Here is a 57,671-nt window from a genome sequence, read left to right as displayed (position 1 = left end):
AAATATATACGACCGTGCTGAGCACGGTTACTCAAAAACAATTTTCCAATTTATGTTTAGGAACTTGATTTCGAATACACTTACTTAATTAAGGAAGTTAACTTTCTATTCTCACTTTATTTTAATATAACACATTTTTCGAAAATGTGAATAAAACAATGCAAAAATTATTATGAAACAGTTTTTTTTTTTTGAAAATACTCTTTATTCAGTAAGTAAAAAGGGACTTTTTATTATATAACAATTAAAATTTTATTGTATAACAGATGAAAAAAATGTCATTTTTTCTATTTTTTTGTCATAGAATGACGAATAAAATTTTTACCAATAAAATACTTTTTATTCTAAAATTGTAAAATGTTAACTATTAAATGATTTTTTTACTTTCAAATAGACTTTTTACATTGAATCCTTTCCTCCATTTCGTTTTTCATGATTTTTCATATACAATGGGTCTAGAGCATTTTTATTTTTCCTGAAGGAGTTTAGATTAATGAAGATTATTTGTGCCACATTGAATGCAAAGTATATCCATACGAATTTAGCAATCCGTTATTTAAAGGCCTACGCTCAGCCAGAATATGACGTTGAACTAGCGGAATATACGATTAAAGATCCAGTCACAAATATCGTGACCGATCTAATCCAAAAGAAACCCGGTGTAATTGGATTTAGCAGTTATATTTGGAATATCGAAGAAACTACTAAAGTGATTCAGATAATAAAAAAAATTGATCCTTCCATTACCATTATCATTGGAGGCCCTGAAGTTTCCTATGATGTCCATGATTGGATGATGAAAGAGAAGGATTTTGATTTTCTCGTTATTGGCGAAGGAGAAGCACCATTTAAGGCGCTATTACGTGAACTAGAAGGTGATAAAGATTTTGACAACCTGCATGGAATAGCATACAGACAAAATGGAGATATTCGTATTAACCATCCTCTCCACAAGCTTGAATTACGTGAAATTCCATCACCGTACAGATTTACCGAAGATATGTCCCAACTTGGTAAACGCATCACCTATATTGAGACAAGCCGTGGTTGTCCCTTTAGCTGTCAATTTTGCTTATCATCTATTGAAGTAGGGGTTCGCTATTTTGATCGAGAAAAAATAAAAGAAGATATCCGCTATTTGATGAAGAATGGGGCGAAGACATTAAAGTTTGTCGATCGTACGTTCAATATTAGTAGAAGCTATGCGATGGACATGTTCCGCTTTTTAATTGATGAGCATCTGCCTGGTACTGTCTTTCAATTCGAAATTACAGCTGATATTATGCGTCCAGAGGTTATTGATTTTTTAAATCAAGAAGCCCCTCCTGGTTTATTTCGTTTTGAAATTGGTATCCAGTCTACAAATGACTACACCAATGAGCTTGTAATGAGAAAGCAAAATTTTGAAAAGCTAACAAGGACAGTCATGATGGTGAAAGAAGGAGAAAAAATCGATCAACATCTCGATTTGATCGCAGGTCTACCGGAAGAGGATTATCAGTCATTCAAAAAAACGTTTAACGATGTATTTGCTTTCCGTCCAGAGGAATTACAGCTTGGTTTCTTAAAAATGCTACGTGGAACAGGCTTAAGAGCTCGGGCAGAGGAACATGAATACATCTACAGTGACCATCCCCCCTACGAAATTCTAGGGAATCGCGTTCTGTCTTTTGATGACATTATTCGAATTAAACAAGTGGAAGATGTATTAGAGAAATACTGGAATGACCATCGTATGGATCATACAATCGAATACCTTGTTACAAACGTTTTCCCATCACCATTTGATTTCTTTCAGGATTTCGGTAGTTACTGGGAAACACAAGGTTGGTCAAGGATTGGACATCAATTAGAGGACTTGTTTAGAAGACTAGATGATTTTCTCCATATTGCCAACATCAAAAATCTTGATATCGTTAAAGATTTGATGAAGGTTGATTATCTTGCTAAACAAAAATATAAACCAAGAAAACCATGGTGGGAACCTACTTTATCAAAAAACGAACGTTCTAGCTATTATCAAGCGATCCTTCAGAATCCTTCTGTTCTTGGAGGTCTCGAACTAAGTGAAAAGGATTTATTTAAGCACACATTGTTAGAACCTCTATCATTTGCTGTTGAACACTATTTCATTAGCAATGAAGTCGTTTGTGAACCTACTCTTCTTTTGATTTATTTTGATCAAACACATGATAAGCCCACACTTATTTCAATCAAACAAAGTGCTGTTCAAATCCCCAATGAAATCGGATGACCCTGTAAGAATGGCCCCTCCAACATCTAAGTTAGAGGGGCCATTCTTATGATGATTATTTCTTTTTTTCACTTGACTTCTCTTTCGTCATAAATGGAACTTCATAAAGCTTACTTGCATTCAAGTCGCCAAACTCCATTCCAAATTCAACATTTTCAGACGTTTTTTTATTTTGTTTTTCAGCTGATTTTTTCATATTTAGCTTCTTCCCTCCCGACCTTGTTTTGAATTACGGTTAGCCCCTTTAAGTGGGTTTTCACCATGACTAAATTCAGCTGAAAACTCTGTTTCTTGAATATTTTTTTTCGGTGTTTTTGTATGCTTTTCAGCCGCATCAAATTCTGCTTTTCTTTTTGTCATTTTTAATTCCTCCCTTTAGTTCAGTACAAACATATTTTCTACACTTAGAAAGATTTCATTCAACACTTCTACTTCCTTTTTTTTCAGTAAATAAACGATGAGTGATAGTAGAAAATAAACTAAAAAGGGATGAGCACAATGAAAAGAAACAAAAGAATTGACATTGATGAGACATTGCCTCATCAAATAAACGCTCCTAGTTTTAAAGGAACTGAAATACAAATGAAACCTCCATTTGTCAATTCATTTGGGGTAACCATTGGTGACAGTCATTATACATCTAAAGAATCTCCATTAGAAAGTTGGAGCGAGAAGACAGATCCAACCGTCATGTCCGGCAGTGAATGGGTCCATCCAACTAATGACATCGGTTGGAATACTGCAGAAAATAATGAACTACTTGAAAACACCAAACTACCACAGTCTGGCCTCTTTATGCATCCTACTAAAAATGTTGGCAACAAGGGAACAGACTAATAAAAAAAATGGAGGTGCCTTGTCACTGCTAGGCATCTCCACTTGATAGATGAAATATACAAAAATGAATGGTAAGGAGAGTCCCTCTTTAACCAATGATAATTCGTTCTTTCGGATAATGATAATTCACATCTTGTTCTTTTCCCCGAATTAATAATAAAAATGACACGACTCCAATTCGGCCGATAAACATAAGAATCATAATAGTCCATTTTCCAAATGTAGATAAGTCGGGTGTAATCCCCATGGACAAACCCGTTGTTCCAAATGCTGAACATACTTCAAAGATGATTTCTATAATCGAGTGTTGCTCTGTAATCGAAAGAATAATAATCGATGTAAAACAAAGAAAAATGGCGAGTAGCGTAACCGCAAGAGCCTTTGTGATATCATCCTCATGTATTTCTCTTCTAAAAATCTTAATATTACGCTTTCCACGAGCAAAATGAAATAAAAACAACATATTAAGTGCTAAAGTAGTTGTTCGAATTCCTCCACCGACAGAGCTCGGTGAAGCACCAATAAACATGAGTAAACTGATAAAAAGAAGCGTTGGATCGGTAAATTCACTAACATCCATTGTTGCCAACCCCCCACTTCTCGTTGTCGCCGATTGAAAAAAGGCATAGAAAAAGGCTTTATGCCAAACCATCCCTTTAAAATAATGCTGGAATTCCAACAAAATAATAAATAAGGTTCCAAAGAAAAGGAGTGCTACAAATGTGATTGTTGTTAACTTGGTGAACAGTGAAAAACGAAATGGAAGTGAAAAAGCTTCCTTATGAAAAAGATAGTTTTTCAGTTCAATCAATACAGGAAAACCAATCGCACCAAGGGTCAATAAAATAATAGTAATGAATTGAACAAAATAATCATTTGCATATGGCTCCAGTGACGCCCCTGTAATATCTAGACCGGCATTTGTCGTTGCACTTATAGAGGCAAATACCCCATGCAAAAAGGCTTCACCTGTAGTTGGGTAGTATTGTAAAAAATGAAAACCAAGAATAAGTGTCCCAAAGAATTCAATCAATAAAATGATCTTTAAAATTTCCCGAATAAGAGCCACAAGTCCAGCTAAATTTGACTGATTATGGTCAACCATAATCAACTTTCTTCCCCGCAACCCAATTTTCTTCCCAATTAAAAGCCAAACAAAAGTCCCGAGTGACATGACCCCTATGCCCCCAAATTGGAAAACAAACATAAGAACAAATATACCGAAGGTACTATATGTCTCCGATATATTCAGGACAGTCAAACCTGTCACACTTACAGAACTAATCGCAGTAAAGATAGTATCTAATAATGAGACTTCAATACCCTCCTGATGAACAGCAGGGATTCGAAGTAATAACACCGACACAGTCACTGCTATAAAATAAAAAGAAATAATCGCTTGTGCAGGGGTTATATTATCTAGTTTAAGTTTTAGCTTATGCCACATACTGTAATTCCTTTCCCAACTCGCTAATCCTATCTTAATGAATATTACCTATTTTTTAAAGAATATAAGGAAATTTACCGAAAATTTTTTTCGGTTTATTACTTTTCTGTAAAAAACAGAAGAAAAATACAAGACGATTGTTAGAGGTGAACAGTGATTATCATTCAAAACGTTCTTATTATAGAAATACCATTCCCGATAAACATTACCATTCATGAAATTTCATAAACTACTCATAATACTTGTACAGAGAAAATTTACTCTGGTTGTAAAAATTATTTTATAGGAGTTGGAATAGATGTCTAGAAGCAGTAATAAACTACTCGTTCCTGGAATTGAACAATATCTTGATCAAGTGAAATATGAAATTGCTGGAGAATTTGGTGTTCATTTAGGTTCAGATACCGTTTCTCGTGCAAATGGATCCGTTGGTGGAGAAATTACTAAACGATTAGTTCAACAAGCACAAACACAATTATCAGGAAAAAATCAACTGTAAAATCACATATTAAATGGAAAAAGGTCCGGTTTTCCGGACTTTTTTTTAAGTATTTATAAAAACAAGTCCATTTTCGATGTCACTGAGCACCGAAAATGAACATCATTTAATTTTCTATGATCGGTTTATTCCCTTTTTTTCCTGAAAGAACATAACCTCCAACTGCAATGAAAATTAAGACGATCCAAAAAACGAGTTTCCATCCTGTCGATTCAGGAAAATGATGATTAAGAATCCCAACATCTGGATGCGCTAGTGTAAAAACAGCAAGCTTTACCCCAACCCAGCCGACGATAAGAAATGCAGCTGTCTCAAGTGTAGGTCTTGCATGGAGTAACGTAACAAACCAAGTGGCAGCAAAACGCATAATCACCAAGCCGATAATTCCGCCTAAAAACATCACGATGAATTGACCTCCATCAATTCCACCAACGGTAAACCAACCTGTCGGCTCTAACGTTACAGCAAGGGCTACTGCTGCTAACATAGAATCAATCGCAAAGGCAATATCAGCCAGCTCTACTTTTAAGACCGTCATCCAAAACGAGGAGGTTCTCTTCCCCTTTACTTTATGTTCCTTCTCCTTACCGCTAAATTTACCATATAAATTATGAAAAGCAATGAATAATAAGTATAAGGCTCCTATTGCTTGTACCTGCCAAACATCAGCTAAATAAGAAATCATAAAAAGAGTGGCAAAGCGGAATACAAATGCTCCAAGCAATCCATAAAACAATGCTTTTCTTCGCTGTTCAGCCGGCAAATGCTTAACCATGACAGCCATGACAACAGCGTTATCAGCTGCCAAAATACCTTCTAAACCAACTAATACTAATAATACCCAACCATATTCTAATAACATACTCATCTCCACCTATATCGCCTCCAATTATTATTGTTCGATATTGACCGAGATGGCAATATAGTAATTCATGGTAATCAAAGAACAAAAAAACAAATAGACCTTTGCCACTAGGCAAAGGTCTTGCAAAGCATCACATGCCAACAAAGCCGATGGAAATACATCCATGAAATGACGACTTTATTTTAGGCTCTCCTAAAAGCTACTCCCCTTTGATCGAACAATTCATTTGTTAACAAGATATGATTATTTTGAAAAAAGGTTCCCCTCAAACCACTCATTCCGATTTCGATTCACTTGTAATTGTTAAACCTGTGATTCCAAATAAGATCGTTAAAATAGGAGATATTAAACAAAAGAAGGCAAATGGAAAATAATCAATCGTTGAAACGCCTAAAACACCTGTAAGAAAGACTCCACAAACACCCCAGGGAACAAGAGGATTGACTACCGTGCCCCAGCATCCTCCAAAACACGCGATAAATTCTTTGGATGAAGTTTTGCTTCTTTATACCAATATATTTTTTCGCTTAAACACTTTTATGCATTAAACAATGTTATTAATATATTATCTTTATATAATGACGTCAATAGAATAAATAGAATAAGATGACTTCTATTGATTTCCATAACAAAAAGGCAGACCCTTAAAGAAAGGTTTAAACCCCACAATTAATATCTAGTTACAATCATTTGTTAAGCACCTAGATATTAATTGTTTTGTGGGAGTCATATACCTTATGAGTCTGCCTCTTATCATTTATTTATTTTTCTGTTGCATCCATTGGATTATATAGCTTAACATCAGGATTTTTATCTTGAAACCATCTTAAAGCAAAATCATTTTCAAACAAAAAGACTTTATTCTCAAAACGATCGGTAACAAGAAGGCTACGTGAGCTTGACAAATTTTCATTGATTTCATCATTTTCAACCCAACGAGCAATCTTTGAACCTTGACCCTCTAATAATACATCCACATTATATTCATTTTTCATCCGATGTTCAAATACTTCAAACTGAAGTTGACCAACTGCTCCAAGCAAGTACTCTTCATATTTGACCGTTTTATATAACTGAATAGCCCCTTCTTGAACCAATTGTCCGATCCCTTTATGAAAATGCTTTTGCTTCATAACGTTTTTCGCCGTTACTCGAACAAACAGCTCTGGTGTAAATTGTGGCAATTTTTCATATTGAAATAAAGGCTTCCCAGATACCAATGTATCACCAATCTGGTAGGTTCCCGTATCATAAAGCCCAATGATGTCCCCACTTACAGCTGTATTCACTGTGCTACGATCATCTGCCATAAACTGAGTAGATTGAGAAAGCTTTATTTGTTTACCTGTTCGTGGATTCGTAACCGTCATCCCTCGTTCAAATTCTCCTGAACAAATACGTAAAAAGGCAATTCGATCACGGTGAGCAGGGTTCATATTGGCTTGGATTTTAAAAATAAACCCAGAAAAATTCTCTGATAACGGATCGGCTTTTCCTACGCTCGACTCTCGCGGCTGTGGTGATGGTGCAAACTGCAGATACGTCTCCAAAAACGTTTGCACACCAAAGTTGGCTAAAGCACTCCCGAAAAATACAGGTGTCAATATTCCATCTGCAATTCGTTCTTTCGAAAACTCATTACCCGCTTCATTAAGGAGCTCCACTTCTTCTAATGTTTGATCGTACAAAGTATTTTGTTTAATCGGAGAATCTCCTTCAATTTCACCTTCATCATTTAACGATATAAAACGATCTGACTCTTCCACACGGAATTGTTCAATCCGGTTATTAAAACGATCATAAATACCGAGAAATTCTTTTCCCATTCCAATCGGCCAATTCATCGGATAGGATTCAAGTCCCATGACCTCTTCAAGCTCTGCCAACAATTCAAGCGGAGGTCTTCCATCACGGTCCAGTTTATTAATAAATGTAAAAATAGGAATCCCTCTTAACCGGCAAACTTTAAACAGTTTTAAAGTTTGCGCTTCAATCCCTTTTGCTGAATCAATGATCATAACAGCACTATCAACAGCCGTTAACGTTCGATACGTATCTTCACTAAAATCTTGGTGCCCAGGTGTATCCAAAATATTCACTCGAGCCCCAGCATAATCAAACTGCATGACACTTGATGTGACAGATATTCCCCGTTGCTTTTCGATTTCCATCCAATCACTTGTAGCATATTTTCCTGTTTTCTTTCCTTTTACCGTACCTGCATCACGAATAGCTCCCCCGAAAAGCAGTAGCTTTTCCGTTAAGGTTGTCTTTCCAGCATCCGGATGGGATATAATGGCGAAAGTACGTCTTGATTGTACTTCCTCTATAAATTTTTTCGACATATCGTTTCCTCACTTTAATCCTATTCAAATTTCACTCATAACAAATCTTATCGCTACAGACAATTGTTTGCAATAAAAAATATGATCAGGAAATAAATTCCTCCATATTTCTTTCCTAATAGAACAGATATCCCCAAACAAAATGATAACTGTATGCTCCCGTTCTGGTGATGTATACTAAAGAAAGGGAGTGAAGCACATGAAAAAATTTCGTAAGGAACAGTATGAAACGGGATATAAAAAATATGAGGGGAAAGCTAAACGCTATGTAGAAAATCCAGAAGAAATGAATAGTTTATTAAAGAAAGCCTTGCATAAAGCTGATTACAAAAAAAAGTCTCTTGATGAAGTATGGGATAAATTACAATTATTATTTGAGCTTGTGAAAGCATGGTCCAAAAAGGATTATCAAGATATTTCGAAAAAAACAATCCTCATGGTGATTGCAACGATTATTTATTTTGTTTCCCCTGTTGATTTAATACCTGACTTTCTTGTCGGATTAGGGATTTTCGATGATGTGGCCGTCATTGGCTTTACTGTGAGACAAATTTCCTCAGAATTAGAACGGTTCAAGGCTTGGAAAGAAAAAGAATCTGTCGATATGATTGAATAAAACGGGGTGGCTTAAATAATTACTTTCTTTCATTTATATAGAGCAACAGGTGAGTCATATCCCTTATGTAATAAAAATTATTTTTGTATATAAAATAACTCCGCTACCAAACGGAGTTATTTTGTAAATACATGGTCACCGATTCTAGCAGTTACTGTTTTCGATCGGTGCCACTTGCTGTCTACTATTTTGGGATTATAGAAATTTAATGAATCATTTCCCTCCCCTTCCATTTCTAATACAATTGCTTCATTCACAGCCTTTTCTGCCTCTTTTACGGCTGGTTTATTGATCGTTCCATTGTCGACTGGTTGGAATTGTCTTTTTTCATAAATCACTTCTTCAATTGTATCTGGGTATTGTTCATGGTCAACTCGATTTAACACAACTGTCGCAACCTCCACTTTCCCTTCATATGGCTCACCTTTTGCTTCCGCTGTCACAAGACGAGCTAACAATTCTTTCTCCTCGCTTGTAATCGTTTCAGGAATTATGGGCTTTTCTCCTGTCTGTACTGAAGATTGACGACTCATTTTCTCTAAGTCTAGTTTTAAAGCGCCAAATTTCATACCCATATTGTAGCTTGTAATTATTTCAGGAATTATGAGTGTTTCTCCTGTCTGCACTGAGGATTGACGACTCATTTTCTCTAAGTCTAGTTTTGAAACACCAAATTTCATACCCATATTGTAGCTTGTAATTATTTCAGGAATTATGAGTGTTTCTCCTGTCTGCACTGAGGATTGACGACTCATTTTCTCTAAGTCTAGTTTTGAAACACCAAATTTCATGCCCATATCGTAGTAAGAACCTTCCTGCTTAACTCCATATATTTGAACATGCTCAAGGGTTTGAGCAAATACGTTTACCTTAGGGAACAATAGAAGCGGAAGTAGCGCGAACAGAGCTGTTAAGACAATTACTTTCTTCACCTTATCCCCTCCTCATTTCTTCTACCATTACTACCCTATCATGGATCAATTGTTCGCACTACACCTCAAAATTTCCCATATATTATCTAGTTTATTTTTCCACTTATAATATATATAGCACCTTTTTTCTTTCCAACGACCGGCTGGTATCCTTAGAAACCCCTCATAAAGTAATTCATTCTTTTCAAAAAGTTAAAATGTATTATAATTGGATAGAGTAAATCGAATAGGTAAGAATAGGTAGGGGAACCGGGTATCCCGGTTCAGAAAGTATCCGTTCTGACACTGACCCTTTGAACCTGATCTCGTTAATGCCAGTGGAGGAAACATATTCTGAACAATTATGATGTTGTTTCAGTATGCACATGGTAAATATTACCTAGGTGTTTTTTATATATTAACTATAGAAACTAAAATACATAGCCTATATCCCCGCTAGCCTCGTTTTCTAACCTATTTATATGACTCAGCTCTTCAGACATAATTCACTTACTAAAAACTTGTCAACATAGACACGGAAGAATTTCTTGACGGGAAACAAAAAATCTATTATGCACTAACTTCAGTGAGGAAGTGACCGACCATGCGAAAAATTATTGATGCACATATCCATCTAGACCATTATAAAAAAGAAGAAATTGAGCCTATTTTACATACAGATTCAACAGTAAGAGCACTTATCGGTGTTTCTTTTGATCTCGCTTCATGTAGACAGAATCTCGAGCTCGCACAACGATATAACAAACTAAAGCCCGCGTTTGGCTGGCACCCTGAGCAAGAATTCATTACAGACAACAATTTTACCGAATTGATTGACTGGATCACAGTGCATGAGCAGGAGATGATTGCGGTTGGTGAAGTCGGTTTACCTTATTATTTACGAAAAAAAGAACCTCTCCCAATAGAAGGGTATCTTGAACGTCTCGAAACATTTATTATCTTAGCGAAGAAGTGGCAAAAACCAATTATTCTGCATGCCGTGTACGACGACGCACCACTTGTTTGCGATTTACTCGAAAAACACTCCGTAGAAAAGGCTCATTTTCATTGGTTTAAAGGTGATTCAAAGACAATCACACAGATGATTCATAACGGTTACTTTATCTCTGTTACACCTGATATCTTGTATGAAAAAGAAATCCAACAGCTTGTTGCGCTATACCCACTTGAAAGGATAATGGTCGAAACAGACGGACCATGGCCATTTGAAGGACCGTTTCAAGACAAACTCACACATCCATCCATGATCCATCAATCCATTCAAGTGATAGCTAACATAAAAAAAAGATCTATTAACGATGTTTATAAAAGACTATACAAAAATACAGTGGAATTTTACCAATTTTGACACTCACACATCTGAAGAAGTGGGCTTTCTCGTTCGGAAAATCTGTAACCAACTCACTCTATTTCTCAAATATGAAAAATAACCGAAAAGAAAGAGGTATCTGCACAGGCAGTACCTCTTTCTTTTTCACCTATTTTAATAAATGGAATTACCATTTAAAACAAGCTGCACCAACAATGATCAACAGGATGAATAGAACAACAATTAACGCGAAGCCACCGCCGTAACCAACGCCAGCAACACTACCGTATCCATATCCTCCACATGGGTAACCGTACATATAAACTCCTCCTTTTCCTTTATTCACAATTTCACTTAATTAATAAACAGCCCCACCGTATCCCCAAGAAGCACCGATGATGATTAATAAAATAAACAATACTACTAACAAAGCGAAGCCTCCACCGCACCCGTATCCTGCTGGTTCTGCTGACATTGAAAAAAACCTCCTTTTCTAATTTCCTTATATCCTATTCAGGATGACCCCATTATGCGATAGACAAATACACAATTTTAGGTTATTTCATTAGCCAAGTCTAGGACATTACTTAATAACTAAGGTCACTATGTTTTTAAAAAATCTAGATTAAATAATCGTGTTGTTGCTTTAAAAGCTTTTAGTATACGCGAGCATTAAGTTATTCAATGAAATGAAACGCAAGATCGTATACACCAAAGGTAATTTATCAATATTCATCATTAACATAGCAAAAAAACATACTAACATTAGTAGAAGTGAAGGAAGGTCGAACAGCTTCTAGAGTCCGTATTATAAACGGACCGACTTCACAGCCTAGAATCCACAAGTTCATTTAATTCAAGCACGGATTTTTTGATCGCATCGATATTAACTGAAATGGCTGCTCTTCATTTTATATGGCTGTTTTCGCATAGATTGTTGTTTTCCGAATGAATGTCTAAACCCGTATTAATCAAAATGTCGGGGCACCTTTTCGTAACCATTTTCCGTTAGGATATATCTTATTTACGAATGAATTTAAGGAAGATTATAATTTTCATACTTTCTTATATTTAATGGTTTACATTCTGAAAAAACATATATTCATTGACAATCCGCCCCCTCTATAGACAACCCTTTTCCAGAAAGCAGTCATTTTTTCGTATTTACGTGCATATCGTATAGATGAGAATAGAAGCGGTTTAGTAAAAAATAGATTAATAGAGATTCAGCCATTAAGGAGGAAAAGATGAGTCTATCAGAACAAACTACAAATGAAAAAAATCCATTTTATAAACTTTGGCCAATGTATATTGTTCTTGTCTTACTTTTAGTCATAATCGGACTTTATTTTTATTCACAAAGTTTAATCAGAATTGAAACACCAAAAAAAGAGCTTGGAGACAAGGTTATTATCACACTACCGGCCGGAAAGACCATTTTTACATATGAAAACTTTATTGTTGAGGAAGATGGGAAACTTCTTTATAAAGGAGAAAGAAATACCATTGATCTAACCGGCGGAGATATTGTATACGAAAATTGGGAATAAAACCATAATCTTTTAAAATCCTCTCATCTAATAAAATGAGAGGATTTCTGTTTTATTCTTTATATACAGTTTAGTAATAATAACCTCCATATGGGTAGTAATAAGGGTATGGTGGATAATACGGTGGTCTAATTAATGCGCCTGCTGCTAATCCTCCTAAAAAACCTAGTGGCAACCCAAACCCTAAGCCGCCTAAACCAAAGCCAGGACCGAATCCAAATGGTCTTCTTCCAAATCCGAACCCGAATGGTCTTCTTCCAAATCCATATCCGAATTGTCTGCTTAGCATCCCATCATGCATAAAATATGCCCTCCTCATTTCATTTATTTTCTATTTCTATAAATCATATGCTTTTTTTGGGAAATGTTCGTGGGCTCTTGTCTATGCTAAACACAAAACATTTCTAACACTTCGATCAAACGATTACTACAACAGATTCCATTGCTACAATGTTTTACTCCTACCCCTCCCTTTCTTTATATGCAACAATTAAATTACCATTTTTAGTAAAATGTATAGTTTTATCAATAGCTACCTCTATACAAATAAGATACAATAGAAACGAGCATAATCATGAGAGGAGAAACTCAGTCATAATGGAAAACACAAAAATAAAGGAAAATCCCTCTGTTTCTTCTAATAAAATTTGGACGAAAGATTTCACGTTAATTTGCTTTGCGAATTTTTTTATTTTTCTTGGTTTTCAAATGACTCTCCCGACCATCCCCCCTCTTTGTTGAGCAACTAGGAGGAAATAACCAATTAATCGGAATAGTGGTTGGAATATTTACATTCTCATCCCTTCTTATCAGACCCTATGCAGGGCATGCATTAGAATCAAAAGGAAGAGCCTTTGTTTACCTTAGTGGTCTCGCCATTTTTGTGATCTCTGTGGGATCCTACGCTTTTGCCATGAGCATCATGTTCTTGTTTATGATGCGAATTATTCAAGGCGTTGGTTGGGGACTGTCAACAACTGCTTCAGGAACAATTGCCACTGACTTAATTCCAGTACGTAAACGTGGAGAAGGCCTAGGTTATTATGGACTATCTGGAAATCTAGCACTTGCCTTTGGTCCGTCGCTCGGTCTAACTTTAGCCGGAATCATCACCTTTCCTCAGCTGTTCTTCATTAGTGCTGCACTTGGATTAGCTGCTCTTCTATTATCTTCTCTGATTACATATAAAAAAGTCGAAGCACCTGTGGAAAAAACAGATAAAAAGAAATGGGATTTATATGAAAAAAGTGCACTTAAGCCCTCTTTGCTCATTTTGTTTATTACTGTAACCTTTGGGGGAATCGCTACTTTCTTACCTCTGTATACCGTTGAAAAAGAAGTGACTGGTATTCAATGGTATTTCCTTTTGTACGCGCTTGCACTTATGCTGACGAGGACATTTGCTGGTAAACTTTATGATAAAAAAGGACATCGTGCTATTTTTATTCCAGGTGCTTCCTTCATCCTTGTGGCGATGCTATTATTAGCATGGCTACCGAACAACAGTATTTTGTACATAGCCGCCATCCTCTATGGTCTTGGTTTTGGAGCTGTTCAGCCCACATTACAAGCATGGTCTGTTGAAAAAACACCTGCAAACAGACGGGGAATGGCAAACGCAACCTACTTTTCTTTCTTTGATCTTGGTATTGGTCTCGGTGCCATATTCTTTGGTCAAATTGGTCATTTATTTGGCTATCAAAGTGTTTATTTATCATCTGCTGTCTCTGTACTCATTTCAATTCTATTCTATATTTGGCTACTTAATCGAACATCTAAAACGAATACTCAATAAAAAACAACAAAAGCTAGATTAGCTCTTGTTGTTTTTTATTGGGAAAGTATGCAGTCCATTGCGCTTTTTATTAATTTCTATCAAATGCACCTAGGACTTCCTTCGTTTCGGTTATATTAACAAAGGCATGGGGATCAATTTCATTAATTAATAATTTCACATCTGTTAACTGATACCGCGTAATAACTGTCATTAATATCTTTCGCTGTTCACCTGAATAGGCTCCTTGTCCATCCATAATCGTAATGCCACGATAAAGGTTAGCAAGCATTTTCCCCTTTATTTCATCCCCTTTTTGCGTCACAATCATAAGCGTCAACTTAATGTGCTTCGTATGAATCGCATCAACAACCTTTCCTGTTGCGTATATCCCAACCAGTGTATGTAAAGCAGCATCCCATCCAAAGATAAAACCCGAAACAACAACAACAATAGCGTTCAACCCTGAAAGAATGGTCCCTAATGGCAGATCCCTTTTTTTCGTCAAAAGAAGAGCAATGATATCCATTCCACCTGAAGATCCAGATGCACGAAAAATCATAGCAATGCCAATTCCGCTGATCACACCACCAAAAATGGAAGATAAAATCGGCTCAGAAGAAATTGGCACAATAGGAATGAAGTACAGTCCAACCGACGTCGCCAGTACGGATACAATGGTATAACAGATAAATCGTTTCCCTAACTTATATATTCCAATAATAAGCAAGGGTAGATTTAAAATAAAGTTTAACAATCCCGTATGAAACGGTGTAATCAAACCTAGCATGATCGCAATTCCACTTAAACCACCACTTAATATATTATGTGGAATAAAAAATAAATTAAAGGCACCACTAATAATCAATGATCCGATGACAACCATTATTAAATGGAATTTGTCATTTCGTTTTTTTCTCATATTCATCTCTATCCCCCGAAAGAATTCTGTATTTTATTATAGTAGGGAAATATTCAACTTAAAACTAAACAGTTTTTTCATTATTATTCCATTATTAAGACTACAATAAACTCTATGTTCAATTTGTCAGCTATGTATAATTAAGGTACTATATTTTTAACTAGCAGTTCAATTGCAGTCATAATGAAATGGGGGGAGAGAGTGAACGATCGGAAACAACGTGTCATTAAAACAGCACATAAATTATTTGTGGATAAAGGTTATCAATCAACTTCGATCCAAGATATATTAGACAGTAGTGGAATTTCAAAAGGTACCTTTTATAATTATTTTGCCTCAAAAAGCGAACTTCTTACCGCTATATTTAAAAATTTACAATTAGAACTTGACAAAGAGCGAAATGAGATTTTAATTGGACATGATCCTTCAGATATTGAGATTTTCATTAAACAATTAGCCGTTAATATAAGGAAAAACCGAAGAAATAAAATGTTTTTTCTTTTTAATGAAGTCTTTCTCTCAAAAGAGCCTGATCTCATTCGCTTTCTCCAGCAACAAGAGTTTATTCAGATCAAATGGTTGTACAATCGTTTAATTGATATTTTTGGTAAGGAAAAAAAGCCTATTCTTTTTGATTGTTCGATTATGTTTATAAGCATACTACAACAAAGTTCTCGTTTTTACTATATGGATAAGAAGGATGAGAGTAACCCAACCCCCATTATTCGCTTTTGTGTGAATCGATTAATTAAGTTGGTTGAGGACCTTTCAGAAAGTGGTGAGCAACTGCTAAATCCTTACCTAATGGATCAATTTCTTCCTAATTGCGACAAGACAATCGATCCATTAAAAATCAAACTTAAAAAGTCTCATTTAACATTAATGACGGCCATTCGTGAGAATATAATCGACGAAACTGAACGAACTAAATATTGGGAGATGATCGATTTTGTACAAGATGAACTCATTCATGCCCCCTCCCCACGCAAACATATTGTCGAAAGTGTCCTCCATTTTTTATTGAATGACAAGGATTTAATCGGTCATGAACCTTTAAATGAATATAGTGAAACAGTCACTCAATTTTTCTTGAAATTAGAAGGGATAGCCGGCCAGAACCTCCAAAAAGGATGACTCTACTATGTCATCCTTTTTTAATACATGATTGTTCAATCACTTAACATTTTAGAAGCAATAATTCTATTTAATTAATAAATTAAAGGCAGACTATATACTCTTTTTAAAATTTTTAGAATATTTACTTTTCAAAATAATATTTTTGGTGTATAGTATCCTTATATAAAGTAAATATTCACTTAACATACATTTACGAGTTTAATAGAAGGAGGAATAAATAGACTACATAATAAACATTTTCAAAATTCAAAACAAAGAATACGCTTTCAATATAGGATTTAATTTTTCTACAAAACTTAAATATAAGAAAAAATAGATTAAAACTAACAACAATAAGGAGTGGATTGACATGCATGATTTTCATACTCATTTTATCCCAACAGAGGTTCTCAATTGGTTAAAGGAAAATAAAAATAAAGTAAATGCTAGATGGATTAATAAAGAGGAAAATAAAGAAGATTTTCTCGTTGTTAATGAAAAATGGGGATTTGAATTAAAAGATTCCTTTATCAATTCTGAACTTTACCTACAAGAGCAGGAACAGGCTGGTGTTACCCACTCGATCGTGTCTCCCGTTCCACAGCTTTTCATGTATGATTTTCCATTAGACATTAGTACTGAGTTTTCCAGTCTCTATAACCAATCACTTGCTCAGTTAATTAAAAAGACTCCTGAAAAACTTTCAGCTCTTGCAACTGTACCATTAACAAACCCTGTAAAGGCAGCACAAGCACTAAATGAAGCCATGAAGCTTGGATTAAAAGGTGCTATTATCGGACCTGGATTAGCTCAACATATGCTATCAGATTCATTTTTCAAACCTTTTTTCGAAGAAGCTAACAGGCTGAAGGCCATTCTTTTCATTCATCCATTATTAAGCGAAGATCCTCGCTTAAAGAGAAGAATGATGCCTAATCTAGTTGGAGTACCTTGGGAAACAACTGTTTGTGCAACAGATTTACTATTGAGCGGCCTAGTGGATCAATATCCGGATGTTAAAATTCTATTTGCTCATGGAGGAGGATTCCTTCCATACCAAATAGGAAGATTAGATAAGGGCTATGAGCAATGGGAGCTCGTCTCTTCCAATTTACAAGCTCCTCCTTCTGAATACTTAAGTCGCTTTTGGTATGATAATGTTCTATGGAATCAAGATAGTATCGACTTCCTTGTTAAAACTGTTGGCGAAGATCGAGTTGTTTCGGGATCAGATTACCCATTTGATTTATGTACGTTCCCTCCAACTACAATAAGTGATAAAGGTGCTCATTCTTTACTTGATTATGTTGTAAAATAAGTATAAACCGTCCCTCAAAGAAGTCTACTCTTGTATAGATTTCTTTGAGGAATTCATTTTTTTAAAACCCTACTCTATTAAAGAATAGTTAAATAAGAATCACGGCGAGCAATAGAACTGTTCGCCGTGATTCTTATTTTTCGATCCTATTTTCAAGGATTCGATATATATTTCATCCATAACGCTATAATGATTTTATTGAATACCGGCTTAAAATCCAAAAAAATTTTATTTATTTTAAATAATTCATATAACCAAGCTTAATCCCTCTTTTGACAGTTATATATACAGACCTTAATTGATCTAGAGACTCTATCCAAGTGAGCAGACCTATTTCTTTTCATCTCATCTACCTATTTAATTAGTTCATATTGTTTTGACATAATAGAAACAATTGATAGAATAATCATATACAAGATAGTAAGAAGTCTATTTATTATTACTATAGAAAGAAGTTGAAGGAATGTCGAATACAGAAAAAAAACATCTTCGTGATCTACCTTATTCTGTGCTGGATTTGTCACCTATTCTAAAGGGGCATACGGCAACAGATTCATTTAAGAATACCGTTGATTTAGCTAAACATGTTGAAGAATGGGGATATAAACGATATTGGATGGCAGAACATCATAATATGCCCGGTATTGCGAGTTCGGCAACCTCTGTGTTAATCGGACATGTCGCTGCACATACATCAACGATTCGAGTTGGTTCTGGCGGGATCATGCTTCCCAATCATGCTCCGCTTGTCATTGCTGAACAGTTTGGGACGCTTGAATCCATGTTTCCAGAACGAATCGATCTTGGTCTTGGGCGCGCACCTGGAACAGATCAGTTGACTGCCCATGCCTTAAGGCGTGATCGAAGAAGTGGTGGAGAAGATTTCCCTGAACAATTAGCAGAACTACGCGCTTACTTTCAACCACAGAACACTTCAGGGCAAATGCCTGTGAGGGCCATCCCTGGTGAAGGGTTATCCATTCCGATCTGGCTATTAGGTTCGAGCGGTTATAGTGCACAACTAGCAGGACATCTTGGTCTTCCATTTTCGTTTGCTAGTCATTTCTCACCAGAAAACACATTACCTGCTCTTGCCTTATACCGAAATAGTTTCCGTCCATCATCTGTACTTGATAAACCGTACGCAATCGTCTGTGTCAATGTGGTTGCTGCTGACCATGATGATGAAGCGCAAAAGCTATCAACCACCTTACAGCAACATCATTTGGGGATCATTCGAAATAAACGAGGATTCTTACAACCTCCTGTCAATAATATGAATGAAATCTGTAGCGATTATGAACAAGCTATCATCCAGCAAAGACTCGGAGGATCAATCATTGGCGGTCCTGAGACTGTAAAAGCAAAACTAGAAAAATTCATCAAAGAAACTCAAGCCGACGAAATCATGGTCAATGGACAAATTTATGATCATAGTGCTCGTTTACATTCATTCGAGATTGTTGCTGATCTTTTAGGGAATTAACAAAAGCAAAAAAGGAGCCTCCACTCCTTTTTTGCTTTTTTATTAGAGTATGATGTTAGGGTCACTTTTCAGTTTTGAATACATCATAACATCCTTATATTCCTCTTTAGACTTTTCAGATTGACGAAGACGTCCTTCAAATTGAAATCCTACTTTTTCTAATAGCTTTATGGATTGACTATTTTCCGGATCTACTTTTGCTTCGACTCGATTCATACCTAAGACATGAAACCAATAGTCTATTAAAGTCCATACAGCCTCTGAACCATAACCTTCCCCCCAATAACCTTTTCCTAAATCATACCCAATTTCAGCTCTTCCATTTTCAAAATCAATATAATTAAACCCACAGCTTCCAATAATTTCATTCGTATTTCTTATGAGCATCGTGTATCGAATAGCTTGGTTTATTTCTGCTAATCTATTGGAAAGAGTGATCATGTCCATCACTTCATCAATTGTAGAAACCAAATCCATATTCATAAATCTCGTAACGTCTGGATCAGTCCAAAATACGAATAACTCAGATGCATGCTGATTTTCGGTTTGTATAAGGGTTAATCGTTTGGATTGTAATTCTGTTTTCATGACCTAACCACTTGTCCTCTCAAAATCATCGAAAAAAATAGGAAGTAATAAGACTTATATAGGGTTCATTTCTTCCGATATTCTTTTATTATTCCCTTTTCTTCCAGATAAAAAAAGACATTTTCATTAAAAATGCCTTTCTCTACTATAGAAAATGCCTTATAGAGCTGTTTTCTTATTTCTTAATTCCTCTGGAATATAGACACAGAAAGGTTCACTTTCCATGTAATCTCCTGTTACCGCATAAGTTCTTGAACGAGATCCCCCACAAATATAGCGATATTCACAAACACCACATTTACCTTTATAATGATCTGGTTGTCTTAAATCTTTAAATACTTTTGCTTCACGATAAATTTTAGCGAGTGGAGTCTCTCTGACGTTCCCTGCTTTTATGGGCAATAAACCACTTGGTAACACATCACCAATGTGGGATATAAATGCAAAGCCACTTCCGTCATTTACTCCTTTTGGCGCGCGCTTTAACCCGTCCTTCATGGAAGCCGTATCTGTTGTAATTGAATCTTCATAATGAATTTCACCATTGGCAATTTTATGCTCCCGCATTTTTTGTTGTAATACGACTCTTCGATAATGTTGGGCGGCTGTTGTTTTTATATCATAAGGGGCTGTTTTACTCAATTCATACAGCCAACGGAATACTTTTTCATGTTCAGCAGGTGTAAGACAATCCTCCATCTGTCCTCTACCGGTTGGCACAAGAAAGAAAATATACCACATCACGACTTTAAGATCAGCCATTAATTGAGCCATTTCCTCTAATTGATCATAATTATAGCGAGAAATAACGGTGTTTATTTGCAATGGCATATTTAATTCATTTAAATATTTTACTTTTTCAATCGTAAGATCAAACGACCCTGATGTTCCGCGAAATTGATCATGAACTTCCGCGATCGGAGCATCGAGACTAAAGCCCCAACGCGCGAGCCCTACTTTTTTTGCTCGCTGCATCTTCTCTTTTGTTACATTCGAAGTTGCACTTGGCGTCATCGAAACACGCATACCTTTTTTAATTGCATAATCGGCAAGTTCAAATAAATCTTCTCTTAACATGCAATCCCCACCTGTGAACACAAGCATGGGATTATCCATCTCATAAATTTCATCAATGAGTTTAAGTCCTTCCTCATGTGATAATTCACGGTGATCAGGCGTTAATTGTGCGTCTGCTCGACAGTGAACACACTTAAGCTTGCAAGCTCGTGTCACTTCCCAAATAACAATAAATGGATTTATATGATAATCAATTACTTTTCCATGGGGATGTCCATGTGGATGCCCTACTCGTTGCATTGTATATCACCTGACTTCACAGATTTTTTTACAAATTTCTTTTTTATGGTTACTTGTTCATTATAAAAGAAACTGCCTATTTCATATGTCACATTTGTCACAGTGCACCTCGAGGAACTCACTGCTCTCATTAACCTAGTTCATTCGGTCACTTACAACTGCTTTTTCCGAAAATAATACAACTCATATCCCTATACCAAGAAAGAGATTTTATATTTTTTTGATAAAAAACAAGACTCTAGTCTAATTTCAACAGGAGCCTTTTTTTCAATTCACTTTAAAACTTTTCTTTTTTCAAAAAACACCCTCATAATTTCTTTACACTCTTTTAACACTACAACAAGATAAGACAAGATTTCTCCTAATAAACTAAGAGTGAATACACTTATTTTACAGGAGGGATTGTATGAGGATTACAGTTGCTGGGACTGGGTATGTCGGGTTAGTAACAGGTGTTTGTTTAGCAGATTTGGGGTATCAAGTGACTTGTATCGATATTCATAAAAGTAAAATCGAAATGCTAAAAACAGGCCGTTCTCCCATTTATGAACCTGAGCTTGAGCCGCTTTTACAAAAAAACTTAAAAGATGGACGTTTGCATTTCACGACAAGCTCTCATGATGCCTATACACGAACAGACATTATTTTTATTACAGTTGGAACACCTGAAAAAGAAGATGGGACTGTCGACTTACAATATATTGAAAACGTAGCCTATACCGTAGCCAAACATATTGAAAATGATGTAATGATATGTACAAAAAGTACGGTTCCTGTTGGAACGAACGAGCGAATTAAACAAATAATTGATCGTAACAAACTTCCTTATCTTCATACAGCGGTAATCTCCAACCCTGAATTCCTTCGTGAAGGCTCTGCTATATTTGATTTCTATCAAGGTGAGCGCATTGTCATTGGTGCCGACAATCTTGAAGTAGCCACTGTGATTGAACAACTATATCTCCCCCTCAATATACCGATTATCAAAACAGATATACGTAGTGCCGAAATGATTAAATACGCTTCTAATGCCTTTTTGGCAACAAAAATAAGTTTCATTAATGAAATTGCTGCTCTTTGTGAAAAGGTCGGTGCCAATATCGACGAAGTCGCAAACGGCATTGGCAAAGACAAACGAATTGGACCTCATTTTCTTCAAGCTGGAATTGGTTACGGTGGATCTTGTTTTCCAAAAGATACGAAAGCTCTCGCCAAACTTGCTGGAAATGTTCAGCATTCATTCGAACTATTAAACGCTGTCATTAAAGTCAATAATCGTCAACAATCCCTTCCTGTTAAAAAAGCAAAAGAAATGCTTGGTTCGTTATTAGGAAAAAAAGTTACCGTACTCGGTCTTTCTTTTAAGCCTAAGACAGACGATATTCGGGAAGCAGCTTCCTTAAAAATTATTAAAGAATTACTAAGAGAGGGTGCCTTAGTAACAGCCTATGATCCAATTGCTATTCCGAATGCACAGAAAGTATTAGGGTACCATCTCTCCTATACAGATAGTATTCAAGAAGCACTTTTAGATAGCGAGCTAACCATTATTGCAACAGAATGGGATCAAATTAAACTTTTCCCCTTACATTTGTATGAATTATATATGAAGGAACCCGTTATCATTGATGGACGCAATTGCCTCTCTTTACACGAGATTCAAAAGCACTCTATTCATTATGTATCCATCGGTAGGCCTTCTTGGACACTTTTAAATAGAGAAAGTAACGTCTAAAAACTCTGTCCTATAATACAAAGGCAAAACTTATCGGAAAATTAACATTCCTTTCGTATTTGCTAAACAACATGAATCTAAAATGAAAGAGTATATTTTATTTCATCACGAATGTGTAAAGGAGTGTAAAAAGTGCCTAAAATTCTATTAGATTTCTACCATTTTGAATGTCGAATATTTAAAGAAGTAAACCGTCATTTTGATAAAAAAATACTAAATCTTTTTTTTCGATCAATTACACATATCGGAGGTGCTGTATTTACAATTATATCAACGATCCTACTCATTCTTTTTTCTACCGATCAAACAAAACTAACCGCCATTTCAAGTGCATTTGCCTTAGCGATCAGTCATCTACCTGTACAGTTCGTTAAAAAGCTCTTTCCACGAAAAAGACCTTATTTGACTATAGAAAAAACAAACGTTCCATCAAATCCACTGAAAGATCATTCTTTTCCATCGGGTCATACAACTGCTATCTTTTCAGTCATTATTCCTTTTGTCCTATTTTTACCGTCTCTTTCTTTTATTCTCATTCCCTTAGGGATTTTTATCGGTTTATCAAGAATTTACTTAGGACTTCATTATCCTTCAGATGTTATGGCTGGTGGGTTACTTGGAACGAGTATAGGTGCATGTTGCTTCTTTTTAATAGGTTAAGTTTAGCTTCTGTTTGGATCATCTTGAGGGGGTGGGCTCATGAAGATTGCTATTTTCACAGATACCTTTTATCCAGAGATAAATGGAGTAGCTCGTACGCTAAAGAGGTTTACTGATTATTTACAGGAGCAAAACATATCCTTTCAAGTTTTTGCGCCTAAGACCATTTCTAATGAGTATGTTTCCAATCATATTCACCGTTTTGAGAGTCTTTCCTTTTTCTTATACCCTGAATGTCGTTTAGCACTACCAAACCTATTGCAAATAAAAGAAGAATTGCAGAATTTCTCTCCCGATTTGATCCATGTCGCAACCCCGTTTAACATAGGTCTTTGTGGTGTCTATTATGCAAAGAAACGAAACATTCCACTTGTCGGTTCCTATCATACAGATTTTGAGCATTATTTACATTATTACGATCTGCAATTTTTATCTAAATTGGTTTGGAAATACATGAACTGGTTCCACGGTCCTTTTCAAAAGCTTTTTGTTCCCTCGAAAGAAACACTCAAACAACTAAAGCACCGTAATTTTCGAAACTTAGAAATATGGCCTCGTGGCGTGGATTGTCAACTCTTCCACCCGCATTATGAAAAAAAAGCTATTCGTGAAAAGTATGGGATTTCAAAAAAATATTTACTTTCATATGTTGGCAGGTTAGCACCTGAGAAAGATATCGATACACTTCTTGCTGTGACTAAATCTATCCCATCTGAAATAAATAAAGACATCCAATGGTTATTCGTTGGAGATGGTCCTCTACGTAAAGACCTTGAGAGCAAAGCACCCAAAAATGTGACTTTTACTGGCTATTTAAAAGGAAATGAATTAGCAAAAGTTTACTGTTCATCAGATCTATTTGTATTTCCTTCCCCTACTGAAACATTTGGAAATGTTGTTCTAGAAGCTCTCGCAAGTGGAACTCCCGTTATAGGGGCAAACTCAGGTGGAGTAAAAAATATCATACATGACGGGATTACCGGTACTTTATGTGAGCCTAGCGAAGTTCTACCATTTACAAAAGCCATCATTCACCTTTTAACCCACGATAGCTTACGATGGCAAATGGGAATGGACGGAAGGAAGTTCGCGTTATCGCAACGATGGGATCATATTTTTAACACTCTTCTCATGCACTACGACAGTGTAATTAAAGAACAAAGAAATGAGCAATATGCTTAATTGTAAAATAAATGTTAAAAATCAGGGAGAGTTCATGAAAATGACCTATTAAGCAAAAACCCAAGCCATTTAGACCTACCATCCTAAAAGTAAAACAAATATTTTCAATAACTATTTAAAAATAATGTAAAATAGGTACTAAGAAATGATTAATGATTGTAAAAAGTCAGAAAATAGCATTTGATTTTACTGAAAAGCCTGTATACTAATCTTGCAACTATACTAAAAAGGAGAAAGGAGGCAAAACAAATATGAGAAAAATGAAGCAATGGGTTTTAATATTAATGGCGTCTTTTATGTTAATAAGTGTTGCCGCTGGATGTAGTAATGAGGGAACTGAAACAGAAGAAAACCAAACTGAAGAAGAAGCCGAATAATTTACTATGGAGGCTGAGCCACTTCTAGTTCGGCCTCTTTCTATTATAATGCTCCTCCATGTATATTCTTATTCAAAGACCTATTTAGGTTAGATAAACTCACTTATTTAAAAGTATCATCCTCCCTTCTTTCAATTTCAAATTCAAAGTTCAGTTAAAAGAGTTAGGGTATGTACTATAAACTAATAGAAGTGAAAGGATGAAACTTTTCCCCTTAGGTTCCCGTATGAATAAGTATTCTATTAAAGAGGAGAACATACAGTTGACTGATTCTAGGGAATACTTAAAAGAAGAATTAAAAAAAGTAGAAGATTGGGAAAAGGATCAAAGTGATTTATGGTTCTGGGAGAAGCTTGGGCGATTACCATTCAAACTCATCGATAAATGGACTCCTAATTTTATTCAAAAAAAAATCGGGGTACTTATTGATGAACTTGGTCAGTATGTTCAAACCGGTGGGAGTTACTTAAGCTCCGTATCATCACTTTCTTCCTATTATCCTGACTTAGCACAGCATACGTTAGATGAAGCGGCAAAACTACCTCTCTCTACCATGGATCAAACAGTTAAAAAACTAACAGGGAATCGAAAAAAGCTTGCGACCATTCAAGGTGCTGGTACTGGACTTGGTGGTATTTTCACACTAACCATCGATATCCCTCTCCTACTTGGCATGCAATTAAAAACCTTGCAAGATATTGCCATATGTTACGGCTACGATCCAAATGAGAAAAACGAACGCTTATTCATTGTAAAATGTCTACAATTTGTGTCTGCTGACATCGTTGGTAAACAAGCGATTCTTAACCAATTATCTCATTTCGATGATTCTAATGATGCTGCTAAAAGAGAAGTCTTGTCTGAATTGCAAGGCTGGCGTGAAGTTGTTTTTTCTTATCGAGACCAGATGGGTTGGAAAAAGCTTTTTCAAATGATTCCCATTGCTGGACTTATATTCGGCGCATTTATCAATCGCTCAGCTGTGAATGATATCGCTGAAACGGGTATGATGCTTTATCGCAAAAGAAGGATTGGTGAAAAGCTCCGTCTTAACCTTTAAAAAGTCAAAAAAGTCTTGACCCCCTTTTCCGGCCAAGGCTTTTTTTTGATAAAAAATCTTCCAAATATCATGCTATACGATGATATTTGGTCTTGAGAGCTGATTATAGCTATTTAACACTAACCGTTTTCACTCATCCTCACTAATTGAGTCGATTACACATAACTTTCCTAATATTCCTTGATATTGATTATATACACTGGTAGTATAAGGACATTAGTAAAAATAAGAACAAAAATACGAACATTGGGAGAGATTACATGTTAAGTGATAAAAATATTGTATTTATAGGTGCCGGATCTATGGCTGAAGCCATGATTTCAGGGATTGTAACCGCTGGAAAGGTCCCACTAGATCAAATTACTGTTTCTAATCGAAGCAACAAGGACCGACTACAAGAGCTTGAAAAAGCTTATGGAATAAACGGGGTAATAAAAGAAAACTTAAACTTCGATAACATCGATATGATTGTCCTCGCAATGAAACCAAAAGACGCAGAAACGGCTTTACAATCCATTCAAGATTCACTTCAACCACATCAATTAATTCTGTCTGTTTTAGCTGGTATTACGACCTCATTTATCGAACAGCATGTGCCATCAGGACAACAAGTAATTCGAGTTATGCCGAATACCTCTAGTATGATCGGAGAATCTGCTACAGCTATTTCTTCTGGAACCTATACTTCCGAACAAAATATGCTAATTGCCAATGAATTACTCCAATCTATTGGGAAGGTATACACAATCCCCGAAGAGCAAATGGATATTTTCACAGGGATTGCAGGAAGTGGCCCAGCATACTTTTATTACCTAATGGAGCACATGGAAAAAACAGGAATAGATGGTGGCTTAACGGAAGAAACAGCGCGTCAAATCATTGCCCAAACCATATTGGGAGCTGCGAAAATGATACAAGAACAAGGTGAAACACCTACTATTCTAAGAGAGAATGTCACATCACCAAACGGCACAACCGCTGCAGGACTAGCAGCACTCGAGATGAATGGTGGCGGGCTAGCTATTTCCGAGGCAATAAAAAATGCTGCCGATCGATCAAAAGAGATTAGCACGCAACTAGAAAAATCAATGACAACCAAAGATCAAACATTAGTGATAAAATAGTCATTTTTTATCACTATCAACCTAGTATATTCTATATCGTTTAAGCATTCTAAACCGCAATAAACACTATATTACCTGTGAATTAACTAATAAAGCTTTACAAGGTCTCAGTTAGTTTATCACAAAAAAACAAATACTGGAGTGATCGTATTGACCCCTGACAAAAGTAAACAGAGGGTAGTAATTAAGATTGGTAGCAGTTCGTTAACAAGTCGCCATGGTGAAATCAGTCTGAAAAAATTGGAAAAATTGGTCGATGAAGTTGTTTATTTAAAAGACCTAGGTCATGAAGTTGTCCTCGTGTCATCTGGTGCTGTTGCAGCAGGATACCGTAAACTTGGCTGTCTTAAACGCCCAAGCTCATTACCCGAAAAACAGGCTGCTGCTTCAATCGGCCAAGGGTTATTAATGGAGTCTTATTCAAAACTGTTTTTATCACATGGATATGTAGCATCGCAAATATTAATTACAAGAAGTGATTTTTTAGATGAAGATCGCTATAAAAATGTACGAAATACATTGAACGTATTATTAGAAAGAGGAATTATCCCAATTGTCAATGAGAATGATACGGTCACAGTTGATCGTTTAAAGTTTGGAGATAATGATACACTCTCTGCTAAGGTAGCTGGATTAGTGGATTCTGATCAGTTAGTCATTTTATCAGATATAGACGGACTGTATAGTGCAGATCCTACAAAACATGCTCATGCCAAATTATTGGAACATGTCGATGAAATTACTCCTGAAATAGAAGCAGCTGCGGGTGGTTCAGGAAGTGCAGTAGGGACAGGTGGAATGAAGTCAAAAATCGAGGCAGTCAAAATCGCTATGGCTTCAAATATTGCCACATTTTTAGGAAATGCCAGCACAGAAAATATTGTCGTTGATGCTGTTTCTGGAAAGGCAAAAGGATCTTATTTTAAAACAGAAACACCTTCAATTAATTTGAATCAAAAGAAAAAATGGATTGCCTTCAATTCACGACCTGAAGGAGAAATCATCATTGATCATTTAGCAAAAAAACGAATGATTGAGAATAAACAAAGCTTACTACCATCTGGTATTTACCAAGTAGATGGTCAGTTTGAAAAAGGTGCGGTTATTCGAATTATTGATACTTATGGAAATGAAATTGGATGTGGAGTTGTTAATTTTTCAACAGAAGAATTAGAGCAACTAACGAAACAAGGATCAGACGGAACAAGCAATCCTCCCTCCGTTATGGATATCAATCTTTTTGTTTGTCATTCAGACGTTCCTATTACCGTTTAAATTATACTGGGAATCTCCTAATATATTAGAAAACAAAAAAATAACTGCGGCTCTGTACGCAATTATTTTTTTGTAATAATTGCAATATTCTATAAATAGGGATAAGTATTATACTAATTTCATTTAGGATCTGTGATAAATCAAAAAATGGCTTTAGTATGATTTGTTTCTATATACTTGAAAGGGGGTGACAGTATGGAAGAGTTTGCTCTCACTGCAGCAACATGGGCTTGGCTACTAATTCCAATGCCATTGTTAATCGTGCTATCGATCATTACTTATTTTACTGAAAACAAAAAAAGTGTTACTTATTCTATTGATAAAGGAGAGGATGTATAAAAATGGATATAAACGTACCTACGTTAATTGCAGTTATTATTTATTTAGTTGGAATGTTAATCATTGGTATTCTAGCTTCAAGAATGACCAAAAATTTGACCGATTATGTGCTTGGTGGTCGACGTCTTGGTGCGGGAGTTGCAGCATTAAGTGCAGGTTCATCGGATATGAGTGGATGGTTAATGCTCGGACTACCTGGAGCCATGTATGTAGGTGGAATGAGCGAGATTTGGCTCCCTATTGGATTAGCCATCGGTGCTTATCTTAATTGGCAGTTTGTTGCTAAACCATTACGAGTATACACGGAAGTGTCAAATGATTCCATAACCGTCCCGGACTTTTTTGAAAATCGCTTTCGTGATCATTCAAAAATTCTCCGTGTCGTCTCTGCCATTGTTATTCTCGTATTCTTCACTTTCTATACATCTTCTAGTCTTGTAGGTGGAGCTATTTTATTAGAGAGTTCATTTGGAATGGATTATAAAGTTGCATTATGGGTTGGGGCAGCCGTGATCCTATCCTACACTCTTTTCGGGGGCTTCCTTGCGGCAAGCTGGACAGATTTTATTCAAGGAATATTAATGTTTTTAGCCCTAATTATCATCCCAATGGTAGCGATCAGTGAGCTAGGTGGATGGAATGAAATGGTTCAACAAATTGGAAGTATCGATACTTCATACTTAAATGTATATTCAGGAGCCACAGCTATAGGGGTTATTTCTTTATTAGCTTGGGGACTTGGCTATTTTGGTCAGCCACATATTCTTGTTCGATTTATGGGATTAAAGTCAACGAAAGACGTCCCTAAAGCACGTTTAATTGGAATGCTTTGGATGATTCTTTCCTTGTTTGGAGCAGTCTTTGTTGGTTTTGCAGGTATTGCCTACTTTGCTGATGCACCTCTAGCCAACTCTGAAACAGCCTTTATTATGTTTTCTCAAGTTTTATTTAATCCATGGGTAGCTGGATTTTTACTCGCAGCCATTCTATCAGCAATCATGAGTACAGTTGACTCACAATTACTCGTTTCTTCTAGTGCTTTAGCTAATGATTTTTATAAATCAATTTTCAGAAGAAACGCTTCCAAAAAAGAAGAAATGATTGTTGGTAGAATTGCTGTTTTTGGGATTGCTATCATTGCTATTTTACTAGGGTTCAATCCAGAAAGTAAAGTGTTAGAACTTGTTAGTTACGCATGGGCTGGATTTGGAGCAGCCTTTGGACCCGTTATTATCCTTAGTCTGTTCTGGAAACGTATGACAAGAAATGGCGCTCTTGCTGGTGTCATTGTTGGTGCTGTGACGGTGATTGTTTGGAAGCAACTTTCAGGAGGTCTTTTCGATATATATGAACTTGCACCAGGCTTCTTGTTTGCAGCCATAGCCATTATCATTGTAAGTCTTCTTGGCAAAGCTCCTTCGCAAGAAGTTCAAGAAGAATTTGATACGTATAAATCCAAGATAAGTGAAGCTTAATCAAGCGAAAAAACATCCCTTTTCAAATGAAAAGGGATGTTTTTTATTTTTTATTAGGTTTACCAAATGTTCACCTTTCACAGTTTATCTTTTTCCTTTACTAAATCATGTAAACTCTCAGTAAAAGGTGCATGGGCAATTCCCTTTTCAGTAATTTTTCGTCCATTGTTTCAATTAGTCTAGAATAAAAGTTAATAAGATTATTTGATAACAAATCTTCATTCATCATTACTTTAAAAAGCTATACTTCTATTACCCTACCGCATTAAAGTGTTTATGCATAAAATCCTTAAATAAAATATTACTATATTTTTATAATTTTTTAAAAAGTCTATGAAACATTAATAGGGAAAACTCAAAGAATATGGAAAATAGACGAAAAAAAAGACAATTCCCTCAGTATTTTAAAGTACTGAGGGAACTCTCCCCTTAATGTTGTATCAATCGATTATAGATTGTTCGAGCTCTTTTCGGATCATTTGTACCATGAATGATGGTACGTCCGTCTTTAAATAACACAACTCGATAATCTTCATAAGTACATGAGAGTAGATAAGGATTCACGATCAAATTGGTTATAACTCCTTGCAAGCTTTCTACTAAACGCTCAAGTGAAAGAGTCTTTGATCCCCCCGGCCTAAGCTGAACTGCATCTCTCCCGCATAAAACATCTGTTTTCGTTTGATTTTCAAAAGATAAATAAGGATAGGTTGCATCCTCACCACAGGTTGGACAATGTTTATTTTTTAAACGTGCCACGTTGATCTCTGCTTTTTCACTTTTCCAAATATCAATCGATTGCATGATAGGTAACAGGTTTTCACCAGCAAAAAGCCGCAAAACTTGTGTGACCTGAAAAGCAGCAATCACCTGAACGATTGGACTAATCACACCGACCGTATCACAGGTCATCCCATCCATTGGCAAATGGTTCATTAAACAATGTAAACAAGGAGTTTCTCCCGGAATAATCGGAAAAGATAGTCCATAACTAGAAACACACGCCCCTATAATAAAAGGAATACCTTGTTTCACAGCGGCATCATTGACAATCAACCTTGTTTCAAAATTATCGGTAGCATCTACAATTACAGAATGATCTTTAATTAGTTCTTCAATATTAAGACCATGAACATCGACAACCAAACTGTTGATGGTAATTTCACTATTGATTTGTTCTAGCCTTTGTTTGGCAGCAATTGCTTTCGGCAGTTTTTCCTTTGCATCTTCTTCTATATATAACTGCTGCCTTTGCAAATTACTCCATTCTACATAATCTCGATCCACAATCGTGAGCCTACCAATCCCTGCTCTCGCCAGCATTTCTGCACTAGCCGATCCAAGTGCTCCTGCTCCGATAATGATAACACTGGCATCTTGTACCCTTGCTTGTGTCTTACTTCCTAAAAATAGTTCCTGTCTTGAGTACCGATTCGTCAAGATGTCACCATCCCGGTTGTTGGGCTACTCGCTACCGCATACTCTTTCTCTTCAATTCTACCTGCTTCAAAGCCAAGAGTCCCAGCTTCTATGGCCAACTTCATGGCAAGAGCCATCTTCACAGGATCTTTTGCTCCAGAAACAGCTGTATTAAGTAAAACCCCATCTGCTCCAAGCTCCATCGCGTAAGCCACATCCTTTGGAGAACCGATGCCCGCATCTACAATAACTGGAACAGACGACTGTTCAATAATAAACTTTAAGTTTAGTGGATTTAAAATCCCCTTTCCTGAACCAATTGGTGAAGCACCAGGCATAATCGCATGTACACCAAGATCTTCAAGCCGTTTGGCTAATACGACATCATCAGACGTGTATGGCAAAACAATAAATCCTTCTTCTAACAGAATCTCAGATGCTTTCAATGTTTCAATCGGATCAGGTAAAAGCGATCGATCATCACCAATGACTTCTACCTTAATCATGTCACATAAACCTGAAGCTTTTGCTAGTTTTGCAATTCTTACGGCCTCTTCAGCAGTTTTCGCTCCAGCTGTATTTGGAAGAAGCGTATATTTGGATAAATCCAGTTGTTCAAGAAAGTTCGGCTGATGTTCTTCAAAAATATTCATCCTTCTAACGGCAAACGTTAAGATTTCCGATTCAGATACCTCGACTGCTTTCTTTTGAATGTCAAATGATGGATATTTCCCTGTTCCTAATAAAAGGTTTGAGTTAAATGTTTGATTGGCTATTTTTAACATGTTCATCCTCCTCCTACAAAATGGATAATTTCTACTCTATCCCCATGTGATAGATTCATGGTTTCATATTGTTCTTTTAAAATAATTTCCTTGTTTAATTCAACGACAACAATTCGGTTTTCCAAATCGTAATGAGTGAGCAACCTTTGTATCGAGGTTACTTCCTCTGGTAGCACAACATTTTTCCCGTTTAATACAATGGACATTTAAGTTTCACTTCCTAAACATACGATGGTTGGCGGCGATCAATTTTAAAGGCCTCCACCCATTCTTTTTTTATTTCTCTTTTCAAAATAAGATCAGTAATCATTTGTCCCGTTGCTGGAGCAAGCAAGATCCCATTTCGATAATGCCCTGTCGCAAATAAAATGCCTTCTTCTTCAGGATGGTGTCCAATAAATGGCTTTTGATCAAACGTTTGCGGACGAAGTCCTGCCCAAAAAGAATCTAGCTTCATGTCAGAAATAGCTGGAAGCATCGTTTTCGCCTTTGCAATCAAAGACTCAACCCCACCAAGGCTAACTCTTTCATTCCAGTCATTTTCAATCATAGTCGCACCAATGACAAGCTTTCCATTATTTCGAGGAACAATGTAACACTGCTCATGAAATAACGTATGTTTCAAGGTAGCCTTTTCATCATAAACAGATAGGCACTCTCCTTTTACCGGTACAAGTTGATGATTTAATCCTGACTGCTCAAAAAAGGAAGTACTCCAAACCCCATTTGCGACAACAACATGCTTCGCTTCAAATTGACCTGTTGTTGTTTGGATCAAAAAGCTCTTTTCTTTCTTTTGAATATCTATTACATGCGTATATTCAAAAATGGACGCCCCCAGCACTCCAGCACTTTTCGCAAAACTTTGGCAAACCCTAGTAGGTACAACATTAACATCGTCCTCAATAAATGCCGCACCTAGTAGATTGGGGGTAATAGTGGATTCACTGTTCCTCACAACTTCCGCTTCCAACCATTTCACAGTCGGTTGCGAAATCATAGAATTGAGATTCTTTTTATCAGTTTCCGTGAAGGCTAGCTTTAAAATCCCTCCTTTTCTATACTCCATATCGATTCCGCTTAGCTCTCTCAATTCCTCTTTAAGCTGGGCATAGGCTCGTTGACTGCTTCTAGCAAACGGAAAGAAGACATCAAAATCACCGTCACACTCAGAATGAGCACCAAGCATTCCAGCAGCAGCTCCAGTTGATTTACTACCAATCTGTCTTCCTTCAAAAAGCGCCACATCGACGTTTTCTTTCGCTAAATAATAGGCAATCGAGCAACCGATAATACCGCCACCTATAACAACTACCTCATAATTCGTTTTCACTATTTATCGCCTCGTTAAATTGTTTTGTTGATGCTACCGGTTCCTTTGCTGAAAAGATACCTGACATAATGGCTATTCCATCTGCTTTCACTTGTCGTAACGCGCCTATTTTGTCTACCGATATGCCACCGATTGCATAAACCGGTATCTGTAGCTCTTTTTTCATTTCACCGATTGGATCAATGCCATTGGGGCTCTTTCCCTTTTTACTATTCGTTTCAAAACAATGGCCAAATACCACATAATCGACACCATCTCTTTCCGCTTCCTTCGCTTTGTCTAAGGAATGAACAGATCTTCCAATTCGCAAATGTGGAAAATGCTCTTTTACCTTTCTAACCGGAAGACCGTGTTCCGGTAAATGAAGGTTAGGAATATTCATCAGTAATGCAAGATCCAATCGATCATTTATGATGATTTTCTCCTTTTTGACCCCAGCATCTTTTAATTGTTCTAGTAATAGAATCATTTCTTGAACACTTTTTGTTTTTTCACGTATCTGAACAAAATCGACGATATCTTTTATTCTAATAATCATGGAAGCTAGATCGCTAACCGAATGCAAATTGTCTGTTACAGCCATAAGTTTCACGTATTCTCTCTCCTTGTAAGGAAATTAAAATGCCACTTAAAGCACCTTCTTCCTAAATTAAACATTCTCTAAAACCTTCGGAGTATGATTTTCTATATAAAAAAACCACTCTCCAAAATAGGAAAGTGGTTTGTTAGTTGTGTATCAACAAACAAGCGCAAGAAAGTTATTGCGCCACTTCCCTACGCAGGTACGAACCTGGTCAGGTTATGAGGGTTTAAAAGTAACTACTTTATTCTCAGCCCTTATCAAGGGATCCCCTAGTGAATATTCTAACTAATTGAATTATTTTAATTTCATAAGTATTCTATCTCAGAAATCAATATATTACAAGCAAACTTTTTAATTTTTTTTAATCATTACGATCATAGTGGGACGAATCCCTTTTCGATTTTCCCATGAAAACGCCTACCCACTAGATAGACTCTCACAAATCCCTTCAAAGAACAGCCTTATCTCTTCAACATTTCATGTACTTGATCAACATCTTTATCGCCACGACCAGATAAATTAATGATTAGTACATCATCTTGTGATAGTTCTTTCGCTAATTTAACTCCATAGGCAATGGCATGAGAACTCTCTAATGCGGGAATAATCCCTTCTACTTTCGATAACATTTTAAAAGCTTCTAATGCCTCTTGTCCCGTTACTGATACATATTCTCCTCTTCCGCTCGCTTTTAAGAAACTATGCTCAGGTCCCACGCCCGGATAATCTAGTCCAGCAGCAATCGAGAATACGGGTTTTGGTTCACCTTTTTCATCTAATAAGGTATAACTTTTATAACCATGTAGAACAGCTGGAACACCTTCAGACATAGTAGGAGCTTCTGCTGGCTCAACACCAATTAAGCGAACATTTTCTTCCTCGATATAATAAGCAAAGGCACCGATTGCATTACTACCGCCACCTGCACAAGCAATAACAGCAGTAGGCAATTTTCCTTCTTTTTCAAGAATTTGACGTTTCGATTCTAAACTAATAATGGATTGAAAATGTTTCACAATCGTTGGGTATGGATGTGGTCCGACAGCAGAACCGATTAGATAGAAAGTCGTTTCATAGTTTTCAATTAAGTCATTTAATGCCTCATCGACCGCATCTTTTAAACGACCTTGTCCCTTTTCAACCGGAACTACTTTTGCACCAAGCAATTCCATACGAAATACATTGAGCTCTTGTCGTTCTGTATCCACTTTCCCCATGTAAATGACACATTCCATCCCGAACATCGCACATGCAGTAGCTGTTGCGACTCCATGCTGCCCAGCACCTGTTTCAGCAATGATTCGTTTTATCCCCATCCGTTTTGCTAATAGAATTTGTCCAAGAGCGTTATTAATTTTATGGGCACCTGTATGATTTAAATCTTCTCTTTTTAAATAGATTTTTGCTCCACCAATTTGTTTTGTTAAATTTTCAGCAAAAGTAAGTGGATTTTCTCTCCCAATATATTCTTTTAGATAATAGTTTAATTCTTTTAGGAAATCAGGATCATCCTTAAATAGCAAAAACTGTTCCTCGATCCTATTCATTACTTTTTGAAGATTTTCAGGAATAAAACTCCCACCAAATTCCCCAAAATAGCCTTTACTCTCTACGCTCGTACTCGCCATTCTCAACTCAACTCCTTCTAACTAAAAAAGAAATGATTTAACTATTAAAATAAAAATTTCAATTATATTATAACGGAAATATAAACCTATTCCAAATGTTTTACGTAGATTTTTAGAAACCTTTTCTTCCATTGCATGAACCCATTCACACATAAAGAAATACTATTGTACAAAAATATATTAGAAGACTGTTCCTTCGTTTATCTTCCAAATTTATATGAAATAAACATGCTATTCATCCTTGAAAGCGTTAACATTTTAATCAAGAATTATGATGTTTAGATTTCTTTTCCTCGGAATAAATCTTGCGACTTAAGGACATACGTTGTTTCTTTAGAACTTCCGCTTTTTTATGTAACTCTTTATTTGAAGCTTGATTTCGCAATTGATGATAAAGATCAAGAAGTTCAATATTCACCTTTTTATATTCTTTCCAGAGGTTATCTATTTCTAAAGCTGGATCTTGTACGGGTTCATTTTGAAAATTTTGTAGCTTCTTCATCATTTCATCCTGCCATGTTTGGTCTTCTAAACTTCCCGCAAGAAGATACAAATCCAAATAATCATCGATATTCAAATTAGCCTCTTTCAAATTCATAAAAATTCCCCTTCCTCTTATTGTCATCGTCTACTTTAGAAGAGATCCTTTTTGAATAAAGACTTCTCTTCTTATCTCCCAAAGCTGAGCCCTGCTGGAATTAGCACCATACAAAAGAATCATGTGGTTGCTGAGGTTTCATCAGGCCAGCCCCTACACCTCTCTAGATAAGCGATTTTTATTTTGAATATTTCTATATTTGTAGTTATCCTAATAAAAATTCACAAAATTGTCAATTATTTAGATTCGAATAACAACGCCTATTTTATTCTTTCAAGTAACAAAGACATTTAAGCATAGATGAGGTATAGAAATGCATAAATATTGTATGATCTTTTTTTCTATTTTAGGACACTCTAAAATAAGGAGTGATGATGATGACAGGAAGAAATCGAAACAAGATTCTTGTACCTGAAGCTCGAAAAGGACTTGATAATTTAAAGGCCAAAGTAGCAGGCACAAATACATCTGAAGAAGCAAAATTTGAAGTGGCAGAAGAAATTGGCGTTCCTTTAAAAAATGGCTATAACGGTCAACTGACATCTGAGCAAGCCGGAAAAGTTGGTGGAAGATTAGGAGGGCAAATGGTGAAGGAACTCGTAAGAATGGCTCAGGAAAACTTAAATAAAAAACAATAGCTCTAAAAAAGTAAAAGACCGACTTGTAATCAGTCGGTTCTCTTACTTTTTTAGTTTATCCTGTTTGTTGCGTTTGCTCTATTTCAGGTGATTTTTTTGGACTAATTTTATCAACGAGCATCGTAAGTGCTCCATCACCTGTTACATTTGTTGCTGTTCCAAAGCTATCTTGAGCCAAGTATAGAGCCATCATAAGAGACAGCATCGTTGGGTCAAAGCCAAGCATCGTTTCCATAATCCCTAAAGCTGCCACTACAGCACCACCAGGAACACCTGGTGCTGCAACCATTGTAACACCTAACATAAGGATGAATGGAATATATGATCCAGCAGTTGGGTTTCCTCCATTCAATAGCATAACCGCCATTGAACAAGTAACAAGGGTAATCGTACTCCCTGATAAATGAACAGTTGCCAATAATGGAACCGTAAAATCAGCTATTTTAGCTTGTACACCAGTTTTCTTCACTTGCCCAAGTGTAACAGGAATCGTAGCCGCCGATGACTGTGTACCGATAGCTGTAAAGTATGCAGGTGCCATTGTTTTTAACAGCGAAAAAGGATTTTTCTTTTGAGCCGCACCACCTGCCGTATATTGAAGGACAAGCATCACTAAATGCATGACAATAATCAAAACAAATACTTTTAAAAATACAGATAGTATCGATTGAACTTGACCACCGTATGTCATGTTCGTAAAGATACCAAAAATATGATAAGGCAATAATGGAATAATAACTATTTTAATAAGTTTTTCAACAATAATTTGAAAATCCTCAAACACATTTTGTAACGTGTTTCCTTTAATAGAGGCTAAACCAATCCCAATAATAAAAGCAAGGATCAATGCACTCATCACTTGCATAACTGGAGGCATTTCAATCACAAAAAATGCTGATTGTAGAAATGCCTCTGGGTTTTCAGCATTCGTCATTTGTTGGCCTGAAATAAACGATGGAAGAATATTATAGCTTACAAAGAACGCGAATATCCCAGAAACAATAGTGAAAAGGTAAGCCATACCTGCTGTGATCCCAAGTAGCTTCCCCGCACCTTTTCCGAGTTTTCCTATCCCTGGTGCAATAAACCCAATAATAATAAACGGAATGACAAATCCTAAAAAGTTACCAAAAATTCCGTTAAATGTTGCAAATACTCTCACCAACCACTCTGGTGAAAAACTACCGACAACAATACCAAGAGCAATCGCAATAATAATTTTCGGTAATAGTCCGGGCTTTTTCATAGTTGTAGTCCTCCTGGAAAATACATTTGTTTTTCTGTTATGAATACTTTATCACAATAATATATCTTTTAGAATAGAAAATTCATATATATATCCACTCCTTTCATTCCTTCTATAAAACAACCACACACTAAATCTTATAAAGTAGACTTCCATCAGTGGGGGTTTTCCTTCATCCTCCGCTGATGGTTAGTCACGCAGAGCCTGATTGGCTTTTCTAAGGGCTGAAGCCCTAAGAAAAGACCTTATCGCACTTATCGGACCTTTACGGGCAGTTGATCCCCCACTTTTCTTCTTTTCATACTCAGAATCTTGAGGTGGGGGTCTTACTGCCCGTTAAGAGTGGGATAAACTTTTTTTACCAATATCTACTTATCTATTCATAACATAAAAAACTTAATAAAAATGGATTGATTCAAAAACTATATTAGTTTATATTTTAACTAATGCCAAAATGAGATCATTTAGATCTAAATAACATATTGTTTATATCACTTCAAAATTCTACAATATGAAATAGACAAGAAAATTGAAAAAATCGAAACGGGGAGAGAGAAATATGACGAACTATCAACTACCAAAAGCACAAGGTCTCTACCGTCCTGAATTTGAACATGACGCATGTGGAATCGGCTTATACGCACACCTAAAAGGAAATGCTACACATGAGATTGTGACAAAGGGACTGCAAATGCTTTGTCAATTAGATCATCGTGGTGGACAAGGAAGTGATCCACTCACAGGAGATGGAGCAGGTTTAATGGTAGGCATTCCAGATCAATATTTTAGAAAAGTATGTCCAGAAATGAATTTACCTTCAAAAGGACGTTATGGCGTAGGAATGCTTTTTTCTTCAGAAATTGAAAGTGAACAAAAAGAAATTGAAACTTATATAAATGAATTAATTAAACAAGAAGGTCAGACACTTTTGGGATGGAGAAACGTACCCGTAGATGTCGAAAAAATCGGAAGAGTGGGAAAAGAGACACGCCCTACCATCCGTCAAGTATTTATCGGAGCAAGCGAAGATATCCTAGATGATTTAACTTTAGAGCGGAAATTATTCATCATTCGAAAACAAGCAGAACAATGGGCAAACAATAGACAACTTCGTTTTTACTTTGCAAGCCTTTCAACTAGAACGATTGTTTATAAAGGATTGTTAACACCACAACAAGTTGACGCCTTTTATCTTGATTTGCAGGATGAAGACTTTGTCTCTCCTTTCTCTTTAGTACATTCTCGCTTTAGTACAAATACATTTCCAAGTTGGGAAAGAGCACACCCGAATCGCTACCTCATTCATAATGGCGAAATCAATACACTTCGCGGAAACATCAATTGGATGAAAGCACGCGAACAACAATTTGTCTCTGAAGCGTTTGGAGAGGATTTACAAAAAGCACTTCCAATCCTAGATACAAACGGAAGCGACTCTTCTACTTTAGATAATGCCCTTGAGTTCTTCGTATTAGCTGGTCGTAAACCCGCCCATGCTGCCATGATGTTAATTCCAGAACCATGGTCTGAAAACCCATATATGTCTGAAGAAAAGAAAGCTTTTTACGAATATCATAGTTGTATGATGGAACCATGGGATGGTCCAACAGCTATTTCATTCACAGATGGGAAACAAATTGGAGCGATTCTCGATCGAAACGGATTGCGTCCAGCTCGTTATTATGTAACGAAAGATGATTATATTGTTTTCTCATCAGAAGTTGGTGTCATTGATGTTGAACCTGAAAATGTTCTTTATAAAAATCGATTAAGTCCAGGTAAAATGCTTCTCATTGACTTAGAAGAGGGACGCATCATTTCAGATGAAGAAATTAAAACAGAAATGGCAGAAGCACAGCCTTATCAACAGTGGCTTGAAGAGCAACTTGTTAAATTAGATAATATTGAAACAGAAGAAGAAGAAGTGACAGAGCTGTTCACTCGACAAAAAGCATTCGGTTATACGTACGAAGATGTACAAAAATATTTACTTGCTGCTATTACCGAAGGAAAAGATCCACTAGGATCAATGGGAAATGATAGTCCTCTTGCCGTCTTATCAGATCGTCCGCAATCACTGTTTAATTATTTTAAACAATTGTTTGCCCAAGTAACAAATCCACCGATTGATTCTATTCGTGAACATATTGTTACGTCTACGGTTTCATTTCTAGGGGCTGAAGGAAATTTACTTCATCCAACAGAAGAAAACTGCCACCGAATTAAGCTTGAAACGCCTATTTTAACAAATAGCCAACTGGCAGAATTAAAAGCAAATGACGTTCAAGAATTTACAAGCAAAACGATTGATACACTTTTCACAGATTCTTTAGAGAACGGAATCGAAGAAATGTTCCAAAAAGCGAAAGAGGCTATCGAAGAAGGAGCAAGTCTTCTTATTCTTTCAGATCGCAATATGAACAAAGAACAAATAGCCATTCCTACATTATTAGTTGCAAGTGCCCTTCATCAAGAACTTATTCGTCAAGGAAACCGTAGTCGAGTAAGCTTGATTATTGAGACAGGTGAAGCAAGAGAAGTACATCACTTTGCCGCACTTATTGGCTTTGGTGCAGATGCCATCAACCCTTACCTTGCTTTTGCGACTTATAAACAAGCGGTATTAGATGATACATTATCACTTACCTACCAAGAAGCTGCGCATAAATATGTGAAGGTTATGACAGAAGGCGTTGTAAAAGTTATGTCAAAAATGGGGATTTCAACGGTACAAAGCTATCGTGGCGCCCAAATTTTTGAAGCGGTTGGAATTGGTTCTGCTGTCATTGATCGTTATTTTACTGGAACAGCTTCACAAATTGATGGAATTGACTTAGAAACAATTGCCAAAGAAGCCAAAATGCATCACACACAAGCTTATTCAGACTCTTATGATGAAACGTTAGATTCTGGAAGCGATTTTCAATGGAGAAAGAATGGCGAACATCACGCGTTTAATCCAAACTCCATTCACATGCTTCAATGGGCATGTCGTCAAGGTGACTATGATCTATTTAAACAATATTCTCACCTTGCTAATGAGGAAAGAATGGGATTTTTAAGGAATTTATTTTCATTCCAATCAACACGTCCTTCATTGCCAATTGAAGAAGTCGAATCAGTAGACTCTATTGTGCGCCGTTTTAAAACTGGAGCAATGTCATTTGGATCTATCAGTCAAGAAGCACATGAATCGTTAGCGATTGCGATGAATCGTCTAGGTGGAAAAAGTAATAGTGGTGAAGGTGGCGAAAGTTCAAGCCGCTATATAATAGAAGAAAATGGTGATAATCGCCGTAGCGGTATTAAACAAGTCGCTTCAGGTCGCTTTGGTGTAAAAAGTCATTACCTTGTTAACGCGGATGAACTGCAAATCAAAATGGCACAAGGTGCGAAACCAGGTGAAGGCGGACAACTTCCAGGAAACAAAGTATATCCATGGGTTGCTGAAGTTCGTGGCTCGACACCAGGTGTTGGACTGATCTCTCCTCCACCACATCATGATATCTATTCGATTGAAGATTTAGCTCAATTAATTCATGACTTGAAGAATGCTAACCGTGATGCACGTATTAGTGTCAAGCTTGTTTCCAAAGCAGGTGTCGGAACGATTGCTGCTGGTGTTGCAAAAGGTGCAGCCGATGTCATCGTGATCAGTGGCTACGACGGCGGAACTGGAGCATCACCGAAAACAAGTATCAAGCATACGGGTTTACCTTGGGAACTTGGACTTTCTGAAGCACATCAAACATTGATGTTAAATGGCTTACGTGATCGTGTTGTGCTTGAAACAGATGGAAAACTAATGACAGGTAAAGATGTTGTCATGGCTGCCCTTCTCGGAGCTGAGGAATTTGGTTTTGCTACAGCACCACTTGTTGTTTTAGGCTGTGTCATGATGCGTGCTTGTCACTTAGATACATGTCCAGTTGGAATTGCAACACAAAATCCTGAGTTGCGTTACAAATTCGCTGGTGACCCGGACCATGTTGTAAACTTCATGAAATTTATTGCCGAAGAAGTTCGTGAAACGATGGCAGAGCTTGGTTTTAGAACCGTTGAGGAAATGGTAGGATCCACCGATGTCCTTCAAGTCAATGATCGTGCGAAAGAGCATTGGAAAGCGAAGCACCTTGACTTATCTAAACTTTTATACAAGACAGAGGGAAATCGGACGTACAAAACGCCACAAAATCATAAAATTGATGAATCACTTGATATGAATAAAATATTGCCGGCTGTTCAATCCGCTCTACAAAGTGGAAAACCAGTTGATTTAAGCTTCCCGATTACAAATGTCAATCGTGTTGCTGGAACCATTGTCGGTAGTGAAGTATCAAAACGCTATGGTGAAGAAGGATTGCCTGAAGATACGATCACCCTTCGTTTCACAGGATCTGCTGGACAAAGCTTTGGAGCCTTCGCACCGAATGGGATGACCCTTTATATAACAGGCGATACAAATGACTATATTGGAAAAGGCTTATCCGGCGGAAAAATCATTGTTAAAGCTCCTGCTGTTTCTGAACTGGCTGCAGCCGATAACGTCATAGCTGGAAATGTAGCCTTTATGGGTGCAACGAGTGGTGAAGCCTATATCAATGGACTTGCTGGTGAACGTTTTGCCGTTCGAAATAGTGGTGCAAACATTGTCGTTGAAGGAATTGGTGACCATGGTTTAGAATATATGACCGGTGGACGAGTTGTTATTCTCGGAGAAGTTGGGAAAAACTTTGGTGCTGGGATGTCAGGTGGGATTGCGTACGTCCTTACTGAGGATCCAGGTGAGTTCAAAAAGTTATGCAATACAGAGATGATTGACTTCGAAGCACTTGACAATATAGAAGACAGAAATGAAGTAAGCAAGATGATTTTAAATCACTTCGATTATACAGGTAGTCATAAAGCAGATTATGTGCTCGATAATTGGGATAAATTTGCAGACAAATTTGTAAAAGTTATTCCTAAAGACTATAAACGCATGATACAAAGCATTCAAGAACAGAAAGTTGCTGGATTAAGTGACGAGGATGCCGTAATGAACGCTTTTCAAGCAAACTCAGAACAAGGCAAAAAAACACCCGCTAAAGAATTAGAAACAGCTTTATCATAAGAAAGGAGAGAGGAAAAAAATGGGGAAAGCAACAGGATTTATGGAATATACACGTGAAAAACCAAAAGAAAGAAACCCTCTCACAAGGTTAAATGATTGGAACGAATATTCAACGTCTTTTACGGATGACGTATTAAGCACACAAGGGGCGCGGTGCATGGACTGCGCCACTCCTTTCTGCCATATGGGGATGGAACTTAATCGAGTAACCACAGGATGTCCGATACACAATTTAATTCCGGAGTGGAATGATTTAGTGTATCGCGGCAGATGGAAAGAAGCACTGGACCGTTTAATGAAAACCAATAATTTCCCTGAATTTACTGGTCGTGTTTGTCCGGCTCCTTGCGAAGGGTCTTGTACCGTATCCATTTCCGATCCAGCGGTTACCATTAAAAGCATTGAAAAAACGATCATTGAAAAGGGCTTTGAAAATGGTTGGATTACTCCACGAATCCCTGCAAAAAGAACAGGCAAGAAAGTGGCCATTATTGGTTCAGGTCCTGCAGGATTAGCGAGTGCTGATCAATTAAATCAAGCAGGCCACTCTGTTACAGTATATGAGCGTAGTGACCGTCCAGGTGGATTATTAACATACGGAATTCCTAATATGAAACTTGATAAAGGAATTGTTGAACGACGGATTACCTTATTACAGCAAGAAGGCATTGATTTTGTGACAAATACAGAAGTCGGTAAAGATATTTCAGCTGAAGAGCTTCAAAATCAACATGATTCTGTTATCCTCTGTACGGGTGCACAAAAACAACGTGATTTAGTACTTGAAGGCCGTGAAGCGAACGGCGTTCATTTTGCCATGGACTATTTAACGACAACAACAAAAAGCTTACTAGATTCTAACTTTGAAGATGGTCAATTCTGGGATACAAAAGGGAAAGATGTTATCGTTATTGGTGGCGGTGATACGGGTGCAGACTGCGTAGCAACTGCTGTTCGTCAAGGCTGTAATAGTGTTGTCCAATTTGGTAAACACCCAAGATTGCCGGATTCTCGCACAGAAGACAATATGTGGCCTGCTGCTCCGCAAGTATTTACACTTGAGTATGCATATGAAGAAGCTGAAGCTAAATTTGGAGACGATCCTCGTGAATACTCGATCCAAACGAAGAAAATTGTTGCGGATGAGAATGGTAATGTGAAAGAACTTCATACTATCCAAATGGAAAAATTGAAAGATGAAAATGGCAGCTACTATTTCAAAGAAATTCCAGGAACAGAAAAAGTATGGCCAGCCCAATTCGTTTTCATTGCCATTGGTTTTGAAGGAACAGAACAACCTTTATTAACACAATTCGGTGTTGAAGCAAACAAACAAAAAGTAACTACTGATAACGAATATAGAACAAACATCGAAGGCGTCTTTGCTGCTGGTGATGCTAGACGCGGCCAAAGCCTTATCGTATGGGCGATTAACGAAGGTCGTGCCGTTGCCCATGAAGTGGATCGCTATTTGATGGGAAGCTCAGTTTTACCTAAATAAATAATAGAAACCATTCTTCTATTCTCTAAAAGAACCAAATTCCAAAATTGGAATTTGGTTCTTTTTATAGATTTGAATCAACGTGCTCTCTTCTTAATTATTCTTCTATTACCTATTCGCCCTTTCATTACACTTGTTTAGGTGATTCAGCTGTAATCACTTTATCTTTTAAAGGCTCTTCATAAACCCCTTCTATTTCCCAGTCTCGCCCAACTGAAATCCCTAGATATTTGGCATCATCTGGATCGATGATTTCCGCTTGCTTATATTTTTCGAACCACCAATATTTTGCTAATAAATAGTCGCTACTACCGCTAATGAAAAAAACCTAAAAGAAGAAAATCTTACATCTTCTCTTAGAGTTATTGAATTTTATAAAGAGGCTGTGTTCATAATTATTGCTGAAAATGACCTTTGCTGTGCATGGGCAGCGTGTTTGATTCGAATGAATAACTTAGCTGAACGTGTACACCAAAGGCCTTTGTAGCAGCAACCATATTGTTTAACAAACCTATAAAGAAAGTGTGAAATTACACATGCCTTTTTTCCATCAAGTGAATACCAATACCGGTCATGACAACACCCATTAAGATAAGAATACTAATAGGGAAAAGCAACTCTTCCATTGGATAACCATAAATAGCTACTCCATTTAGTACTTCGATCCCATAAGTCAGCGGATTAATTTTTGATAAGGCGAGTAGAAGTTTCGATTCAACAATTTCAAGCGGCCAGTAAGCACCGCCAATCATGGCTGAACTTACAGAAATAATCGGAAGGACCGCATTGAATTGTTGGATATTTTTCACAAGAGCTGTAATCAAAATGGATAACGCAACAATGGAAAACACATACGGAATGATTAATAAGCATACTTCTACAAAATTCCCATTAAAATCGACACCGACCTCATAATGGAAAATAAGAAAAATAATCAAAACTTGTAGGTAGCCTGTCACAAAACTATAAATCAGATTGGCTACGTACATTTCCCATTTTCGTAAAGGAGATAAGATCATGCGATCCCATACACCTTCATTTTTCTCAGACAAAATCGGTAGTATATTATAGGCAATCGTATAAATAACAAAGAATAAAGTGAAACCGAACAATGACTGGAGGGTTGAATCATAAACAAACGTATCGGAAGCTTTAAAGTTACTTTTTTCAATTGTAAATATAGGAGATTCCATCGCTGTTTCTAAATTTTCACGCATCTTTTCTTTTTCCACAACTGACTCGAAATTTCCATCTTGTAGAATTCGTTCCTGTTGTTCTCTCTCTACATATGCACCTTGAATAGTTTGTTTAATCATCGCCACATTAGGGGAATCTACACCTACAAGGAGTTGAAAATCATTCTCCTGTAGTTTCACACCCACTTCAGCTTTTCCATTAGCAATCTGTTCTGTTAATTCCTCTTCCGTCATCCATTTAAACGCAAATACATCCGACTCTTCTATTGTTTCTCCTACGACAGACGCTAGAATAACCTCATCTTCTACATAAACGGGAACCTGAATCGTATTCTCCTGATTAGAGCCACCTAACACAAGGGCAAATCCGAGCGACATCGCCGTCATAAGGAGAAAAGTCCACGGATTTCGGATAAACATTCTACACTTAGCTAGTAGTATGCCAATCATACTCCAGCCCCCCTTTTTGGAAAACTGAGTGCCGCAATCACAAGGGCACCGACGGCAAAAAGAAGAAGGAATAAGACATACTGACTGAACTCTGAAAAATTATCTCCTCTTAAAATCGTCATATACGCAGACATTCCTGCACCATTTGGAGTCAGATTGCCTAACCATTGAATGATCTTAGAAGAATCACCAATTGGAAAAAAGCTGCCACCTAAAAAGGCCATCAAGGTGACGATAATACTTGAAAAGAAATTTGAAATCACTTCTGAGTTCAAGCGATAGCTAATCGCCGTAAGCAAAACACTAATTCCTCCAACTGAAATCGCTGTAGCGATCGTCACAATGAAAAAGTTCGTTAAATGAGGCCAACTTACACCAAATAAAGCCCATGAAAATCCAAAAATAATGAGTAATTGTAAGAATGCCAAAATAGCACCGGAAAGAAAAACACCTATAAAATAAATCCAACGTGAAACATTGGCTAAAATGACGCGATCAAACACATGCATTTTTTTCTCAAGAAAAGTGATACTGCTAATCGCAGAAGCAATAAAAAGGACATTCATAACAGCCATTCCAACAGCATAGTAGCTCTTGGTTGATACAGCATCTTTTTTGTTGGTCGTCACCGTTTCACCTGGAATCGATTCTTTATCGATTGCCACCGTTCTTTGATCGATTCCCTTTTGTCTTAGAAATGTTTGTAAGGTTAACTGCTCTTGAAATTGCTGGAGAATACGATCGACCACACTTGAACCGATTTGTGAACCTTCATTTTGATACACCTTTAATTCAGGCTGTACCCCTTCGTTCAGTACCATTGCTTGCAACGTTTCATAAGTAAAATTTTCTGGAACCTCTATAATAGCTGTGTAGCCATCATCGTTTAGGATCGTTTCTTTTTCAGAAACCTCTGCCACGTTTACGTCCATCAACGCTTCTAATTCTTCACTGCCAAAAACCGTTTCTTTTAATAGCCCAATAGGAGCCATTTGTGGAGCATTCTGTTGAATTTCTTGTAATACTTCTGCTGGCAATCCCATTTTTTCTAGATCATTTATAAAACGGTCTACCTGAGATTTTTCATCCTCATGTTCAATAAAAGCGACCTTTACCCTAATTTCTGGAGCTTGGCCATCCATCATGCTACTAAGTGCAGTACCTAAAATGGCGATTAAAATGATAGGAAGACCGATTAATAATAGTAATTGTTGCGGATTTCTCCATAATAACAACCCTTGTTTTTTGATAATTTGCCAAACCATTCTGACATCTCTCCCTTTAATCTCGTAAGGCTCTTCCTGTAAGGTGAAGGAATACATCTTCTAATGTAGGTGTTTTGATATCAACCGAACTCAACTCGACCTCAGCTTCTTCCGCCATCTTGATTAACGATGAAAATAGATTAATTTCTTTGGCCACCATGATCGTGATTTCTTTTTCTTCTACTTTCACGCGATTTACCATTGGATTTTGCTTTAATGCGTCAATAAAGGATTCGTTCCATCGCTCTGCTTTAATGGAGATCGCCTTTTCTGAAGATAGAATCCGTTTAATTTCATCCTTTGTTCCAGAAGCAATTAAATTCCCTTTATCCATGATGTAAATTCGGTTGCAGAGGAACTCTACTTCCTCCATATAGTGACTCGTGTACAATACCGTCATTTGTTGTTCTTCGTTCAGTCTTTTGACCGTTTCTAGTATATAGTTTCTCGATTGTGGATCAATCCCGACCGTGGGCTCATCCATAATAATTAGTTCTGGATCATGCAATAGAGCAACACCAATATTTAAGCGCCTCTTCATTCCACCAGAAAACGTCTTTACGACATCCTTTCGTCTGTCTGTTAGTCCGATCTGATCCAATACTTCATCTATTTTTCGTTGTAACTCTGCACCTTTCAACCGATAGATTCTTCCGAAAAATCGCAAATTTTCTTCTGCGGTTAAATCGGTATATAACGCAATTTCCTGCGGAACCATTCCGATTACACGTCGAAGCGGTGCTGGATTTTTCAAAATGCTTTTGTTATAGAATCGTACATCGCCTCCTGTTGGCTCAACTAATGATGACAGCATCGAAATAGCGGTTGATTTACCCGCTCCATTTGGACCGAGCAAGCCAACAATCTCCCCTTTTTCAATAAACATATTTAAATTTTTCACCGCATACGTTTGTTTGAACTTCTTTGAAAGATCTACTAATTCAAGCATAACAATCGCCTCCTATTATCATTGTACGATATGGAAAGATGAGGGAATACTATCTGAGGTCATTAATATAAGTGATAAGACATGACTTAAGTCATTTTTGAGCAAATAAAACCTTCATGAGCTTCTGCTCCCAACCCAGTATGTAAATGTCGGACAGCCTACTTTCATAGAAAAAACTCCCTGCTATTAGGCAGAAAGTTTCTTCAAATATCATTTAAATGATGTTTAACAGCGTAAATGGCTAACTGTGTCCGATCACGCAAGTTCATTTTCTGTAAAATGTGCGTAATATGATTTTTAACTGTACCCACTGATAAATGTAGTCTTTCAGAGATTTCCTTGTTGGTTTGTCCTTCACCCACAAGTTTTGTAATTTCTAATTCACGTGGTGTGAGATCAACATCCATACTCTTTTTTTGATTTCGCTGTAATAACCTAGGCATTACCTTTGCGGCCACTTCGTCATGAATGGTTAAACCGCCATTCATACAGCTATAGACTGCCTCAATTAATTTTGCCGGCTCCGATGTTTTTAATAAAAAACCATTCGCTCCCTCTTTTAAAGCCTGCATCGCATACTCATCATCGTTAAAGGTTGTTAATATTAGAATCTTTGTATGAGGCCATCGCTCTTTAATGATTCTTGTCGCTTCAATCCCATTCATCACCGGCATTCGCACATCCATCATGATAAAATCAATCAAATGCTTCTCCATGATTTCAATTGCCTGCTGTCCGTTTTCAGCTTCATGGGTGACGATAATAGTTGGATCTTGTTCCAAAATCACCTTCAGCCCTTGTCTGACAATTGTTTGATCTTCTACTACTAGTACTCGCCACATATTTCCCTTCCCCCCTCACTTGGAATGGTTCCCAACACAATAAATCGGTTCTCTGTTTGATACACTTCCAATGTTCCCTTTATTTCTTCTATTCTATTTTTCATACTTGTTAGTCCAAATCCATAAGTAAAAGGTTTTGGGTGAAAAACGGTATTCGAAATTTCAAATAAGATATCGTAGGTTGCAGATTTACCTAACGTTACATGCACCTCTCTTGCCCCTGAATGTCGCATGGCATTTGTTAATGCCTCTTGAATCACACGATAGAGAACCACACTTTTTTCATTCGAAAAAGGCACAGAAAGAATTCCTTGCTTCATCGTAAATTGAACGAAAATATGACTTTCTGACTCTAGTTTTCTTATTAAATGAACAACCGTTGCAATGCCTTCATTTTCTTCCGTCTGCAATGCTTTGACTGACTTCCTAATTTCCTCTAAACTTTCCTTTGCCATAGATTTCAGTTCATCATAATCTGAATTTGAATATTGGATACTAAGTATCTCAAGCTTCATAATTAAAGCTGTTAACCGATGTCCAACTGAATCATGAATATCCCTGGCAATCAGCGTTCGTTCTTGAAGACGAGCATCACTCTCCGCTTCCAAATTCATCCTCTTTAATTTTCGGTATTCCGCTAATAACTCTTCGTATACTGCCTTTTGCTCCTGACGTTCGTTTGACATCCGATTAATCGAAACAACTAAAAAGTAAAAAAGAGCACTCATGATCACCATTTCGATCAATTGATTACTACGGATAACCGTAATAAAAAGAGATAATAGTAGATTCATAATGGTATATAATCGAAAAAACTTTTCCTTTAAACGAAAAGCAGAATCGATCGTCATAAACAGGAGCAATAAAAGGGTGAAAAAAGCATCATTCATAAGATTATAACCATGAATAAAAAAAAGCGATGATAAAAGAATATATAATAATAAAGACATTTTTTGAAGGGAAAGCAGAAAATAAATCCCCATTGCTATCGCAAAAACGATAATACTTAACGCAATTTGTTCACTGTGCTCTACAATCGTTAGGATCCATAGGATATTAAACACGCTGAAACGAACCCAAAAAACTTTCACATTGTACTCCTACTTTCTTCATGATCTCAAAGAAAAGCTACTACTTCTCCTAAAAAATATATACATAACAAACTGCAGCATCATCTCCACTCATATAGCCATTCTAAGTATAAACAAGAACCATTATGCTCTCAACAACCTAAAAAGACCTTAATAAATTCTCTCTCTATAAAAGTGAATTAGTTGTCTTTATCTGACAGATCCTGTTGAAGTTTTGTTGGTTTCTGATAACGATGATGATAATTGTAGATATTTTTTTTTGCTTTTTTGCAGGAAAATAGGAGGTCTTTCGATAAATAATTATATAGAGAGGAAACTGAGGAAAAAATAAGGGGAAAGGTGGTCGTTGTTGATGAGTTCAGAGATATCTTTACAACAAATCGCCGAAAGTGTGACAAAATCCGTTTTAAATGCAAATGATAAAGACCTTGAAGGCTTCCAAAAACTTATTGATGAAACCGTTAAAGTAAGAGAAAGCCATAGAAACTTACAAAGGATGCTAAAGAACTACTCTAGTTCCATGATCCAGCGGTCATAAATGTGAAAAGCTGTTGATAGTTCAACAGCTTTTCACATTTTAAATAGATGATTCTCTCATTCTTTCATAGATATTCAAAATAGTTTGTCCATAATTTCCACCTAGAACAGCCCATTTTCCATTTAGATCAACCCATGTTGGTATAGATCCTCGAAAGCGAGGATCAATCAAGGGATATCTATTTGGTAAGCTTGCTACTGTAGCATAGGCAAATAAATGCTGAAGATGCGCGAGCATCCCTTCTCTGGGTGTGCCAAAAACTGCACCCGGTTCAGTAGGTCCTGTCGTTCCTAACCCACTAAAGTTATTTTTATCGGAATTTACCACTCCGATAAATGGGAGAATGAATCAGACCGTGTCAAAATTAACCTCCTTTTTCCATAGAGGTACGACACTGTTCATACAAAAGAAAATTCCCTCACCTTTTTTATTGTAAGATACTATTTGCGATATTTTTTCCATAAAAAATTTCATCCATCTCAGTCGTGAGCATCTCTGTAATAGCTTCAACTTCTTTAGGATCTAGCTTATCCTTGGAATATCCGAATAAGTAATTATTCAAATCAAACTCTTTCAGCTTACATTTAGTGTGGAATATATGTTCCTGATAGACATTGACATCAATCATGTCATACGTTTCTTTAATATTGTCTGGGATATAGTTTTGGATTGAGTTAATGTCATGGTCAATAAATAATTTATGGCCATCTTTAGCCCTTGTAAATCCTCTCACTCGATAATCAAGCGACATGACGTCTGTTTCAAAAGAATGAATAAGATAATTTAATGCTTTAAGGGGGGAAATTTCTCCGCAAGTAGATACATCGATATCAGCCCGAAAAGTACTAATCCCTTCCTCTGGATGGTATTCTGGATACGTATGTACCGTGATGTGGCTTTTATCAAGTTGCAGCACAACATTGTCCGGAAGTGGACCAGGTGATTCCTCATAAGTACCTGTCGGGACCTCCACGATCGGACCTTCTGATACAAGTACCGTTACACTTGCACCTTGTGGCACATAATCCTGCTTTGCTACATTCAGAACATGAGCACCTATAATGTCTGCCACATGCTGTAAAATATTTGTTAGCCTATCAGCACTGTATTGCTCATCAATATACTCAATATAAGCCTCTCGTTCTTTTTTTGAACGGGTGTAGCAAATGTCATACAGATTAAAACTTAATGATTTCGTTAAATTATTAAAACCATGCAGTTCAATTCTTTCTTCTGCTGTAAGCTCCATGCCTATTCTCCCCTTTCTTTAAAATATCTGATCATATTAGTGAACAAATTATGACAAATATCTTCTTAAATATTTTTTATGATACCCATAATCCTTAATAAAAAACGGTTCCTGCTCCTTTTTAAGGTTCTGTTCCTTAAATTCTTTCTTTTTGTGACAATCATACAGAATACAAAAAAATGTTGTATCATGAAATGACTAAGTCCTGTCAGAACCATTCGCCATGCTTTCATAAATTTCAAAAAAATAAATTTATTAATAGCCATAATATTTTTCTACTATAAGTAAATCGCAATTTTAACCCTCAAAAAATCCTGAGAGGTTTTATAAAACCTCTCAGGATTTCCCCTTAAGAATAGATAAACTAATGATGGGTTTAGTCTGTCTATTCTCTATTGGACCAGTCTTAATGGTTGTGGAGGGGGTATTCAACAGCCATTAACGGAACCCTATTAGACAATGTTCTATTTCTACCATACCATCTTGGAGACCAATATGTTTCTGGTAGAGGTTAACATTTTGTTAATTAAAGTATAAGTTGTATAAGAATTCTCCTCAACAAATGTGTCAGATTATCTAACGAATTTTTTATTACACGCAAAAAGCACCTGTCCCTTAGCATGTTCAAACTTGAACCTACTAAAGCACAGGTACCTATTATGCAGAATATACATTTTATTACCATCCTCGACTTGCGCCTCCTCCTCCTGAGGAACCGCCACCACCACCTCGGGGACCATCACCACCACCGCCACCTCGGCCACGGGACAGAATCATTAATAAAATATGGGTAAGAGCTCCACCGAAAAACTTAAAATCAAGAAATAACACAACGACAACAATAATGATCAAGAGCCACGGAGGAATCCCTAACCCCCCATCTCCCGTGGATGGTTCTACCGGTACTGGTTGCTGGATTTGCAGCTGTCCTTCTTCTATTCCATACTCAGCTAAAACTTCATTTGCCAATACCTTATACGTTTCCATAATGGCTTTATTTGGCTCTTCATTTTGCAAATAAGGCATTGTAACGTCATCCAGAATACGACCTACTTTACCATCTGGAAGTCTACCTTCTAAGCCATACCCCACTTCAATCCTCAATGGTCGCTCGCCAGGTGGAGCATTGATGCCAAGAACAAGTAACACTCCATTCTCTTCTTCTTCACTTCCAATTCCATATTCCCGAAAAACCTCAAGGACAAATTCTTCAATCATTTGATCTCCGATTGTGTCGACTGTAAGAACGACAATTTGGGCAGTTGTTTGATCCTCAATGCTTCTTCCTATACTTCTTAATTCCATTTTTTCCTGTTCAGTTAATACATGAGCAAAATCCTGAATATAAATATCTCCAACCGGGGCTGGAATTCTAGTATCTGCAGCAAGGGCTCCCCCGCTAAAGAGAAAAGCGGTGAAAAGCACGAAAAACATGCTGAAGATCCGCTTCAATTTCATTAGTCATTGCCTCCAAAGTCAACCTCTGGTGCTTGTGATGCACTAGGATCCGCATTAAAATATTCTTTCTCATCAAACCCCGTAATGTTGGCTATAATCACACCTGGAAAGCCTTTAACTTTTTTGTTATAAACAGCAACTTCGTCATTATAATCTTTTCGAGCAACAGAAATTCTATTTTCTGTGCCTGATAATTCATCCATTAATTGTGTAAACTGTTGGTCAGCCTTCAAATTCGGATAATTTTCTACTACGACAAGTAATCGACTTAAAGCACCAGATAACTCAGAGTTGGCTGTGGCTTCTTCCTCTGGTGAATTAGCACCGGCCAGTCTTGCACGTGCATCAGAAATTTCCGTTAAGACTTCTTGTTCATGTGCAGCATAACCTTGTACTGTGTTCACCAAGTTCGGAATTAAATCAAGTCGTCTTTGAAGTTGAGTTTCAATTTGAGCATATGATTGATCTACATTTTCTTCTGCATTGACGAAACCGTTATAGCTAGACATGATCATTATACTAAGAACCGCAATCACCGCTACAATAACGCCAATCACTGCATAACTTTTTTTCACAATAAACACGCTCCTTTCTTATAGTATATATCACTTGGAAAATAACTTTCCAATGATAGGGGAATTTCGAAATAAAATATGAAAAAACACTATAGCAGGTTATTATTTAATAGAAGTAGGACATGTTACTGAACCTTATTAAGTTGTTAAAAAGCCTGTCCCTCATGAAAGGGCAGGCTTTTTCGTTAAAATACTCTTTGTGCAGAATCAAATTTTCGGATCATTTTTCTCGTAAAGTCATGAAATTTTTTTATAAGGCTATCTATTTTAAGTCTTCGAACTCTCTTGCAATTCTTTCAAATGCTTCTTTTATGATTGGTCTTGGCGATGGAATACAAATTCGTTGAAATGCGGATCCTTCTTCCCCGAACTTAATGCCGTCTTGTAATAGAACATTCGCTTTATTATAGATACGATCATGAACCTCTTTTGGAGAAAGCCCATAGCCACTAAAGTCCATCCACATGACATACGTTCCTTCTGAAATACGCGCTTTCACTTTAGGCATTTCTTCAGCTAGAAATTGGACAATCCATTCCATTGTTCCGTCTAGGTAATCATTCAATTGTTCTAACCATTCTTCTCCTTCATTATAAGCTGCGATAAGAGCAGACACCATAAATGGCGATGCTGAATTCACAAGCACTCCTGCACTGAACGTTTTTCTTAGCTTTGGATTCGTGATGACTGCATTCGTGCAATGCAAACCTGCTAGATTAAAGGTTTTGTTAATCGCTGTAAACGTAATAAGTTGATCCGTATTATCCGCCACCTTTGCAAGCGGAATAAAGGTTTGATCACGTCTAATTAAATCTCCATGAATTTCATCTGCGACGATCAACACATGATTTTCCGCACAAATAGCGGCTAATTTTTTAAGCTCGTCCTTCTTAAAGATTCTTCCTGTAGGATTATGAGGGTTACATAAAATAAACATTTTCGTCTTTTCTTCTTTTGCTTTCGCTTCAAAATCCTCAAAATCAATATGGTAATACCCCTCATCATCACATTTTAAAGCGTTATTCCTAACGACTCTTCCATTCCCTTCGATGACTCGTGTAAAGGGTGGATACACCGGACGTTGAATAATGATCCCATCTCCTGGATCAGTAAGGGTTGTTACAGCAACATTCGTCGCATAGACGGTCCCAGGACAATAAACGATCTCTTCCTTCTTGATTTCCCAATCAAGTCTCTTTTGAAACCAATGTTGGATCGCTTCAAAGTACTCATCAGGAAATACGGAATAACCAAAGATTTTATGATCAGCGGTTTGATGTAACGCATCAATGATTGGCTGTGGTACAGGTAAATCCATGTCCGCCGTAAATAATGGTAGAGTCTCTTCGTCGTACCTTTCCGTAAGACCTGCTTTTTTTATAAATTCTCCTCCGTCCCATTTAGCAGAATAGGTTCCTCTTCGATTGACGATTTCATCAAAATTATATTTCATGTCATATCCACCTTTCATTCATGTTTATTTTAATAGACTACTTATTCACCGCTTTATTGCTATGTAGAACACTTCAACTTTATAAATACCGCTTTTCTACAGAGTTCTATGAAAATGAATTCATTCGACCTCTCACCCTTACTTTGCCCAATAACTTAAGCAATGAGGTTCAAATATAGAAAAGCTGAAATCATCAGGACTCCAGCTTTTTTTATGTTTATTTATTTAATGAAGTTTCAGCAAGTCGTTTCATTGTATGAACTTGTCCAATATGTGTTAATTCATGGAATGCCGTAAAACTAACTAATTCTCCATATGTTGAATTACCTAAAACAGGTTCCGACAATTGATCTTGAAAACGTTCATTTGGGATTTCTTTAATGCGTTCAAGTTGACTCTTTAGTTGCTGGATCAGTGTTTCCACACTCGGAACCTCATCCTGCCAAGCGGAAGGCTTTGAACCGTAGCCAAATAACTCATTATATTCAGCAGAAAGCTGTCCTTCTGCTCCAAATAAAAAGCCTTCGGCACCCGTTAATATATGTCCAAGCTGCCAATGAATCGTATTGGAGAGTCCTTCTGGTTGAACGTCAAATAGTTCTGTTGCTGTCCCCTCGATATCATTCAATAAATTTCTTCTACCCAATTCAAATTGTCGTTTTACTAATTCGCTCATCATGTTCCCTCCGTATTCTTTTTTCGTTATGTATGTCGAGTTGCTAAGAAAACTTGTGAAAAGGTCATTCTAATAGATGTTTATATCCATCCTGTTGCCCAATCCTTAAGCTCCCTACTTTTGGAAAAGTTCTTTATCATTTCATTTACTGAAACACTTATATTTTTTCCACTTGAACCTATTATATCCTATGCAACCATCTATTTCATTTATGAGGTCTTATGCACAAAATTATTACTTGTAGTAATTCCTTCTACTTTTAATACCCTGGATGCTCAGCTGAGAATAAATATAGGATTCGATTAATTTTTATTAAATACAGCATCCTGCCATAATACATAACTATTGAGCATACTATTTAATATTAACCTAAAAACGCGAATAAGAGGTGATTCGAATGTCATTTAGTAGTTTGTTACGCCCATTTGGATTATGTTCATTCATAGGGGGATTATTGATCGCTCTCGTTCAGCCATGGCTTTATGTTGATCCTGAATCTTTTATCGCTACATACTTGAATTATATTGGATACCTATTAATCGCATTTGGGATGATTGGACTTTGCCTAGTGCAGTATAAAAGTATGGGAGTATTTAGTTTTTTTAGTTTCACGATATTATTTTTTGGCATGATCATGTGGCTAGGTGTTAAATGGTTTCAAACATTTGTAGTCGCTGATATAC

Annotated in this window: 54 protein-coding genes, 3 pseudogenes and 4 riboswitches (1 of these 61 only partly in view); of the genes and pseudogenes, 24 read left to right on the top strand and 33 right to left on the bottom strand. The window is 36.8% G+C overall.

Going from position 1 to position 57,671, the window contains the following annotated elements; all coding sequences use genetic code 11:
* Window positions 1-493 precede the first annotated feature (493 nt).
* The gene (locus tag JMM81_RS08935) at window positions 494-2,254 is read left to right on the top strand and encodes a B12-binding domain-containing radical SAM protein (protein WP_256241216.1); all 1,761 of its coding nucleotides are present in this window, start codon (window positions 494-496) and stop codon (window positions 2,252-2,254) included.
* Window positions 2,255-2,309: 55 nt separating this feature from the next.
* Here JMM81_RS08935 and JMM81_RS08930 read toward each other — a convergent pair whose 3' ends face one another.
* Together JMM81_RS08930 and JMM81_RS08925 are read right to left on the bottom strand one after the other, a co-directional pair.
* The gene (locus JMM81_RS08930) at window positions 2,310-2,450 is read right to left on the bottom strand and encodes a hypothetical protein (RefSeq protein ID WP_256241215.1); all 141 of its coding nucleotides are present in this window, start codon (window positions 2,448-2,450) and stop codon (window positions 2,310-2,312) included.
* Between the two features lie 2 nt (window positions 2,451-2,452).
* Window positions 2,453-2,614: a hypothetical protein gene (locus tag JMM81_RS08925; protein WP_256241214.1), complete on the bottom strand. Its 162-nt coding sequence runs from the start codon at window positions 2,612-2,614 to the stop codon at window positions 2,453-2,455.
* Window positions 2,615-2,752: 138 nt separating this feature from the next.
* Between JMM81_RS08925 and JMM81_RS08920 the strand changes: the two genes are divergently transcribed.
* On the top strand, window positions 2,753-3,091 hold the full coding sequence (locus tag JMM81_RS08920; RefSeq protein ID WP_375162363.1) for a DUF3905 domain-containing protein: 339 nt from the start codon (window positions 2,753-2,755) through the stop codon (window positions 3,089-3,091).
* Window positions 3,092-3,179: 88 nt separating this feature from the next.
* Here JMM81_RS08920 and JMM81_RS08915 read toward each other — a convergent pair whose 3' ends face one another.
* Window positions 3,180-4,538 carry a TrkH family potassium uptake protein gene (locus tag JMM81_RS08915; protein ID WP_256241212.1) on the bottom strand — a complete coding sequence of 453 codons (1,359 nt, stop codon included), beginning with the start codon at window positions 4,536-4,538 and terminating at the stop codon, window positions 3,180-3,182.
* Between the two features lie 298 nt (window positions 4,539-4,836).
* Here JMM81_RS08915 and JMM81_RS08910 point away from each other — a divergent pair, with 298 nt between their 5' ends.
* Window positions 4,837-5,037 carry an alpha/beta-type small acid-soluble spore protein gene (locus JMM81_RS08910; protein ID WP_256241210.1) on the top strand — a complete coding sequence of 67 codons (201 nt, stop codon included), beginning with the start codon at window positions 4,837-4,839 and terminating at the stop codon, window positions 5,035-5,037.
* Window positions 5,038-5,143: 106 nt separating this feature from the next.
* Here the strand turns inward: JMM81_RS08910 and JMM81_RS08905 are convergent, their stop codons facing one another.
* The 3 genes and pseudogenes from JMM81_RS08905 to JMM81_RS08895 form a co-directional block, all read right to left on the bottom strand.
* Entirely contained in the window at window positions 5,144-5,911 is a 768-nt protein-coding gene (locus JMM81_RS08905) for a TerC family protein (RefSeq protein WP_256241208.1), read from the bottom strand.
* A gap of 56 nt (window positions 5,912-5,967) precedes the next feature.
* A riboswitch (yybP-ykoY riboswitch) is annotated at window positions 5,968-6,122 on the bottom strand.
* Between the two features lie 54 nt (window positions 6,123-6,176).
* Window positions 6,177-6,412 (bottom strand): annotated as a pseudogene (locus JMM81_RS08900) (Na+/H+ antiporter NhaC family protein); the annotation flags it as partial.
* Between the two features lie 251 nt (window positions 6,413-6,663).
* On the bottom strand, window positions 6,664-8,247 hold the full coding sequence (locus JMM81_RS08895) for a peptide chain release factor 3 (protein ID WP_256241207.1): 1,584 nt from the start codon (window positions 8,245-8,247) through the stop codon (window positions 6,664-6,666).
* A gap of 199 nt (window positions 8,248-8,446) precedes the next feature.
* On the opposite strand from JMM81_RS08895, the gene JMM81_RS08890 reads away from it, so the two are divergent.
* A complete protein-coding gene (locus JMM81_RS08890; protein WP_256241206.1) occupies window positions 8,447-8,863 on the top strand; it encodes a YkvA family protein in 417 nt (138 codons plus the stop codon).
* Window positions 8,864-8,979: 116 nt separating this feature from the next.
* Here the strand turns inward: JMM81_RS08890 and JMM81_RS08885 are convergent, their stop codons facing one another.
* Entirely contained in the window at window positions 8,980-9,795 is an 816-nt protein-coding gene (locus JMM81_RS08885) for a cell wall hydrolase (protein ID WP_256241205.1), read from the bottom strand.
* A 232-nt stretch (window positions 9,796-10,027) separates the two neighbouring features.
* Window positions 10,028-10,138: riboswitch (TPP riboswitch) on the top strand.
* A 240-nt stretch (window positions 10,139-10,378) separates the two neighbouring features.
* Between JMM81_RS08885 and JMM81_RS08880 the strand changes: the two genes are divergently transcribed.
* Window positions 10,379-11,143, top strand: a complete 765-nt coding sequence (locus tag JMM81_RS08880; protein ID WP_256241204.1) for a TatD family hydrolase — start codon at window positions 10,379-10,381, stop codon at window positions 11,141-11,143.
* A gap of 148 nt (window positions 11,144-11,291) precedes the next feature.
* Here the strand turns inward: JMM81_RS08880 and JMM81_RS08875 are convergent, their stop codons facing one another.
* Both JMM81_RS08875 and JMM81_RS08870 read right to left on the bottom strand, forming a co-directional pair.
* Complete coding sequence (locus tag JMM81_RS08875) at window positions 11,292-11,423, bottom strand: YjcZ family sporulation protein (protein WP_256241203.1); 132 nt, start codon at window positions 11,421-11,423, stop codon at window positions 11,292-11,294.
* Between the two features lie 39 nt (window positions 11,424-11,462).
* Window positions 11,463-11,579: a YjcZ family sporulation protein gene (locus JMM81_RS08870; RefSeq protein WP_256241202.1), complete on the bottom strand. Its 117-nt coding sequence runs from the start codon at window positions 11,577-11,579 to the stop codon at window positions 11,463-11,465.
* Window positions 11,580-12,351: 772 nt separating this feature from the next.
* Between JMM81_RS08870 and JMM81_RS08865 the strand changes: the two genes are divergently transcribed.
* Window positions 12,352-12,654: a hypothetical protein gene (locus tag JMM81_RS08865; RefSeq protein ID WP_256241201.1), complete on the top strand. Its 303-nt coding sequence runs from the start codon at window positions 12,352-12,354 to the stop codon at window positions 12,652-12,654.
* Between the two features lie 70 nt (window positions 12,655-12,724).
* On the opposite strand, the gene JMM81_RS08860 is transcribed toward JMM81_RS08865, so the two are convergent.
* Complete coding sequence (locus JMM81_RS08860) at window positions 12,725-12,955, bottom strand: spore coat protein (protein WP_256241200.1); 231 nt, start codon at window positions 12,953-12,955, stop codon at window positions 12,725-12,727.
* A gap of 296 nt (window positions 12,956-13,251) precedes the next feature.
* Here JMM81_RS08860 and JMM81_RS08855 point away from each other — a divergent pair.
* A pseudogene (locus JMM81_RS08855) lies at window positions 13,252-14,449 on the top strand (MFS transporter).
* Window positions 14,450-14,519: 70 nt separating this feature from the next.
* Here the strand turns inward: JMM81_RS08855 and JMM81_RS08850 are convergent.
* Entirely contained in the window at window positions 14,520-15,314 is a 795-nt protein-coding gene (locus JMM81_RS08850) for a YitT family protein (protein WP_375162365.1), read from the bottom strand.
* 237 nt (window positions 15,315-15,551) lie between these two features.
* On the opposite strand from JMM81_RS08850, the gene JMM81_RS08845 reads away from it, so the two are divergent.
* From JMM81_RS08845 to JMM81_RS08835, 3 genes are all read left to right on the top strand, one after another.
* Window positions 15,552-16,484 carry a TetR/AcrR family transcriptional regulator gene (locus JMM81_RS08845; protein WP_256241199.1) on the top strand — a complete coding sequence of 311 codons (933 nt, stop codon included), beginning with the start codon at window positions 15,552-15,554 and terminating at the stop codon, window positions 16,482-16,484.
* Window positions 16,485-16,836: 352 nt separating this feature from the next.
* Window positions 16,837-17,784 (top strand): amidohydrolase family protein, encoded by a 948-nt coding sequence (locus JMM81_RS08840; protein WP_256241198.1) that lies wholly within the window; start codon window positions 16,837-16,839, stop codon window positions 17,782-17,784.
* Between the two features lie 463 nt (window positions 17,785-18,247).
* Window positions 18,248-19,270: an LLM class flavin-dependent oxidoreductase gene (locus JMM81_RS08835; protein ID WP_256241197.1), complete on the top strand. Its 1,023-nt coding sequence runs from the start codon at window positions 18,248-18,250 to the stop codon at window positions 19,268-19,270.
* 42 nt (window positions 19,271-19,312) lie between these two features.
* Here the strand turns inward: JMM81_RS08835 and JMM81_RS08830 are convergent, their stop codons facing one another.
* Together JMM81_RS08830 and JMM81_RS08825 are read right to left on the bottom strand one after the other, a co-directional pair.
* Window positions 19,313-19,858: a GNAT family N-acetyltransferase gene (locus tag JMM81_RS08830; protein WP_256241196.1), complete on the bottom strand. Its 546-nt coding sequence runs from the start codon at window positions 19,856-19,858 to the stop codon at window positions 19,313-19,315.
* A gap of 159 nt (window positions 19,859-20,017) precedes the next feature.
* A complete protein-coding gene (locus tag JMM81_RS08825) occupies window positions 20,018-21,175 on the bottom strand; it encodes a TIGR04053 family radical SAM/SPASM domain-containing protein (protein WP_256241195.1) in 1,158 nt (385 codons plus the stop codon).
* A 406-nt stretch (window positions 21,176-21,581) separates the two neighbouring features.
* Here JMM81_RS08825 and JMM81_RS08820 point away from each other — a divergent pair, with 406 nt between their 5' ends.
* The 9 genes from JMM81_RS08820 to putP all read left to right on the top strand — a co-directional run bounded on the left by JMM81_RS08820 (window position 21,582) and on the right by putP (window position 30,402).
* Window positions 21,582-22,910, top strand: coding sequence for a UDP-glucose dehydrogenase family protein (locus JMM81_RS08820; protein ID WP_256241193.1), 1,329 nt, complete (start codon window positions 21,582-21,584; stop codon window positions 22,908-22,910).
* 132 nt (window positions 22,911-23,042) lie between these two features.
* On the top strand, window positions 23,043-23,570 hold the full coding sequence (locus JMM81_RS08815; RefSeq protein ID WP_256241192.1) for a phosphatase PAP2 family protein: 528 nt from the start codon (window positions 23,043-23,045) through the stop codon (window positions 23,568-23,570).
* Window positions 23,571-23,609: 39 nt separating this feature from the next.
* Window positions 23,610-24,752 carry a glycosyltransferase family 4 protein gene (locus tag JMM81_RS08810; protein WP_256241191.1) on the top strand — a complete coding sequence of 381 codons (1,143 nt, stop codon included), beginning with the start codon at window positions 23,610-23,612 and terminating at the stop codon, window positions 24,750-24,752.
* 251 nt (window positions 24,753-25,003) lie between these two features.
* The gene (locus JMM81_RS08805; RefSeq protein WP_256241190.1) at window positions 25,004-25,129 is read left to right on the top strand and encodes a hypothetical protein; all 126 of its coding nucleotides are present in this window, start codon (window positions 25,004-25,006) and stop codon (window positions 25,127-25,129) included.
* A gap of 226 nt (window positions 25,130-25,355) precedes the next feature.
* Window positions 25,356-26,189 (top strand): EcsC family protein, encoded by an 834-nt coding sequence (locus tag JMM81_RS08800; protein ID WP_256241315.1) that lies wholly within the window; start codon window positions 25,356-25,358, stop codon window positions 26,187-26,189.
* A 260-nt stretch (window positions 26,190-26,449) separates the two neighbouring features.
* A complete protein-coding gene (gene proC, locus JMM81_RS08795) occupies window positions 26,450-27,313 on the top strand; it encodes a pyrroline-5-carboxylate reductase (protein ID WP_256241189.1) in 864 nt (287 codons plus the stop codon).
* 150 nt (window positions 27,314-27,463) lie between these two features.
* On the top strand, window positions 27,464-28,588 hold the full coding sequence (gene proB / locus JMM81_RS08790) for a glutamate 5-kinase (RefSeq protein ID WP_256241188.1): 1,125 nt from the start codon (window positions 27,464-27,466) through the stop codon (window positions 28,586-28,588).
* A 195-nt stretch (window positions 28,589-28,783) separates the two neighbouring features.
* On the top strand, window positions 28,784-28,927 hold the full coding sequence (locus JMM81_RS08785; protein ID WP_256241187.1) for a hypothetical protein: 144 nt from the start codon (window positions 28,784-28,786) through the stop codon (window positions 28,925-28,927).
* A gap of 2 nt (window positions 28,928-28,929) precedes the next feature.
* The gene (putP, locus tag JMM81_RS08780) at window positions 28,930-30,402 is read left to right on the top strand and encodes a sodium/proline symporter PutP (RefSeq protein WP_305367761.1); all 1,473 of its coding nucleotides are present in this window, start codon (window positions 28,930-28,932) and stop codon (window positions 30,400-30,402) included.
* Between the two features lie 429 nt (window positions 30,403-30,831).
* On the opposite strand, the gene JMM81_RS08775 is transcribed toward putP, so the two are convergent.
* From JMM81_RS08775 to JMM81_RS08745, 7 genes are all read right to left on the bottom strand, one after another.
* Complete coding sequence (locus JMM81_RS08775) at window positions 30,832-31,842, bottom strand: ThiF family adenylyltransferase (protein WP_256241186.1); 1,011 nt, start codon at window positions 31,840-31,842, stop codon at window positions 30,832-30,834.
* On the bottom strand, window positions 31,839-32,606 hold the full coding sequence (locus JMM81_RS08770) for a thiazole synthase (protein WP_375162362.1): 768 nt from the start codon (window positions 32,604-32,606) through the stop codon (window positions 31,839-31,841). Before JMM81_RS08770 ends, JMM81_RS08775 begins: the two co-directional genes overlap by 4 nt.
* Window positions 32,607-32,608: 2 nt before the next feature.
* On the bottom strand, window positions 32,609-32,812 hold the full coding sequence (gene thiS / locus JMM81_RS08765) for a sulfur carrier protein ThiS (RefSeq protein ID WP_256241184.1): 204 nt from the start codon (window positions 32,810-32,812) through the stop codon (window positions 32,609-32,611).
* A gap of 14 nt (window positions 32,813-32,826) precedes the next feature.
* The gene (gene thiO, locus JMM81_RS08760; protein WP_256241183.1) at window positions 32,827-33,939 is read right to left on the bottom strand and encodes a glycine oxidase ThiO; all 1,113 of its coding nucleotides are present in this window, start codon (window positions 33,937-33,939) and stop codon (window positions 32,827-32,829) included.
* Window positions 33,923-34,522, bottom strand: coding sequence for a thiamine phosphate synthase (locus JMM81_RS08755; protein WP_256241313.1), 600 nt, complete (start codon window positions 34,520-34,522; stop codon window positions 33,923-33,925). Before JMM81_RS08755 ends, thiO begins: the two co-directional genes overlap by 17 nt.
* A gap of 171 nt (window positions 34,523-34,693) precedes the next feature.
* A riboswitch (TPP riboswitch) is annotated at window positions 34,694-34,803 on the bottom strand.
* A 180-nt stretch (window positions 34,804-34,983) separates the two neighbouring features.
* A complete protein-coding gene (trpB, locus tag JMM81_RS08750) occupies window positions 34,984-36,150 on the bottom strand; it encodes a tryptophan synthase subunit beta (protein ID WP_256241182.1) in 1,167 nt (388 codons plus the stop codon).
* Between the two features lie 262 nt (window positions 36,151-36,412).
* A complete protein-coding gene (locus tag JMM81_RS08745; RefSeq protein ID WP_256241181.1) occupies window positions 36,413-36,748 on the bottom strand; it encodes a hypothetical protein in 336 nt (111 codons plus the stop codon).
* Window positions 36,749-36,816: 68 nt separating this feature from the next.
* Window positions 36,817-36,922, bottom strand: a riboswitch (SAM riboswitch).
* A gap of 203 nt (window positions 36,923-37,125) precedes the next feature.
* Between JMM81_RS08745 and JMM81_RS08740 the strand changes: the two genes are divergently transcribed.
* Window positions 37,126-37,386, top strand: a complete 261-nt coding sequence (locus JMM81_RS08740; RefSeq protein ID WP_256241180.1) for an alpha/beta-type small acid-soluble spore protein — start codon at window positions 37,126-37,128, stop codon at window positions 37,384-37,386.
* A 55-nt stretch (window positions 37,387-37,441) separates the two neighbouring features.
* Here JMM81_RS08740 and JMM81_RS08735 read toward each other — a convergent pair whose 3' ends face one another.
* A complete protein-coding gene (locus JMM81_RS08735; RefSeq protein ID WP_256241179.1) occupies window positions 37,442-38,632 on the bottom strand; it encodes a dicarboxylate/amino acid:cation symporter in 1,191 nt (396 codons plus the stop codon).
* A 559-nt stretch (window positions 38,633-39,191) separates the two neighbouring features.
* On the opposite strand from JMM81_RS08735, the gene gltB reads away from it, so the two are divergent.
* Together gltB and gltD are read left to right on the top strand one after the other, a co-directional pair.
* Window positions 39,192-43,745, top strand: a complete 4,554-nt coding sequence (gene gltB / locus JMM81_RS08730; protein ID WP_256241178.1) for a glutamate synthase large subunit — start codon at window positions 39,192-39,194, stop codon at window positions 43,743-43,745.
* Between the two features lie 19 nt (window positions 43,746-43,764).
* Entirely contained in the window at window positions 43,765-45,246 is a 1,482-nt protein-coding gene (gene gltD, locus JMM81_RS08725; RefSeq protein ID WP_256241177.1) for a glutamate synthase small subunit, read from the top strand.
* A gap of 127 nt (window positions 45,247-45,373) precedes the next feature.
* On the opposite strand, the pseudogene JMM81_RS08720 reads toward gltD, so the two are convergent.
* The 6 genes and pseudogenes from JMM81_RS08720 to JMM81_RS22905 all read right to left on the bottom strand — a co-directional run.
* Window positions 45,374-45,547: pseudogene (locus tag JMM81_RS08720) on the bottom strand (nitrate reductase); the annotation flags it as partial.
* A gap of 229 nt (window positions 45,548-45,776) precedes the next feature.
* Window positions 45,777-46,892: an ABC transporter permease gene (locus tag JMM81_RS08715; protein WP_256241176.1), complete on the bottom strand. Its 1,116-nt coding sequence runs from the start codon at window positions 46,890-46,892 to the stop codon at window positions 45,777-45,779.
* Window positions 46,889-48,157, bottom strand: a complete 1,269-nt coding sequence (locus JMM81_RS08710) for an ABC transporter permease (RefSeq protein ID WP_256241175.1) — start codon at window positions 48,155-48,157, stop codon at window positions 46,889-46,891. Before JMM81_RS08710 ends, JMM81_RS08715 begins: the two co-directional genes overlap by 4 nt.
* A gap of 16 nt (window positions 48,158-48,173) precedes the next feature.
* Window positions 48,174-49,106: an ABC transporter ATP-binding protein gene (locus tag JMM81_RS08705; RefSeq protein ID WP_256241174.1), complete on the bottom strand. Its 933-nt coding sequence runs from the start codon at window positions 49,104-49,106 to the stop codon at window positions 48,174-48,176.
* A gap of 203 nt (window positions 49,107-49,309) precedes the next feature.
* Window positions 49,310-49,948 (bottom strand): response regulator transcription factor, encoded by a 639-nt coding sequence (locus JMM81_RS08700; RefSeq protein WP_256241172.1) that lies wholly within the window; start codon window positions 49,946-49,948, stop codon window positions 49,310-49,312.
* Complete coding sequence (locus JMM81_RS22905) at window positions 49,933-51,039, bottom strand: sensor histidine kinase (protein ID WP_256241171.1); 1,107 nt, start codon at window positions 51,037-51,039, stop codon at window positions 49,933-49,935. The genes JMM81_RS08700 and JMM81_RS22905 overlap by 16 nt, the downstream gene beginning before the upstream one ends.
* A gap of 352 nt (window positions 51,040-51,391) precedes the next feature.
* On the opposite strand from JMM81_RS22905, the gene JMM81_RS08690 reads away from it, so the two are divergent.
* On the top strand, window positions 51,392-51,577 hold the full coding sequence (locus tag JMM81_RS08690; protein ID WP_256241170.1) for a hypothetical protein: 186 nt from the start codon (window positions 51,392-51,394) through the stop codon (window positions 51,575-51,577).
* A 39-nt stretch (window positions 51,578-51,616) separates the two neighbouring features.
* Here JMM81_RS08690 and JMM81_RS08685 read toward each other — a convergent pair whose 3' ends face one another.
* The 6 genes from JMM81_RS08685 to JMM81_RS08660 form a co-directional block, all read right to left on the bottom strand.
* The gene (locus tag JMM81_RS08685; protein ID WP_256241169.1) at window positions 51,617-51,814 is read right to left on the bottom strand and encodes a hypothetical protein; all 198 of its coding nucleotides are present in this window, start codon (window positions 51,812-51,814) and stop codon (window positions 51,617-51,619) included.
* A gap of 190 nt (window positions 51,815-52,004) precedes the next feature.
* Window positions 52,005-52,826, bottom strand: coding sequence for an adenosylmethionine decarboxylase (gene speD, locus JMM81_RS08680; protein ID WP_256241168.1), 822 nt, complete (start codon window positions 52,824-52,826; stop codon window positions 52,005-52,007).
* Between the two features lie 678 nt (window positions 52,827-53,504).
* The gene (locus JMM81_RS08675) at window positions 53,505-54,284 is read right to left on the bottom strand and encodes a TPM domain-containing protein (RefSeq protein ID WP_256241167.1); all 780 of its coding nucleotides are present in this window, start codon (window positions 54,282-54,284) and stop codon (window positions 53,505-53,507) included.
* A complete protein-coding gene (locus tag JMM81_RS08670; protein WP_305367767.1) occupies window positions 54,284-54,799 on the bottom strand; it encodes a LemA family protein in 516 nt (171 codons plus the stop codon). The genes JMM81_RS08675 and JMM81_RS08670 overlap by 1 nt, the downstream gene beginning before the upstream one ends.
* Window positions 54,800-55,121: 322 nt before the next feature.
* Complete coding sequence (locus JMM81_RS08665) at window positions 55,122-56,312, bottom strand: MalY/PatB family protein (protein ID WP_256241165.1); 1,191 nt, start codon at window positions 56,310-56,312, stop codon at window positions 55,122-55,124.
* Between the two features lie 217 nt (window positions 56,313-56,529).
* Window positions 56,530-56,988, bottom strand: a complete 459-nt coding sequence (locus JMM81_RS08660; protein WP_256241164.1) for a DinB family protein — start codon at window positions 56,986-56,988, stop codon at window positions 56,530-56,532.
* A gap of 397 nt (window positions 56,989-57,385) precedes the next feature.
* Between JMM81_RS08660 and JMM81_RS08655 the strand changes: the two genes are divergently transcribed.
* Window positions 57,386-57,671: the beginning of a hypothetical protein gene (locus JMM81_RS08655; RefSeq protein WP_256241163.1), read on the top strand. It continues 401 nt past the right edge of the window; only the first 286 of its 687 coding nucleotides appear in the window; it begins with the start codon at window positions 57,386-57,388; its stop codon lies off the right edge, out of view.

The sequence above is a fragment of the Bacillus sp. V3B genome (assembly GCF_024494465.1).
In the GTDB taxonomy this organism is placed as follows: domain Bacteria; phylum Bacillota; class Bacilli; order Bacillales; family Cytobacillaceae; genus Bacillus_BD.
The sequence above is the reverse complement of the archived record's forward strand: the minus strand, read 5'-3'. Positions and strand labels throughout refer to the sequence as shown.

What these genes read in the sequence shown, in the direction of transcription:
- JMM81_RS08935 (WP_256241216.1), top strand. Translation starts at nt 494, where the DNA reads ATGAAGATTATTTGTGCCACATTGAATGCAAAGTATATCCATACGAAT.
- JMM81_RS08930 (WP_256241215.1), bottom strand. Translation starts at nt 2,450, where the DNA reads ATGAAAAAATCAGCTGAAAAACAAAATAAAAAAACGTCTGAAAATGTT.
- JMM81_RS08925 (WP_256241214.1), bottom strand. Translation starts at nt 2,614, where the DNA reads ATGACAAAAAGAAAAGCAGAATTTGATGCGGCTGAAAAGCATACAAAA.
- JMM81_RS08920 (WP_375162363.1), top strand. Translation starts at nt 2,753, where the DNA reads ATGAAAAGAAACAAAAGAATTGACATTGATGAGACATTGCCTCATCAA.
- JMM81_RS08915 (WP_256241212.1), bottom strand. Translation starts at nt 4,538, where the DNA reads ATGTGGCATAAGCTAAAACTTAAACTAGATAATATAACCCCTGCACAA.
- JMM81_RS08910 (WP_256241210.1), top strand. Translation starts at nt 4,837, where the DNA reads ATGTCTAGAAGCAGTAATAAACTACTCGTTCCTGGAATTGAACAATAT.
- JMM81_RS08895 (WP_256241207.1), bottom strand. Translation starts at nt 8,247, where the DNA reads ATGTCGAAAAAATTTATAGAGGAAGTACAATCAAGACGTACTTTCGCC.
- JMM81_RS08890 (WP_256241206.1), top strand. Translation starts at nt 8,447, where the DNA reads ATGAAAAAATTTCGTAAGGAACAGTATGAAACGGGATATAAAAAATAT.
- JMM81_RS08880 (WP_256241204.1), top strand. Translation starts at nt 10,379, where the DNA reads ATGCGAAAAATTATTGATGCACATATCCATCTAGACCATTATAAAAAA.
- JMM81_RS08875 (WP_256241203.1), bottom strand. Translation starts at nt 11,423, where the DNA reads ATGTACGGTTACCCATGTGGAGGATATGGATACGGTAGTGTTGCTGGC.
- JMM81_RS08870 (WP_256241202.1), bottom strand. Translation starts at nt 11,579, where the DNA reads ATGTCAGCAGAACCAGCAGGATACGGGTGCGGTGGAGGCTTCGCTTTG.
- JMM81_RS08865 (WP_256241201.1), top strand. Translation starts at nt 12,352, where the DNA reads ATGAGTCTATCAGAACAAACTACAAATGAAAAAAATCCATTTTATAAA.
- JMM81_RS08860 (WP_256241200.1), bottom strand. Translation starts at nt 12,955, where the DNA reads ATGCATGATGGGATGCTAAGCAGACAATTCGGATATGGATTTGGAAGA.
- JMM81_RS08850 (WP_375162365.1), bottom strand. Translation starts at nt 15,314, where the DNA reads ATGGTTGTCATCGGATCATTGATTATTAGTGGTGCCTTTAATTTATTT.
- JMM81_RS08840 (WP_256241198.1), top strand. Translation starts at nt 16,837, where the DNA reads ATGCATGATTTTCATACTCATTTTATCCCAACAGAGGTTCTCAATTGG.
- JMM81_RS08835 (WP_256241197.1), top strand. Translation starts at nt 18,248, where the DNA reads ATGTCGAATACAGAAAAAAAACATCTTCGTGATCTACCTTATTCTGTG.
- JMM81_RS08830 (WP_256241196.1), bottom strand. Translation starts at nt 19,858, where the DNA reads ATGAAAACAGAATTACAATCCAAACGATTAACCCTTATACAAACCGAA.
- JMM81_RS08825 (WP_256241195.1), bottom strand. Translation starts at nt 21,175, where the DNA reads ATGCAACGAGTAGGGCATCCACATGGACATCCCCATGGAAAAGTAATT.
- JMM81_RS08820 (WP_256241193.1), top strand. Translation starts at nt 21,582, where the DNA reads ATGAGGATTACAGTTGCTGGGACTGGGTATGTCGGGTTAGTAACAGGT.
- JMM81_RS08810 (WP_256241191.1), top strand. Translation starts at nt 23,610, where the DNA reads ATGAAGATTGCTATTTTCACAGATACCTTTTATCCAGAGATAAATGGA.
- JMM81_RS08805 (WP_256241190.1), top strand. Translation starts at nt 25,004, where the DNA reads ATGAGAAAAATGAAGCAATGGGTTTTAATATTAATGGCGTCTTTTATG.
- JMM81_RS08800 (WP_256241315.1), top strand. Translation starts at nt 25,356, where the DNA reads ATGAATAAGTATTCTATTAAAGAGGAGAACATACAGTTGACTGATTCT.
- proC (WP_256241189.1), top strand. Translation starts at nt 26,450, where the DNA reads ATGTTAAGTGATAAAAATATTGTATTTATAGGTGCCGGATCTATGGCT.
- JMM81_RS08785 (WP_256241187.1), top strand. Translation starts at nt 28,784, where the DNA reads ATGGAAGAGTTTGCTCTCACTGCAGCAACATGGGCTTGGCTACTAATT.
- putP (WP_305367761.1), top strand. Translation starts at nt 28,930, where the DNA reads ATGGATATAAACGTACCTACGTTAATTGCAGTTATTATTTATTTAGTT.
- JMM81_RS08770 (WP_375162362.1), bottom strand. Translation starts at nt 32,606, where the DNA reads ATGTTAAAAATAGCCAATCAAACATTTAACTCAAACCTTTTATTAGGA.
- thiS (WP_256241184.1), bottom strand. Translation starts at nt 32,812, where the DNA reads ATGTCCATTGTATTAAACGGGAAAAATGTTGTGCTACCAGAGGAAGTA.
- JMM81_RS08755 (WP_256241313.1), bottom strand. Translation starts at nt 34,522, where the DNA reads ATGGCTGTAACAGACAATTTGCATTCGGTTAGCGATCTAGCTTCCATG.
- trpB (WP_256241182.1), bottom strand. Translation starts at nt 36,150, where the DNA reads ATGGCGAGTACGAGCGTAGAGAGTAAAGGCTATTTTGGGGAATTTGGT.
- JMM81_RS08745 (WP_256241181.1), bottom strand. Translation starts at nt 36,748, where the DNA reads ATGAATTTGAAAGAGGCTAATTTGAATATCGATGATTATTTGGATTTG.
- JMM81_RS08740 (WP_256241180.1), top strand. Translation starts at nt 37,126, where the DNA reads ATGACAGGAAGAAATCGAAACAAGATTCTTGTACCTGAAGCTCGAAAA.
- JMM81_RS08735 (WP_256241179.1), bottom strand. Translation starts at nt 38,632, where the DNA reads ATGAAAAAGCCCGGACTATTACCGAAAATTATTATTGCGATTGCTCTT.
- gltB (WP_256241178.1), top strand. Translation starts at nt 39,192, where the DNA reads ATGACGAACTATCAACTACCAAAAGCACAAGGTCTCTACCGTCCTGAA.
- gltD (WP_256241177.1), top strand. Translation starts at nt 43,765, where the DNA reads ATGGGGAAAGCAACAGGATTTATGGAATATACACGTGAAAAACCAAAA.
- JMM81_RS08715 (WP_256241176.1), bottom strand. Translation starts at nt 46,892, where the DNA reads ATGATTGGCATACTACTAGCTAAGTGTAGAATGTTTATCCGAAATCCG.
- JMM81_RS08710 (WP_256241175.1), bottom strand. Translation starts at nt 48,157, where the DNA reads ATGGTTTGGCAAATTATCAAAAAACAAGGGTTGTTATTATGGAGAAAT.
- JMM81_RS08705 (WP_256241174.1), bottom strand. Translation starts at nt 49,106, where the DNA reads ATGCTTGAATTAGTAGATCTTTCAAAGAAGTTCAAACAAACGTATGCG.
- JMM81_RS08700 (WP_256241172.1), bottom strand. Translation starts at nt 49,948, where the DNA reads ATGTGGCGAGTACTAGTAGTAGAAGATCAAACAATTGTCAGACAAGGG.
- JMM81_RS08690 (WP_256241170.1), top strand. Translation starts at nt 51,392, where the DNA reads ATGAGTTCAGAGATATCTTTACAACAAATCGCCGAAAGTGTGACAAAA.
- JMM81_RS08685 (WP_256241169.1), bottom strand. Translation starts at nt 51,814, where the DNA reads ATGCTCGCGCATCTTCAGCATTTATTTGCCTATGCTACAGTAGCAAGC.
- speD (WP_256241168.1), bottom strand. Translation starts at nt 52,826, where the DNA reads ATGGAGCTTACAGCAGAAGAAAGAATTGAACTGCATGGTTTTAATAAT.
- JMM81_RS08675 (WP_256241167.1), bottom strand. Translation starts at nt 54,284, where the DNA reads ATGAAATTGAAGCGGATCTTCAGCATGTTTTTCGTGCTTTTCACCGCT.
- JMM81_RS08670 (WP_305367767.1), bottom strand. Translation starts at nt 54,799, where the DNA reads ATGATCATGTCTAGCTATAACGGTTTCGTCAATGCAGAAGAAAATGTA.
- JMM81_RS08665 (WP_256241165.1), bottom strand. Translation starts at nt 56,312, where the DNA reads ATGAAATATAATTTTGATGAAATCGTCAATCGAAGAGGAACCTATTCT.
- JMM81_RS08660 (WP_256241164.1), bottom strand. Translation starts at nt 56,988, where the DNA reads ATGAGCGAATTAGTAAAACGACAATTTGAATTGGGTAGAAGAAATTTA.